This window comes from Alicyclobacillus tolerans, from assembly GCF_900142255.1.
GTDB lineage: Bacteria > Bacillota > Bacilli > Alicyclobacillales > Alicyclobacillaceae > Alicyclobacillus_I > Alicyclobacillus_I tolerans.
The window spans coordinates 1-57,671 of sequence record NZ_FRAF01000020.1; the positions used below are offsets into that span (position 1 = coordinate 1).

The following is a 57,671-nucleotide window of genomic DNA, read 5'->3' on the forward strand; positions in this document are numbered from 1 at the left end:
TCGTCGCCTGCTACACGCAGGCGTGGATTGAAACCGGATTGACACCCGTAAGTTGGACATAGCTCTCTTTTTCTAGCGTTTTCTTAGACTTTCACATTTTCTTTCGGTTTTAATCCGGTATCACAATGCTTTTTGTGAAACTCGACCGGCGATAAGTAGTGCAGGCTGGAATGCATCCTTCTTTCATTGTAATATTCCATGAATGAAACTACTTCCCGATATGCCTGTGTATAACTCTCAAATTCAAAGCGAGAAAAACAGTCATCTTCCAGTATCCTGTGAAAAGATTCGATATGAGCATTCATATTTGGTGTCTTTGGCGGTATCCGCTCATGCTCCAGCCCAAGTTGTTCACATGTGGATTCAAACAGGTGACTGACAAACTGTGGCCCATTGTCGGAACGAATTACAGGCAACTCGGATTTCCCGTATAATTTTCGTTTCCAGAGCGCACTTTTCAGTGTATTTGCAGCATCTGTAGCCTCGCAGCGCAACCCAATATGGTAGTCCACAATTTGTCTGTCATACACATCAATATACGACAGCACGAAGAAGAATCGATCTTCACCCGTAATATAGCCATACTTAATATCCACTTCGAACAATTGATTCGGACCCGTGATATCTCGGTTTCTAGCCAATTTCCGAGGATGCTTTTCCTTCAATTTGCGTTGTGGCTTAAGGATCTTCAATTCCTTGCAAAGCCGATATACCTTTTTCTTGTTGATAACCAACTGGTACTTTCTCTTTAATAAATAGGTTAACTTGAGATATCCATAGGCAAAACCATCTCCTTCTATTTCATTCATAATCCATTCCTTGGCCTGCTCGTCACTTACCTTGCTGCCATCTTGTGTATAGGTATATTCGGTTACAGGACGCCCTCCAGCAGTCGTTCTCGGCTGTGGTTCATGTGTCTGCTGATAGTAATAGGTGGACCTAGAAACCCCCACGATGCGCAGCACGATGGTGACTGAATACCCGGCTGTGATCCACTTGTGTGCAATCGCTATTTTATCCGCAAACATTCCTGTAGAAGCTAAGAAATAGAGTTTGTAGAAATAATAACGCCCCGATACGATAAGTGTGTACTGGGTCGTAGCCCTCAATAACCCATCGTAGGAGGCGTTAATATGAAGTCTAGACTGGTTAAAGTGCAGAATCAACGCGTGGAACGAATTTCCACTACAACCCTTGTCATTGGTATCGACATCGCCAAGGAGAGACACGCTGCACAAGCTATTAACTTTAGAGGAATCGTCCTCAGCAACAAACCTATTATATTCTCAAATGACCGCTCCGGTTTTGAGCATCTGGAACGAACAATCCGCAAGCTACAGACAACCCATGGCATGGACGACGTCATCATAGGTATGGAGAGCACCGGACATTATTGGTTTAACCTTGCTAACTGGCTTGTTAAACAAGGTATCGACGTTGTGCTCGTGAATCCACTGACCACCAAAAGAAACAAGGAAAACAGAGATAATTCGCCTTCCAAAAATGACCCCAAGGATGCACTGGTCATTGCAGATGCCGTCAGTCGTGGATACTACGCCTCCTTTTCCCCAAAAGACGAAGCATTCCGGCGGATCCGAGTCGTCGTCACAAACAGGGAGCACTGGGTGGTCGAACGTGGACGGATCGAAAACCGTATCCATCGTTGGCTGGATATTCGTTTCCCTGAGTATGGACAAGCATTTGAGGATATTTTCAGTGCTCGTTCCCTAGCGACATTGCGCCGGTTCTCGACGCCGTCTGACTTGCTACAGCTTACTCCAGAACGAATGATAGAAATCTGGGGAGAGTACATGTCGAGACCTGGTGGTTTGCGTGGAAAACGTAAGGCTATTGAATTGCTTGAGTTAGCCAGACACAGTGTTGGAGACACTTTCGCCCTGGAGGAAGACAAATGGGAACTAACACATTTGGTGGATGAGTACGAACGAATTCAGAGGATTGTTGAGGAAGCTGACGAGATGATGAAGAAGATGCTGCCCGAGATTCCTGGTTCAGAACTCGTTCTGTCCGTCGGGGTATCTGCTCCTGCAACGGCTGCCATTTTAGCCTTTGGCGGTGATTTAAGTAAGCTGTCTCATGGAAACCAGTTGCTGCGAAAAGCCGGTTTGAACCTCGCTGAGAAGAGTTCTGGTAAATACAAGGGGAAAATAAAGCTCACAAAGCGAGGCAATTCGCTACTACGCAAGCACCTCTACTTCACTGTGTTTCGCCTGCTGTCCCACAATTCTGCGTTTCAAGCCCTGCATACACACAACATTGAAGTGAAACGGATGACCAAGATGCAATCCATCATGAAATTAATCGGTAAACTGGCTCGAATGCTCGTCGCTATAGCCAGACAAGGGGAAGAATTCAGTTTAGATAAAGCCCAACTTACGTTAGCAGCTTAAGAAACCTGAGGGTCTCGACACGTAGATTGGCTCATTCGCAGGATTTCACAAAGAAAGCACGGAGTACCAAGAAACCCTCACTTTAGGGCAAAGCAGACCCGTTCCGCAAACGTTGATTGGACTCCACACCTTGGATAGATAGGACGAAGGAATGTAAGGGCGTAGACCCGTCGAGATTTGGGAGAGTGAATCCCAGGGACCTTGTGGAGAGAAGCGTGCAGCAAAGGACCTATATGGAAGATGCTGTTAAAACGCACTGCACCTTCTGTTCCCGCACGCGCTCGAACGGTTCTGCCTTACGAGGTATCTCCTCATTCCCACTCCATCTTATAACTAGGTTAATGAAATCCTGCGAATGAGCGAGCATTCGTGAGAAAAGGCTAATCATCTGAGGGAGTGAGGGTTGGCTTTTTTTAACAGGTCACGCAAAATGTGATTTTCGAGTGCCTGATCAGCTAATGCCTTTCGTAATTTATCATTCTCAGAAGCCAACTCTGAACGCTCTTCAACGACCTGTTGGTAATCATCTGAAGTGACATGTGTTGGTATACCTTTTGATTTTCCAGGCGTTATACCTGTCTTCTTAAACTCACGAGTCCATCTACCAACCATATTGGCATTTAGATCGTGCTTCCTTGCCACAATAGTAGGACTACCAGTTTCCAGACATTCCTGGACGATCTGTTGCTTGAACTGTGATGAAAATTTCCGTCGTTCCATAAAGACAACCTCCCGTTGCTTCTAGTCTCCTATACTTTAGAGAGGTTGTCCAACCTGATTTCGGGGCTTAAGAGAAACCGAGCTTATCTTTTTGCGATAAGCCTCCTGCAACGTCGCCTGCTACACGCAGGCGTGGATTGAAACTTGGTGAGAGGGTAAGAGTCATGTGATGGATCAGCAAGTCGCCTGCTACACGCAGGCGTGGATTGAAACGGGAAGCGGTCGTGAGTGGGGCGCAGGAAACAAGAGGTCGCCTGCTACACGCAGGCGTGGATTGAAACCACCACCACCTTAGCTCAATTATATTTTGCTTTTGTCGCCTGCTACACGCAGGCGTGGATTGAAACATAAAGCGTGCTCGGTTCGTAAACTTCAGTCAAGTCGCCTGCTACTGTCAGCATCAGTTGTAAAATCCCCCCATTCTCTACCTGTAACATGACAATCTCCTCGAAAGAAAGAGAATACTGACCAAAAATGGGGAGTTTTTTTGTGATTCACGAAATGAACCGTCGAGGAATGAAAATCTCAGTAAGTTATCATGAACGAGGCTCGGCTCCATGTCACAACCCGTAGGTTAGTTGGCAATACTTGTATTTGTGGAAACACCGATGCCAATCAGAGCTACATTGGGAGGGAGCAGATATTATGAAGGATAGTAAAAAGTATATTGGTTTAGACGTTTCAAAGGATTTTATCGCAGTGGCCATTGCAAATGAAGGGCGAGATCATCCTAGGTATTTAGGTCAGATTTCCAACAACCAAGAGTCGATTCGGAAGCTGTTTAAGAAATTGGGTGAGGGAGCGTTTGTCCAATCTACGAGTGTTAATTCGGTTGTGCTTCAAGTTCTTGCTCGTCTTATACTTGCGAACCGTCCGGTTCTTTAGCCCATTTTCCTGCATGATAACAGCCACTATCTTTTTAACTAATCCGTGACCTCAATACACGTAGTACTCGTGTAATCTTGGGGCTCGATAAAACCACCCAAAATCGCTTGTGACGTAAAAAGTCGAACTCCTAAACCGCGTCTTTCAGCTAAACCTCTGTATGCGTAAAATTCCCAAGGGATAATTTCTATAACTCTTTCTTGGACGCATTCAATGCCTGGAGCGTTTTGCTTGAGATGTTGTTTTTCCTTCAACCATTTCCACGGAGAACTAGAGGTTACGAAGGAAAATGATGCAGTTGGGATGCGCACGCAGGGAGCATTTTTACCGCGATGCCTATCGTATCTATCAAAAACTTTGGCCGTGTTGTCAGCAATTGTTGTTTTAGACTAGGTGGTATAGGAGGATTATGGTGTTGCCTTGGTGGATGGGAGTTATGATCAGTTGGGTGTCTGTGTATGTTGTTGCAATCACATCTTGCAGTCTTGTTTGGCTGATGTTTCGACGAGTTCGTCAACATCACGAGACATACAAAGCCTATATTCGATTGGTCTCTCCTTATATTGTGATTCCATTGAGTTGTTTTGCAATAGTAAAACTGCTCACACACTTCATATAAAAGCTTCCAATTCTAAAGTTTCTCCTGTAAACGATGTTACTCTATGATAATTGGCTGGTAAGAAGAACGTTTTTGGGGTGTCAGCAACGCATATTAATTTTATCATGAATGGTACGGTGGATCTTATACTCAGCGTGGCAAAGAAGATCACAAAAGAATTAGGGATGTCATTAGATAAATTGTGAGAGATAGTATTTGAGTAAAGTACGGCTTTATCCTCTTTTACGCAGACACGACAACAAAAACGTATACGCAACAGGAATTCATCGAAGCGAATGACAGAGACGAGGCTATTCAGTTATTCTGTCGGAAGTATCAACTCACCGCGGATTCAGATGAAGGGAGTGCGGCGTGGTTTATCGGGAAAGACGGCGCGGCGTTGAGGTTTGGTGTTGAAGCGAGAACATAGGTCGGTGGAGGATGCGGATGGACTGACAAGCATGAGTAGGACGAACAACTTTACTGCCCCATCTACAATTTCTCCAGGAGCGGAGAAACACGTGGATGTACACCGTTTTGTAGCAACTGCAGGTATAAAGGTGTTTGAACTTGACTTTTTCATAAACCATTTTTTTCAATCTTCACCTAAATTTGTAATTTTGGCATACTATACTAAATTGATACTGTCAAGGAGGGCGCACGATTTGGTGACAAAGAAGCTGTAGTTATATGGGCTCCTTTCTCGTGATGCCTTGACAGAAATCTCCACCGATTGGGCAGATCAAGGCGTATTGCTATCGTCCAAGTGGCTGCTTTTGGGATTTGATCGAAGCCTTTGGCCATCCTATAAGTCGCGCGATTTTGAGAAGAATATCTCAATTAAAAGCTTTGAAGTGACTCAAAATCTGTTTTACAGATTTATCGAGTTTGCTTCAACAATGAATATTAAGGTTATTTCCATTACATTCACAGAAGATTTCTCTTAAGCCCCGTAATCAGGTTGGACAGACTCCCTGCTAGATAGCATACTAGAAGCAGCAGGAGGATGAGATAATGGAACGCCGGAATTTTTCAGCACAGTTTAAACAGCAGATCGTTCAGGAGTGTTGTGAGACTGGGAATATTACCCTCGTCGCAATAAAACACGACCTCAACGCAAACATGGTTCGCCGCTGGATTAAGCAGGTCAACGGTGTTGCGGGGAAAGCCAGCCCAAAGACAAGAGGCAACGTCACCAATGTCACATCTGAGGAATTACTTCAGTTGCAGGCTGAGCGTAAGGAACTGGCTTCAGAGAATGAACAGATGAAAAAAGTCATGGGCGAGCAAGCCCTTGAGATTTCTATCTTGCGTGACCTGTTAAAAAAACCAAACCCTCACCTGCGGACAAAGTAGCGATTGCACACAAGTGGATCACAGCCGGATATTCAGTCACCTTCGTGCTGCGCATCGTGGGGGTCTCTCGATCCACTTATTACTATCAACTGACACACGAGCCGAAGCCGAGAACGACTTCTGGAGGGCGTCCTGCGACTCAATACACGTATACGCACGATGGAAGCAAAGTCAGTGACGAACAGGTCAAGGAATGGATAATGAACGCCGTAGCGGGAGATGGGTTTGCCTACGGATATCTCAAGCTGACCTACGTGTTAAAACGAGAGTATCAGTTGGTTATCAACAAGAAGAAGGTATATCGACTGTGTAAAGAGCTGGGGATTCTCAAACAGCAGCGGCAAATCAAGTCCAAGTATCCACGGAGATTGGCCAGAAATCGGGACATTATGGCACCGAATCAGCTCTGGGAAGTTGACATCAAATACGGCTACGTTCACGGTGAGGACAGATTCTTTTTCGTACGGTCATACATTGATGTATTTGACCGACAGACAGCGGATTATCATATTGGGCTTCATTGTGAGGCAACAGACGCTGTGGATACGTTAAAACGAGCACTGTGGAAACGTCGACTACTCGACCAATCTGTCTTACCCGTCATCCGTTCAGATAATGGACCGCAGTTTGTCAGCCTGGCCTTTGAGTCGACATGTGAACAACTCGGTATTGAGCACGAGAGAATACCGCCACGAACACCGAATATGAAAGCACACATCGAGTCTTTCCACAGGCTTCTGGAAGACGACTGTTTGTCACGGTACGAGTTCGAAAGTTATGAACAGGCATACAAAGCAGTCGTAGATTTTATGGATTATTACAACAATCGGCGGCTGCATTCAAGCCTGCATTACCTGCCACCAGCCGAGTTCAACAAGCAACACTACGAGACTGGGCTAACGCCGAAGACAAATGTGAAAGTCTGAGATTACGCTAGAAAATGGGAGCTATGTCCAAACAACGGGTGTCAATCCGTGTCTGCGTTTAATGATATTGAACGCAGACAAAAATTTCTTGAAGTATTGAGGTGTTGGGCTTGAAATATATCCATTACATTTTAGCAATCATATTAATTTTAAGTTTATCGGGGTGTACACCATCAGCTCAGATTAATCACAAAACTAATGATTCTCCCCACCCAACAATTTTTATCAAATCTAGTACTGGATATAATATACCCTCGACTATTAAAAACCCTATTCAAGCTGCAGAAGCTGCCATGACTTGGAAGTTATCTGACGGAGAAATCGTTCATGCGAATAATAAAAATATTATAAATGATATCAATATTGGCGATTTATCTATTGTTAGAATACAGATTCCAAAAATTTATCCTCAAAATATTGACTACATATTAATACTAGAATATACAAATCAGAAGTGGATATTAAGAGGAGTATTAGGTACTATACTTCAAAATCCAGCACCTAATAATGAACTAGCAAACCCCTACGCTAACATGATGTATTCGCTAGCAAATGCATATAAGGTAGGACATTTTGCAGAATTCTATACACCGAAAATTTTAATTAATATAGCTCAAGTTCCCTTGAATTTTGTAAATCTACCAATGGGACAAAAATACCAATTAAAATCCGGACAAATTGTGCATGTATTTTCACAATCGAATGAAACCATATTATATTTCAATTACGGTGGACAATGGCTTATTTTTGCTTCTCAAATGAACAAGAAACAAATAATAGAATTCGCAAACAGTATCAAGATATATCGTTACTTTAACTGAAAATTGAAGCAAAAATTTTAGACTGTCGAAAAAGACCACTCATAGCGCTCACTTTTCGACAGCCTTGGCGAAGGTTCATCACCTTCGCTTTTTCATATCTGCTGTCTGTACTTTTTCATTACAGGCATCTGTTGATGGCTTGCCATATGTGTGGCTTGGCTTTTCTTTCAGACCGTGTTTTGGGTGAGGCAAAAAGCGAATTGGGGAATGTTACGAAGGGTAGGTATGAGAGAGTCTGGGAAAATGTCTCCGACCGCTTGTTCTCTTGAATTCGCTGGCTGTTTTCTGGCTGGTGCTCATCATTACCTTATGTGTTTTGGCGGTATTGGGCGATTTTTTCTTGATGCCGTGGGCTTTGGCTAGTCTCATTAACAGAATATATTTGCCTGACAAATTCCATGTTCCGGATGAAAAATGAAGGAAACTGAGAAGTCGATGAATGGCGAAGCTCACGCGAGCTTCGCCTCTTTCATTGCTACAAGGGCCACTTGAATCAAAAAAGCCGTTGACACCCTCTTGTTGTCGAGCGATAATGCTCGACGACCTTGGATAGAAATAAATTCTAAAAAAGATATTTATTTCTTTTTATGAAGGGTGCGTGGGTGTCGTGGGACGTGGGGATGCAATAGAAACGAGGCACTGGCGATCCGATCAGCCGATGGTTGTTGTAACTTCTGCAGAGTCAACACATTCACGGTGGAAGGTGTTGGTGCAACTGGCCATAGCGGGGGTGATAGTCAGTTTGGCAGGGACATCGTTGGCCTTTGGCATCGTGAATTTGTGGAGCCGCCAATTGCCCTCGCATCCACGAACCGTTACCGTCAAGGTAGAGCCACGGGATACGTTGTGGGGACTTTGCGAACGGTATGATCCCAACCATGTGATGGCGGCGTTTTCGTGGATGACGATGCGGTACAAGGATTTGCAGGCGGGCGAGATAGTGAAAGTGCCGGTGGTCCACTGAACAATTCATTATTTGTACTAGAAATGTTATGAATGCTGTTTCACAACACGATTTATCCGCTCTTCTTTCTTTGTTTGAAATGGGAGACAAACGAAGAGAGTAATGAAATCACTTTTGAACATTATCCCAAAACGTCAAGTTTGAGGCGCGTTGTTTATTGAAGAAACGGATATAAGAACTGAATCAGACTGTCATCAGTCATATGCATAAGGATTAAATTGTTGAATTTAATGGTTATTTTGCATCAGGGCAGAAGTATTCAAGAAGATAGTTTGTATAAATTACCATGATAGAGTATGTCACCTTGGGTTTTATGCCTTCGTCTATACTCTTGAACATCATTCATTGACCACAAGAATTCAAAGGGAGACGAAGCATTTATGAAACATAAGGCAGGATTGCTGGGGAATATTACTGTTGGTGATGTTTCCGCACAGGCGCCTATGCCTGTTGTTACCCGTGTAACGACGTTTGCTGAATATGCACCAACTACTATACAGATGGTTTGCGGATTAACGCTTACACCAAAGCACGTAGTATCGAACGACCCATGGATTGGAAAACCAACAAGTTGGGTTCCAGTATATTACTTGCAAGTAGAACTAAAATCCGTTTGGTGTCCAAAGAACATGGAACGGAAATACGCTAGATATTTCTTCTATACGGAATACGCGGATGGAAAATTTTTCTCGAGCACCTCAAACGGGGACACCGCCTACGGGTGAAATGCAATTTTCGATTGTTGGAAATCAGGATGACTTTGTTTGGGCACCAAAGCTTGTAGCAAATGATCCCACAACTAAAACACAGACAACATACATTCCTGTTTACTACGCAAATCTTTTTCTCCAACAGTGATTACTGATGGGGGTGTCGTGGACTAAAACAACTTAGAGCATGGCAACACAGAACGAACCATTAAAGATAACGATTAGCTCTGCATCAACTACAGCAAGAGTTGGGCAATCCGTCACCATTTCAGGGACTGCATTGCTAAAAAATGGTGTAGGTGCTCCTGATACTCAGCTAGGTGTCATGGGATTAGACCAACCAGGTGAAACATTAAATGGTAGGGTTGCAGTGACGGACACACATGTACATTTTTCATATACAACTTCGATTTCGTCAGCAGGGACCTATACTGTGACTTTCTTGGATTACAACGTTTCGTCTCAACCGATTAAGATTGTAGTAAAGTAATTTGGCGCTTGGAGCCACATCTTCGTGGTACCTTTTGCACATAAGAGGGCTGATGCCGAAGAAGGATTCTCCCTCATGTTTGCATAAATATCTAAACAGGGATTTACTGGGTTATGTCGTTAGCGGGCAGGAACACGCAAGAATACTCCATTGTTGTGCATAAACACTCCAAAAAGTGGAGTGTCACTTCATGAGACGTAAGTTCGTCTTATTGGTGTGAACAATAAGGAGAGATTTTTAAATGAATTACAAACAATGGATAACTGTTGGATTGACATTAAGCTTTGTTGGAATGGTAGCAGGGTGCGCTACTGGAAACAGTTCAATTCATGAGACGAATAATTCTGTGTCAACAAATTTAACTGGGCATGCAACAAACAATATTGCTCAACAAACGAATGGCACTACGGTGAACAACAATACGAGCAACACCAGTACCTCAAATTCACCAGGTAATAAAGCGATCTCAAATTCTTCTGGTTCTGGGACGACTCCATCTGGAGGTAATGGACCATCCTTAAATTATCTTGCTTATACGAATAGTCAATTGTCTCAAATTTGACAAACAGCTAAAACTCAAGGTATTAAAACGCCATATGCATTAACCAAAAGTGCAGGAGACAGTGGCGTATATAAACTTGTTCAAGTATCGGGGAAAAATAACGTCATGAAGCTGGCGTATGAAAATATTACTGTCTATGAAGCAACTTACTTCGATAACATCAGCAACGCACTTCAAGCATTGGCAAAAGGAAATAAGATGGATCAAGAAAATAGTTTGACACTCAGTAATGGAAAAAAAGCAGGGTGGTGGAAAATCACGTATGGGTCAGGAAATATAGTTTATATCCTGACGGTACAGATGAATAAAACATGGATTGCGTTGATGCCACCAACTTCACAGACTCCTCATAAACAACTCATATAGGCAATTGCGACAACTCTTACACCAGATTCATCAATTTCATAGTGAAAGTGTCAAGAACGGGAGGCGATTTTTTTTACCTTCCGTTTTTGCGGATAAGAATGCGAATATACAGTATGTTCGCCCGCTCGTTTTCGTATAATTATTCGCAAACGAGGAACTGAACGAAATGCGGCTATCGGGCAGCTAGAATGAGGGAGAAAACGAAAGAACATTGAGAGAGGTTAACTGAAGAAGGATTGACTATCAACCAGTTAGAATTGATTGCAAGAAGCTCCTTGGGAGCTTTTTCGTGTTTCAATGTGGTATTACGCTTCATAAAACATACTGTGATGAATTGCCATGTATTTTTTCAAGACTTGAAAACTATATTGGGTGTTTTCTCGTTTATATAGATGAAGGGGGATTGATATGCAACAATCGGACGAAGCACTTGTTGCTGAAATCAAATGTGGTAGTCAGTCCGCCATGGAAGTGCTCATTCGTCGCCACTATAAGTTGGTATTTGCGGTTGTTTATCGAAAGACGGGTAATTATCACTTGGCGTGCGATTTGACCCAAGACATTTTCATCAAGGTGGCTGGAGGGATTGGTCGTTATACTGGAGACGGGAAGTTTAAGAATTGGCTCGTCACCATTGCCTATAACCACTGTACAGACTACTTCAGAAGTCCTCGAAGTCGTCATCAAAATCAAGAGACGTCTGTTCCAGAGAATCTTCCAGATGAACGAATGAACGTGATTCGCTTATTAGAGAAAGACGATGAGCGACAAAGGGTGAAAGATGCTTTGATGGGGTTGCCTGAGTACCAGCGTGATGCCATCGTACTAAGTTATTATCAGGACATGAAAATTAAAGACATTGCCAACGTTATGCAGTGCAGCGATTCAACTGTAAAATCGAGGCTGCATCAAGGGCTCAAGAAGTTGCGGAAGTTGTTAAACGGGGGTGATGAACATGACACAACACGAAACCACTCGTGAATGGGAAGAGTTGTTTAAGGAAAACGGCGACCAGGTGGATGTCAACCAATTAAGTCGTATGCTCGACAAATTCACGGTCGATTTCCCGCCTGAACATGTCATTCAAAACACCATCGACCAAGCTGTTTTTCACGTACTACAGCCTCGTGAGGTCACGGCAGTACCACTGTTTAAACGTATATGGGGGATTGTGTCGTTTCAAACAGAATATGTTGCCAAGTGGTTTTGGTTGGTCAGTGCATTGATGTTCCTGTCGGGATACCTGATCACAGCCAGTTGTGGATATAACCCATACAAGATCATCATCATCTTGTCTCCCTTGCCGTTTATTCTTGGCATTCTTGAACTCTTTCGCAGTGTGGACAGTGGTATGTCGCAAATTGAATTGACGTGCAAGACATCGCTTCCACAAACACTCATGGCACGACTCACAGTCCTCGGCATCTACAACATCGTCCTCAACACCGCGATGTCTGTTGGATTATCATGGCTGGTTGGAATGGACCTATGGCGCGTCGTACTTTTCTGGTTTGTCCCGTTCACATGGATTTCTGCTGTAACACTGTATCTCTCGACAAAGTTTCGTGGCAGGGCTTTGGTACCGGTGGTCGCATTGGTCTGGTCGATATCCGTGGCGCTTGCCTTTTCAAATCCAAGCGTTCTGTCCTTCCTTTTGTCACTGAATGACGTGATGTTTGTCGTGTTGTCTTTGCTTGGACTAGTACTGTTTGCAAGTCAAATAAAACTGCTTTATGTCCGTTTTAAAGGGGGTCTCTTGGTTGAAATTACAGATTGAGCAAGTTTCAAAAACATATAAGGGGGAACAAGCGTTATCGAACTTCACCGTGGAGTTGACCGAAGGCGTTCACGCACTCCTCGGTCCAAACGGAGCAGGCAAAAGTACACTGCTGAAAATCATCGCAGGAGTACTGAACCCATCTTCAGGGCATGTTTTCGTGGACGGAGAAGATACCATTCGCATGGGAGAACGTTATCGCGAGCTTCTTGGTTATCTTCCGCAACACTTTGGTCTATATAAGAACTTCACCGCAGAACGCTTTTTACTGTACATTGCGGCACTGAAGGGCCTGGACAAGCGTACGGCTTCACAGAAAGTGACTGAGGTGTTACAGGAGGTCAACCTGGAGGATGTGCGGCACACCCAGCTTCGCAAATTCTCAGGTGGCATGAAACAACGTATGGGTATTGCACAAGCGCTTTTGAATGACCCAAAAATCCTCATCGTCGACGAACCAACGGCAGGGCTTGATCCGAAGGAACGGATTCGTTTTCGGAACGTCCTTGCATCACTTGCGGGAAACCGGATTGTCCTTTTCTCGACCCATATCATTTCCGATGTGGAGTATGTCGCGCAGGATATTCTCTTGGTGAAAGACGGGCACTTGGTAGGTTATGGCGCACCCGAGTCGTTGCTGTCTCAAATGCAAGGGCACGTTTGGCAGGTGTCTTGTTCACAAAACGAGGTTGCCAAGTACCAAGGGTCATTTCAGATCGCAAACATGTGTCGCATTAAAGACAGGATAGAACTTCGTATCATTGCTGGTGACAAACCTGTCCCTCACGCGGTGGCTGTGAACCCGACACTAGAGGACCTGTATTTGTTTCAATTTGGAGAGGAGGCGGTGAGCGATGGAACATCTGTCAATCACGCGATTTGAGCTGTATAAATTGTTTTCACGGAAGAGCATTTGGATACTACTTACAATCATGCTTGTAGGACTATTCTTGCCATTACAACTTCTTATTGCTTCAACAAATCACCCACCAGTGTACCAAGCAACACCGCCAACTAAACAGCAGTTACAGCAAGCGAAAACTGACCTGCCGATCGTCCAACAAAAGCTTCAAAACAGTCATGTCGGTAGCTTAGTGTACTGGGATTTATGGCATGAATATCAAAGGGACCAAGCCATCGCCTCGTCGTATTCAGGAACAGCGGTTGCCACAAGGATGTATTCGCTCCAGGAATCCATGGCTCACCTTAAAGCAAGTGGACAGATGGGTTTTGCTTACCGCGCTGACAAACTGGAGTACGACATGCTCAAGAACCTACCATTTATCGGCGGTGGAATGTATAACGGGGGCGGGGCGATGATGATCGATTTCTTCAAAACTTACGGCTTTATCATCTATGCGGCAATGATCCTCATCGGCTTGGCACCCATTTTTTCGGAGGAGTATGCTAGTGGGACAGACAATTTTTTGTTGACCGCAAAAAGGGGAAAACGACAACTGGTCTCTGCGAAAGTAAAAGCGGCGCTGCTGTATTCTGTGGTCATTGGATTTATTATTGAAGTTTGGAATCTGGGCTTGAATGCACTCCTGTTTGGTACTCAGGGCTTAAATTACCCAATTCAAAGTATTCCATTATACAGGGCACCATTCCACTTGACTATCCAGCAGTATATCCTTGTTGCTATTGCAATATTTCTGTTTGGTGGGGTGAGTTTTTCTTGCATAGTGCTACTGGTGTCGGCACTCAGCCGTATGACACTCATTTCGTTTGTCATTTCGACAGGAATTTTTGTGTTGCCCGCACTGATTTCGAAGGTAGTTCACCAATTCTGGTCGGGAACACTTTTGAATTTCAGTTATACTGGATTGCTTCAGGTTTCACGACTGTACTATCATTTTCTGGCTTACAATGTACTTGGACATCCTGTACTGTATCCGATCTTAGTCTTCCCGATCTTCATCGTAATTTCACTAATTGTCACACGCCTTGTGTACGTGGCGTATGGACGACATCAGGTCGTCTAAAGCAAGGTTCGTAACAGGAAGTTCGGGCGTTCAATAATCGCCCTTTAAGTGTATCCACTCATCTTACGTAGATATGTGGTAGGGAAGCTATTGCAGTAACAGGTGTGAATATTTAGGATGTTCGCCAGCTCATTACCGTATAATTATTTTCAGACGAGGAACTGAACGAAATCCGGCTATAGGGCTATATGATGCTGTGAAATTTATACAATAAATAGTTGGTTTTTGGAAGCATAGGATGAATTGAATTACAATCGAAAGTACACGATTGCTGGATTAAGTGTCACTCTATTTATACTTTGTGGATGCGGAAATACGCCAGCTTCAAACTCAAATGCTACCAACAAGGTTGCTGGCATTACAGTGAATTCATCGCGGTCACTAGGCAGCGGACTTTCGTCAGATAACGGTAATGATTTGTCCACTTATCTAACAATCAATGTTCAAAATACGTAATCCAATCCTTTGTTTAAGACAATCCTGACGTTACCAAATGGAAAAGTCATGAATCCTAACCAATCTGTTCGTTGGAAAGACATACTCGTCCAGCTCATTGTTACAAATTTGTTCCCGCTTTCTAATAGTGGATACGGAACGGTAATCGGCAATCACTCCACTGTCATCAATCACGAATACGTATCAAGTTCGGCTGGCAAGGCGTTACTTGTGTTTAACAAACGGACACAACCAGCGGCCTCACATTCTAATGAGGCAACTTATGAATATTGGGCAATTGTTAACGGTAGCCAATACACTTATGCCGTCGAGGGTACGGTTGTCGGTATTGCAAACAGTGTGAAGAATGAATTTATACAACTTTTACATCACTGGAAAGTACCAAAATCCTAGTTGAAAAACATATCACAGATACTGAAGAGCGATATTGGCTTGCTTAATAGCCACCAACTTGTGTCAGGAACAAACATTGCAAGAATGATGTGTATGAACATGTAGTAGTCTCTTTGCATGTCTTTTTGCGCTCTCGGGCCGGAATCTGCAATTAATGTCTTATATTTCTTCTGAGTATAAAACACATTCAAAAAGTAGATTGTAATCAGATGTGGACTTACTCCGTCTAACATTTTGTGACATCACGAGGAGGTACTAAAATGACGAGTTATAGGAAATGGGCAACAGCGGTTGTGGCATTGACCATCATGGGGGGTGTAGCAGGCTGTGGTACAAGCGGAGGAGCTAGTCCAGGATCGAATGCAACAAACAGCACAAAAGGTGTAGCACCATCCAATAACACAGTCGCAAACAGAACTGCTGGAGCAAACAACGCAACCACAAATACATCAGCACCGTCCAGTAATACCGCGACAACGAATACGACGAAAAGCACCGTCGCTTCGATGGTTTCAGTCACGATTCCTCTCACATATGGACAATCAACCACATCTATGAGTTTCAAGGTTCCATCTGGATGGGTTAAGCAAAAAGTGGGTCAAGGAGATACCAGCGGATATGCTTGGGTAAATCCACATGACTCAAACCAACAAATTGACCTGATTACATCTGGTAATATCGGTGCAATTAAAAACTATACAACGGGACAATGGGATGTCACAGGAATATTCGGTCACGGAACGAAAGGTATTAGTTGGATAGGTGTTTCATCCGATAAGTTGACTGGGAGTTTCATCGATACCACGGGAGTGAATCCCTATGCAAAGAGCGAGCAGACGCCATATACGGGATACGGTAAAGCATTCATTGTACAAAGTCCGAATCCATTTTCGGTATTTGTCGTAGCTTGGGGGTTGCCGCTCCATGCTGACACAGTTCTACCCACCATTCACCTGCATGAAACAGTTTATGTGTTCTCCCAGGCGATGCTTGAAGAGATTTATGCTGTGAAATACTTTAGTTCAGTGGGACCCATCATTCCGCCTCAGAATGTGGCAAACGATGTGAACAAATGGGCTCCTTATGTATCGATGAGCATGATGCCTTATGCACCCGCATCCGAACAAGTCTTAGACAAACAATTAATTCAAAATATCGAAGGTCCAATGACGCTGCTAAAGAGCTTACCTGGATATACGTTGCATCACGATCAATTGCCATCAGGCAGTCGGACGTACTGGTATCCATCCAATAACAAATTTCCGACATGGGTGGATCCAAGGCCCCAGCAAATAACTAAATAGTCGTTTACCGTGAAAAGCGTGAATGGCGACAACAAAGTACCATGGGTAATCTCAAAACAAGACATCCAATTCTCAAAAGGAATGGGTCTTTAAGCTGGATTAGTTCTTGAATTATCGGATGCAAAAATTCAAGTTCCCTGAGCCATCTGTTGTATGATTATACGGTGGTGTATACTTTCGGAATCTTGCGCAATCGAAGCAGTATAGTCTCACAACGAACATGTGTTGAACTTGGTTGGTGTGAAGGCTTCGGTCGCTTAATTCAGTTATAATACTGGTACACTCATTTATGGAAGTAGGCGAAGGGTATGGCGATGTCGAAAAAGCTTGATCACGAAGCAGCGAATCAGTTAAGGACGATTTTCTACAAGCTCAACTTAGATAGTCGAAAGATCACAGTCGACTTATACAATGAAACCGTTGAGTCAGAGGATGATTACGCTGTTGATGACATTCTTGAGTCTGCTGGAATTCTAACGCCTGAAGAGGATCGACAACTCGAAGAGACGGTACGCCAAATGCGCGAGGGTGACTGGGATTAAGTTCCATTCGCGGATATCTACTGGACACAAATATCGCCATCGCCATCTTGGCTAATGAGTTCATTGTCATGGATTTTGTTAGGCAGGCATCGAACGACATGATGCCATTATTTTTTCTCCATGATCACTGAATGTGAGGTTTTTAGTAGTCAGAAGTTACACGGTTAGCAACTCTATAATAAGCGGCGCTGCATAGACGTTACTTCCACAATAGCTCGAACTGCAGGAAGTTAAGGCGCGAACAGCGAGACAAAGCAGAAAACTAAAAACTCCTGATTCCCTAATCATAGCAACTGCTATTGATGATGCTCAATTAGGACTTGTGTCACGGGATTTTGACATGGAGTTTATTAAAGGTGAACTGAACGTCCTGGTTGTTCGGTTGTAAAATGCATGTTCTTCGTCACCTCCGGAATTCATTGGATTTATTCTCTTCTTCCACCTCAAGCAATATTAAAGTGACAACTAGATGTCCCATCCAACGTATGAATATACAGCCTGGCTGAGGGACCCCTTCTGATGCTCTCAGGCCGCAATGTGCAATGAATATCTTCTCGGAAAAGAGGAGAATTTGATGAGTGATGATTGGAAGAAAGATAGGTTTGGAGCCATTGAACGCAATGAAAATCCAATGATTCTTACTAGAATGAAAAGTGGTTATGCAGTAATCGGGGATACTCAATTTCTTCCTGGATATTGTGTACTATTGGCGTATCCCAAAGTTGCTTCTCTTGAAGATTTAAGTTTAGAAGCCAAAACAGACTTTTTGCGAGATATGAGTTTGTTGGGAGAAGCGGTTCAGTTCGTGTGCAATCCGAGGCGAATGAATTATTCCATCTATGGAAATTCTGATGACTTCCTAAATGCTCACGTCTTTCCAAGATATGATTGGGAACCAGAAGAAAGAAAACCTTATCCTGTTTGGTAGTATCCAAGAGAAATGTGGGTCTTGCCAGCGGTTCAATATTGTGAAGAAAAGCATTTATCTTTGCGTCAACAAATTGCAACGAAACTTACCTCTTTGATTGCGAAGTGCAATTCTAATTAGTGGCCCCTGAAAAAGTCGTCGTTTGCGGCAATAAAAAAGGAATCGCAAGACCTGGTGGTGAAGTGGTTGTTGTCGAGACAAACACACGCCAATCGGGGTATTTTGCGAATTCCTTTGCCTGAGAGTTTCGTCATTGCACCCCGGGATTCCTGTTAAGGAGTGCTGGAAAATGCTACGGACTCACCAGAGTCAGACGACGCTTTGGGATACCATCTTGCCGGAATCGCTGCTCAAATTGCCGGCAGAACTGGAATATATCGATCAAATCCTGAATGACGAGCGGTTTATGGCTTCGTTCCTGGCTTCAACTCTTCCATGGGTCGTCCGACGGTCCCGGTACAAACCTATTTGCGCCTCATGTACCTGAAGTTCCGTTACCAGCTAGGATACGAATCTCTCGTTCAAGAAGTCAGCGACAGTATCGCATGGCGGCGTTTCTGTCATATCGCAATCGACGGGAAAGTGCCGGATGCCAGTACGCTCATCAAGGTCAGGAAGCGGTATGGTGAGAATATCATTGAGCAAGTGAATGAACTGTTAGTGAAGAAGCTTGATGAGCAGAAAATCATCCGTCATCTCAAGTTGCGTACGGATACCACGGTGGTCGAATCGGACATCCATTACCCAACGGATGCAACGCTTCTTCAGGATGGCGTTCGTGCCATCACCGGGACAGTCAACCGCATTCGTAAACTGGCATCGCACGCAACAGAGGGTTTCGTTGATAAGACGGATGCGGTAAAGAAAAAGATACTAGCGTTTGCAAAGGTACTGCGCCGCCGGATGAGCCAATCTTGGGATGAGATCAACCAGATGACTCAAGAGGTTGTGGACATCACACAGAGTGTGTTGCAGCAGGCTGAGTCGGTGATTAAGAAGTTACATCAGACAAAGAAGCCGTTGATAGAGGCGCAAAAGGAAAAGCTGCAATCCCTTGTAGACAAGACAAAACAGTAGATCGACCAGGCGAAGCAAGTCATCGATGGAAATCGAATGATCCCGTACCGTCTCATCAGCATTCATGACCCGGAAGCTCGGCCGATCAAAAAAGGCAAACTCACCAAGAAAGTTGAGATCGGGTACAAAGTTCGTATCGATGAGACAGAAAGCGGATTTGTGACCGGATACGCCGTCTATACAGGCAACCCATCCGATGACGATCTGCCTATTCCGGCTGTACAGCATCATCAAGAGGTATTCGGTTCAGTGTCTCATGCGGTGGCCACGCATCGGGGGTTCAGCAGTCGCAACAATGAGCAGATGTTGAGAGAAGAACTGGGCATTCATCACGTGAGCACACCATTCCGAGGCAAAAAGAGCAAGTGAAGGACGGAGATCGAAAGGGAGCCTTGGTTCATAAACCTACAGAGATTCCGAGTAGGTGGCGAAGCCAAAATCGGGCTGCTGAAGCAAAAGTACGGACTGGGCCGGTCCCGATTCCGAGACCACTCGGGCACATCGACATGGGATGGATACGGCATCCTGGCCCACAATCTAAGGAGAGCGGCCCAAGTAACCCAGTAATTGGGGATTGAATGTGCGAAAAAGAATAGTCATCCCACAAAAAGTCCTATTTCAGCTACCCCGCAGGGTAGAGGTAAACTCAAACAACGACTTTTTCAAGGGCCACTAATTAGGTTGTGATTTATCCGCCGGATGCGTTGCCCTTCTTTCTTGTATTGTAAATTTGATCATTGCGTAGCAGCGCATCGGCCAAGCGGATGAACTTTCACGCTCCTCGCCCTTCGGGCTGTAGGTGCGAGTTCAGCTACACTGCCCAACTGCAACAACTATCTTGCTGAAAATTCTTTAGTAAGACGACTCTAAAAACACTATACGAGGAGGAAATAACGTGCTAGAACAGCGTGAGACGGAGCGTCGGATGTCTGGGCTGCTGGGTGAAGTAGAGACGGTTGGTATATTGCCTGTCCCGGACAACGAGCGAACTATGTCCTCTGGCAAAATGACTATTGTATGGCTGATGGCTTCGGCGTCCGCTACGACGCCGCTCATTGGTTCGTTGCTGTTTCATTTTGGACTCACGGATATGGTTCTTGCCATCCTACTAAGCTTTCTCATCGGTCTTGTACCCGCGGGACTTTTTTCGGAAATGGGTCGTGAGGTACCGTTAACAGGTTTAATTGTCGCGCGCAAAAGTTATGGAACTTTGGGCGCGTTCTTGTTCTCTGTCCTATTTTCGTTTGTGAATATGGGTTGGTTTGGATTGAATACCGCTGTAGCTGGTGAAACCTTGGCCGCAATCACACACATGCAAGGTTCGCTGTGGTTTTGGATTATCGGAGCTGTTCAAGTGATTTTGGTGCTTTTCGGCATGAAGTGGCTGGAATATTTCTACCGATACACCTCTGTAGTACTGCTCGTATGCTATGCGCTGTTGGTCTATCTGTTGTTCTCTCGCTATCACGTCGCTATGCCCCATGCCACAGAGGCCATGCAATGGGGCGCAGCCATCACCACGGTCGTCACCTTTTCGATTTTAGCTTGGACCTACAAAGTCTCCACAGTGTCCCGATTCGCCATTCCGGCATCTAATCCCAAAGCACGTATCGCTTTTTTCTTATCACCATCCGTGGGCATTATGGCATCCGTTTTGGTGATGGGACTCATGGGGATGTACTCACAGCAAGCTACCGGAAATTGGAATCTGGCTCTTCTTGGTTCTAACGCTCCTGTTTGGGGAGTATTCGCGGCGGTAGGCGTGGCTTTGGCTATTATTCACACGAACGCGATGAACCTCTATCCGTCGACGGTTGATCTACTAGTGGCACTGAATACTTTTCGAAAGCCCAGTAAATGGGATCAACCCATTGCTACCATTGTTTTGGGCTTTTTCAGTACAGTGCTGGCGATTTTGGGTATTTTAAACCATGTTCAAGGGTTTCTTGATGTCATAGGTGATGTCATTATCCCCTTTACATTCATTATGATCGTGGACTGGGTCTGGGTACAGAAAAAGAAAACGCCAGCGTCAGCCTTCTTTGAACGCCCGCGTACCCCACGCGAATGGTGGACATGGCCGTCCATTGTCTCCTTTGTTGTAGGATTAGTTATTAGCATTTGGGGCGGAGATTGGTTTCCCAACCTTTTCTCTGCGGTGTTACCCTTACCAGTAGTTGGAGGATTAGTTGGATCTGTTGTATTCGTCATTTGGGAACTTCCACGCATCCGTTCCTTGCCCCAGACAATAGAAAAGCAACAATAAATGACACATGGGTGGGTGGTCATACATGGAGTGATATTGAACTGGCGTTTTGTAGCCGATTGACGAGTGAATCCGCACTCGGTTGTACCAAAGATCGATGTATTCCCAGATGTCTCGCTTTGCCCTTGCCCTTGTTTCATATGTTTCAAGATGAATTAGCTCCCGCTTAATGACACTGTGGAACGACTCGATGCAAGCATTATCGTAACCATTGCCTTTGCGGCTCATGCTACCGATCATCTGGTATTCCTTCAACTTGTCCCGGTATTCCCTTGACGCATACTGACTTCCACGGTCCGAGTGATGCAGTACACCATCATCCGGTTTTTCACGCTCATAGGCTTGCTCTAACGCAGCCATGACGAGTTCCTTCGTCATCCGTGAATCGGCTTTCCACCCAACAATTTTCCGTGTGAATAAGTCCATGATGCTTGCAACATATAGCCATCCTTCGATGGGCCAAACATATGTGATATCCGACATCCAGACCTGATTTGGACGCTCTGCTTGGAATGTCTGGTTAAGCACATGGTCATGCACCGGGTGGTTGTGTTTCGAATGGGTGGTCGCCTTGTATTTGTGTACGGTACGACTTTTTAGCCCGTTCTCACGCATTATTCCAGCCACTGTTTTCTGACCAACTCGACATCCTTCTTCATGGAGAATCCGTGTAATTTTCGGACTCCCGTATCATCGCCGAGAGGACAGAAAGATTTGATGAATGCGTTTTGTAAGCTTGCGATATCGCTGTTTGCGTTCGCTATCTGGGCGTTTGAGCCATGCATAGTACCCGCTTCGAAATACCTGCAGCACTTTGCACATCCTCTGAACCGAAAACTCGAAGCGATGGTCGTAGATGAACTGATATCTTATTTCCGGTCGTTGCTGAAGATGCGCACTGCGTTTTTTAAGATTTCTATTTCCTCTCTCAGCTCACGGTTCTCATGCTCTACATCCCAAGTCGCTTGGGCTTGGGGCTTCAAATTCCCACTGCCAACAAAGGGATGTTTCGGATCGCTTTTATATTGATCAATCCACCCATAAAGCGTCATTAAAGTCATAACCAGATCCCGTGCCACTTGTGAGGCTGTCTTCCCCTCCTCCAACACCAACTTCACCGTATTCAATTTAAAAATCTCAATCATATCTACGTTCCAACACAGACACCTCAAATCGATGATTTACTTATTTTCACATTATCGATTTGCTGTGTCCACCATTAGAGCCTAACATCTATCCTTTCTCGCTCGTTTTCTTGAGTTTACTGGCTGTTTTCTAGCTGGTGCTCATCATCACCATATGTGTTTTGCTGGTATTGGGCGGGAGCTCTTTGATACCTTTGGTTTTGGCCAGTTTCATCAACAGAATATTTTTCGCTGTGTTCTGTTTAATTGTGAATTTTCAACGCAAGAAGGAAAATCTAATTTCGTGTAGAATCGCAGGATAGACATTAAGAAAGAAGGAATGGATATGTCATTCAGGTTTTCTGGTATTGACCACGTCCAACTTGCTGCTCCTGAAGGGTGCGAAGCCGAAGCACGCAAGTTTTTCGTTGACCTGTTAGGTTGGGAAGAACTCCCCAAACCTGAACCCCTTTGTAAGCGTGGCGGTGTATGGTTCCAATGCGGCTCTCACCAGGTACACATCGGTGTGCAAAAGGACTTTATTCCTGCAACTAAAGCACATCCTGCTTTTCACGTTGAAAACATCAGCGAGTTGCGGGATTACCTGTTGCAGAAAAACGTGAATGTAATTGATGACGACGCTCGTGCAGATGAAGGCGTAAAACGTTTCTATCTGAACGATCCGTTCGGAAACCGCCTTGAATTCTTAGAATGGCTCTAAGCCAAGGTTCCGACTTTCAACAGATTCCGACCCTATAACACTCGGCAAGGCAAAGCAAATCAGGTCCACGTTCTCCTGTGTCATGCGACACGTAGAAAACCAACGTCTTGACCTTGGAGTATCGGCTTTGTACAAACAGCGCAAATTCCTGTGTGAACTGCGTGCTTGTACTGAGCTTTTTATTGTCGATGCCAGGACATGGCAAGGAATCAACACCCCATGTGCCGCTGGAAATCGCTTGGAGCGTGTCAATAAACGCGAACCATGTCATGTAGTTGTCGAGGTGCTTGGTTGCAACGCCACAAAAGTGTTGCCTCCAACCGTTCAAGAGACTATGTTAGGCGTTGACGTTCTGAATGTGGTACACACCTCTTGTGCGTTTATTCTTGCTTTCATTTTAGCCTAACAGAGCGTTTAATTTTAAAGTTTAAAGATAACAACAACAAGAACGGATAGAGAGAGTAGTAAAATAACAAATAACCATTGAAGATAGGCACGTAGAGCACGAGATGTATTTGCACCAGAGACTGTGATTTCTTTACTGGTATTCGTTAACATAAATAGACTGATGAGAACTACCAGAATGCCGACACCACCCATATATTGAACCCAAAATTGAGATAACTTGTCATGAGGAATCAAAAATAATAAGGGTACGCCTCCTAGGAGCAAAAACCCAGCACCTATATGAGTAATACGAGTGATGTTACGCACAACAACAGGTAATACTTGCGATTTTATCGTATTGGATTCTCGACGCATGAAGAATAAAAGCAAACCTATCGTCGCTAATCCACCTAGCCACAAAATAATACCCACAATATGAAAAAAGAAAAATAGATGCGACATGGTTAAACTCACCTCTCAGCAAAAATGGGATATGTCTACACCATCAAACAACGTTACAGAATGAAAGACTCGTCATACTATTTATGGCGAACCAATGGGGAGTGTACGGTTTTAAAAAATTTTTTCAGATATGAAAATTCAATTTTCCATACTTCTGGTTTAGTCCAACCAACCAGCATGAAAAGTGCTACTAATGGCGCACTATTGACGTCAGTTCCCATGCCTCCAAGCACACCAAAGTCTTGTCCAAACCACCATATCAAAAAAAGTATCGTTAAAGAAAAACTGAGCAATATAGCTCGTCTTACAGGTAGAATGGCTAGAATAGCAACAAGAAGCATAGCTCCAGATGTAATTCCATTGACCCATGCGGTATGCGCAACAGACATATTCATAAACCAATGAATCCCATCTACAACCCAATAAGGTTGAGGATCAGGTGTCTGAATCATACTAGATAAGCTGTTTTTCCATGTTTCAGAATTCCAACCACCATTGATAGGAGCTAATTGCCATAGTGCGGCAATGAACCAAAAAATGGCTATTATCCACTGCAAACCAAGGTAAAACTTTACATTTTTCCAATAACGAATCGGTAAAAGCAGTAATATGGCCGCAACGACGTAAAAAATGACACCCCCGGGTGATCCTTGTAAAAGGAATGAGCTCCCTGCTGCAAAGGTGTTCCCAAAACCTTCACCATAAATCCAAACCATGATACCCCAAATTATAGAAGCTCCAAGAGCAGTAAAGCCAATCCAATTTCTGCGATTCAATATGAGCAGAATGCCAATGTACAGTTGGATCATAATAGATTCCACATTGCTCGTTACCGGATCACTCGCCCATCTGTTCATCAATGCTAAATCTGAAGGACGAAAAAAAGGAATCTGTACTTGATAGGCACTTTCTAAAATATCCGTCACAAAATCATGTGTAAACATCATGGGTTGCATTTGTAAGAATCCTGCGACTAACCAGAAAAAAGCTATACCATACCATAATAGTTGATAGGGGAGAGGTAAGGAAATTTTTTTATTGTGTAATCGTTTATCTACCTGTAACAACTTATCCGTTTCTAATTTTGCATCTTCTGTTAAAGCTTGTGCTCTGTCAAATAAAACCATTTGATGAATCAACCGTTTGGCCAATTGGTAAATCCCTGCGGCAAAGACACATAACAATGCGGAAACAATTAAGACATTACTGAGATATTGGTAAGGTGAAACTGGACCTCCCATGCCCACGTTTTGCCTTCCTCCCTATTTTTCTTTTAAAAGTTTTGACTGCATTCTATAACTTTTAAACTTTTAAGAAAGTGTGGGTAGGGGAATTTCAAACATTTTTCAATTTGTTATGTCGCATTTGTGAAGGCTTTAGGTTGTTAAAAAATTTTGGCAGCTTGGGGAGAAGGAGTTGAACCTTCGTTTTTTCTTTGTGAGAAAAGAAAACGAGTTGGCGGGATATGACGGCGGGTGGATGTGAGCGAGTCTGGGGAATATCTATCCTATCGCCCGTTATCTTGAGCTTACTGGCTGTTTTCTGGCCGATGCTCATCATCACCTTATGTGTTTTGGTGGAATTGGGCGGGTTTTCTCTGATGCCTTGGGTTTTGGACAGTTTGGTATTAAGTCAATATAGCAGAAACTCCAGATTGGAAATATCTTCTTTCGTATTCAACTGGCGTTAGATAGACGATGGATGAGTGTACCCGCTCCAGGTCTCGTAAAATCTTCGCTTCCGTCTTAAGGTTCCCGCTCCTGACGAACGGGGTAGAAGGATCCTTCTTGTATTTCGACATCCATCCATACAACTTCTTTTGCGATATGTCCAGATCCCGAGTTACCTGGCTCGCCGGCTTCCTACTCTCGAAAGCCAATTGAACTGCATGACGTTTGAATTCCTTGTCGTACTTCTGTGTCATGTGGCTAACCTCGAACCTCCTTATTCTTACATTCTTGATTCGTTGTGTCCACACTTTCAACCTAGCACCATTATCTCTTCAAAAAGTCCTGATGCTAGAGGTGTAATCATTCAATGGGATTTCAATCAATGTGGCCCATACTGTGTTGGTGGAAGCGGGGTGGTAGATAAGACGTCTCGTTTCGCGTCAATCAATCGCAGTCGTCTAGGACGCATCATTTGAATGGAGGATACGTAAAAGATGAGGATTAGAATGTCTAAGAAAACTCTTATAGGTTCTGCCGCTGTAGTGGCTACGATGGGTCTGGGAACTTCGATGGTGTTGGCTGCTACGAATGCTGGACATACCGCATCTTCCTCGGCAAAAGTGTCCATGGTGGCGGGTAGCATGCAGTCCTCCACGGGCACTCAGAGCCAGGCATCTCTTTCTTTTGCACCGCATTGGCGCATGGGCCCCATAGGGACGGGGATGCAGGGGATAGCTAAGGATTTAAATCTCAGTCCATCTACTCTGCAGACGGATTTGAAGTCTGGGAAAACGTTGGCGCAAATCGCGGAGAGTCAAGGTGTCTCTTCTGCCCAACTGATTTCTGAATTGGAGAGTGCTGCGAAAGCGAAATTGGATGACCAGGTCTCGAGTGGAAAGATGACCAGTGCCAGAGAAAGTGACATCTTGTCCCGAATGGACAAGAGGATTAGCAACTTCGTGAATGGCAAAATGCCCACTTGGGGCGATCCGGCGCATGGACGAGGCATGGGCCCCATAGGGACGGGGATGCAGGGTATAGCTAAAGATTTAAATCTCAGTCCATCTACTTTGCAGACGGACTTGAAGTCTGGGAAAACGTTGGCGCAAATCGCGGAGAGTCAAGGTGTCTCTTCTGCCCAACTGATTTCTGAATTAGAGAGTGCTGCGAAAGCGAAATTGGATGGCCAGGTCTCGAGTGGAAAGATGACCAGTGCCAGAGAAAGTGACATCTTGTCCCGGATGGACAAGAGGATTAGCAACCTCGTGAATGGCAAAATGCCCACTTGGGGCTCACATGCCACACATGCTTGGGGCGCTCGGTCCTAAAGCTGGACCGGATCGGCCCAGTCATACATGAAACAATAGTGCATGGCGCGAGACCATCGCGACTCTTTGACCGTCATCGTCTGTCGATGCGATTTAGATGCGATTTAATGGATAGAAGAATGGAACAAGGCTCCAGCCGTTGTGGGCTGGGGCATTGTTACAAAGCGCGTAAAAGGGGAGCCATTCAGGAATGTTTTGTATATCGAACGCCCTTAGCCTGCTTGGCAGGGATTTTGATTGGAGCGATTGGACAAAAAATAGACGATGGACACCAATATAAACGCAAACTTCGATAGCAATGGCGATGTCCCCGAGAACATGTGTGAGCAACAAGTGTAAATTTCCCTTTATCATGATATGCCCCCCAATCTGGATTTCTTCTTCCTTTTTTATCATTCTTTCCAGAATTACGAGTTTATTGAATCATCTAGAATGATACTGCTCCATTAACCTGGCTTACGGCCAACTGGAAGTGTCGCTGCCGCTTCTGGTTCACCATGATTGGTGCTGGATTGCCTATGGACTCCCTCGTCGCTGGTTGCATATTGCAGCTTATGAAGCCGTCTGCGTAGATTGGCGTTAGAGGCGAAGGAATTCTGTTCATGGCGATGGTCATTATGGCGGTTCTACCATTTTGCACGATACGGTAGACTGAACGTTGGGGAGGTCGGTGGCCCATCCCATGTCTCAGCTTCACACGTTTACAAAGGGAGTGTCTGCTCATGTAAGGACGAGGAGGGACAACCAGTTTGGTGTACAGACGCTCGGGGTAGGTATAGGACCGACGGTGTATGGATTGGGCAGGCGTGCGAGCGTACGCCTCTTCCAGTGGTGACGGCCATGAGTGGTTATCACATCCGAGAAGGAAGTTCAAGGAAGAGAGGGGACGGACAATGAGCAAGTGGATCTGCGTGACCTGCGGAACACAATATCCAGAACGTGATACTCCGCCCGAACACTGTTCCATCTGCGAGGATGAGCGGCAGTATATTGGACTCGGAGGGCAAAGATGGACGACATTGGAAGAGATGAAGGCAACCGGATACCGGAATGCTTTTTACGAGCACGAACCGCACTTGTGGGGTCTTGAAACGGTCTCCGAGTTCGCGATTGGTCAGCATGCCAAACTGATCCGTACACCGCACGGGAACATCTTGTGGGACTGCATCTCATACATCGATGACGTGACGGTTGATCTCATTCGGGGTATTGGCGGCATTCAAGCCATCGCCATTTCACACCCCCACTTCTACTCTTCCATGGTGGAGTGGGCAGAGCGATTCGATGCACGGATCTATCTCCATGCTCGTGACAGACGGTGGGTGATGCATCCGAGCGACCGAATCGAATTTTGGGATGGTACGCAAGTTGAGTTGAACCCGGAGGTAACATTGGTTCACGTGGGTGGACATTTTGCCGGATCGACGGTGCTGCTCTGGAAGTCTGGTGCGAATGGCAAAGGCGTTCTCTTAACAGGCGACACGGTTTCGGTGTCGGCAGATCGCCGCTGGGTGTCGTTTATGTACAGCTTCCCGAATCGGATCCCGTTGTCTGCGGTGATCATGAAGTGTGTCCGGAGCAGGCTGGAACCACTGTCGTTTGACAGGCTGTATGGGACGCAGGCTGATTCGGTGGTTGAATATGACGCCAAGGGTGTCGTGATACGGTCAGTAGAGCGGTATCTTGATGCGTTGAGAAGAACAGAGGAGCGCTGAAACATTGGATTTGAACGTTGAGTTCCGTGGCCTAGACGGTAGTAGGACCAACAACGGATCAGAGAATACACCACTTTGCCGATGGTTCAATCTCGGTGTGGTCGTACGCTGGTTCCTGAAGAAGGCGAGCAACATGATGACCGTGTACGCCGCTTATCTGTTGGTACAGTGGTGAATTCAGCTGACGTAGGTCCGATGCACGTTCGCTTAGGAATACCGCAAAAAGAGAGAGTGATAGAACATGAAAATTACGCCACAGGAAGGTGACGAAGCGTGATCGAGATTAAGAAAGCACGGCAAGAGCATGTGGAAGGCATTTGTCGTGTCTGTACGCTCGCATACTGGGATACGTACGGAGAGATGCGCCCCGCATCATACATCCAACGAATCGTGGAATATTTTTACAATCTCGAGCGGGTAGCACAGGAAATGCGGAACGGTGAGTATTGGTTTGCTGTTGACGGAGGTATGGTCGTTGGTGCAGGTGGAGTGGGTGTCCGTCGCAAAGGGAAATAAGAAGGGTATTCCGTTCTACGAATCTCGAGGTTTCAAGCTGCAAGGCGAGCGAAAGGCTTACGCCTCATTGGAAGAAGAGAATTATGTCTTGTTGCGATATTGCCGACGGATCTAATCATAAAGATTGTTTCGAAGGAGGCGTGAATGTGATAAAGGGATTGTACGAAGCGCACTTGCCGGTGATCAACATGGAGAAGTCTATAGAGTTTTACCATGGGCTAGATTTGGAACTAGCATATCAAGGTCCACGAGTCACATTCTTTTGGATTGAGAAGGGCAAGAGTTGGCTCGGGCTCTGGTTATCGGAACATGCTAAAACACCATACCATCCATCCATTCGACATGTGGCTTTCTACGTGGAGTTAGAAGACCTGAAACGTGTGCAGAAATGGTTGAGAACTCGGGGAATTCAAGCCCGTGAGGCCTTCGGTGTATCCGGGGAAGATCAACCCCTAATCCTCTGCAATGATACTCATTACCATGCTGCCATATACTTTGATGATCCGGACGGGAACTCATTGGAGTTCATCACGCCGCTCAAACTGGACGCCGAGGATGTGGTTTATCATGATGGTATGACACTCAAACAGTGGCTTAATGCCAACCATTTGTAAAGCGGGTGGCTAGGTATGATGCAGATGGGAACACTCTACGAGGCACATCTAGTGGTTCGAAACTTGGAGAGATCGGCTTAGGCAATCCGGGGTAGAAGTAACAGGGTTTGAAGACGATTCAAGTGAACCTTGCGTTCACTGCTGGGTACCGGCGGTATCGGTGTATTTTTCGGATCCAGATGGCCATGCGCTAGAACTCATCTCTGTTTTACCAGACAATCCTAAGCCAGAATTCGGTGTCGTTTCGTGGTCGAAGTGGCGAAGCATCCATTCGCAGAAATGAAGGAGGACGAAACAGATGGACCTTGGACGTGTGTATCTGGACACTGCTTTGGAAAATTTTAGGAATATGAAGAGAACTGCTGAGCGTGCGATCGAACAACTCAGCCTGCATGAACTGCACTGGGCCCCTAATGATGAATCAAACAGCATTGCGCGTATCGTCAAACACGTGGCAGGCAACATGATGTCGAGATGGACAGACTTTCTCACGACGGACGGAGAGAAGCCGACCCGCAACCGGGATAAAGAGTTTGAAGGTGGATATACATCCCGTGAAGAGATGATGACGGCTTGGGAAGCGGGATGGGAAAAACTGTTTCAGGCGGTTGGCTCTCTCGAACCGGAGGACTTGCTGAAGATCGTGACCATCCGTACACAACCGCACACCGTTGTCCAAGCGATTGAGCGGCAAGTGTATCACCTCTCGTACCATACAGGTCAGATTGTGTACCTGGCCAAGCAAATCCGGGGGGCGGACTGGCAGACGTTGACCATTCCTCGTGGAAAGTCACAAGAATATCTGGAGAACATGGTGAATCGGTTCGGTAAGAAAGACGAATAGAGCGGGGAGGGTTGCGGTTGGGTTATAGATGAGTTGCTTGAGGAGTGTGAGCGTTTAATAGTACACTGCGAGGCTATCTCAGTTATCTACAATGAATTTTGGGACAGCCCCATTACCAATCAACTAGCAATTCATAACACAATACTCCGCGGGGGATGGTCGGCATTCTAAAGAATGCAAACGGACGTTACTTGTCCTTACTTAGTGAATTTTCAGAAGTATCCATATTTGTGCTGTGATGTTCTTTCCTCTTTGCTTTAAGGACTCCGACACTCAGACCGAATAGTGCTAAAATCACTGGATAAAGTAACAAAGTGCCGAATGACCCCGCAAATATTAGGCAGCAAATCACTGTACCTAATCCAAAAATCGCTGCAAAGATGTTGCGAACAAGCCTAAGATAAGCAATTACGCTGAATAGATATAGCAAAAAAAAGTTTTGTCCGGAGAGAGAAAACATTTCATGTAGAGGCAGTAACCCTATCCCATGAATAACAACGATGAGGATAAACGTGGATACGGTAATCAAGATGGATCGTCTTGGGATACGCGCCTTTGGATCAACATGGGCCAAAAATTTCGGCAAAAATCCTTCTCGTGCAGATGAGAATAAAAGTCGAGACGAGGCCCAGGTTGCTCCATTGAGATTGGCCATAATAATGAGCACGCCGATGACTGAGACCAACTCACCGCTCCAGCCACCAAGTACGTTTGCCAGAATGGCCGCAATCGGGGCTTCCACTGTTCGTGGATTGTGTGGGGATAGTGTCCACTGAATAGCAAACGCGATGCCGAGATACAGAAGTACCACTAGTATAAAACTCACGATTACGGCAATTGGGAAATCACGTTTTGGATTGCGGAATTCCTCCCCCATGAAGGACAGCATTTCCCAACCCGTGAATGCAAAGAACACCATGCCGAAGATAGGAGATGCCTTCAGCCAATCTTGAGGTGCAGCTATTGCGTTCGGATGGGGATGAGCAAAAACCAATGCGACGACCGCCACTGCCGCTAAAACAATGACCAGACCATACGATAAAATCTGCTGCGTCATTCCAGACAACTGTGTACCCAGGTAGTTCAATACACCTGCAAATACGAGTAATCCGACTGCGCAGAGATTGATACCGAGCTGTCCCAAATGAAAAAGGTATCCTAAATAGTTGGCCCCCGTCAGGGCAATACCAGGGATTCCGAGAAAGAAGGCTCCCATAAGGACTACTTCGGTGATGCCACCTGCGATTGAACCGAATGCCGTGCGCACAAATCCAGCCACACCGCCGGCACTCGGATAACGGGATCCTAATGTTCCAAAAATAAAGAGTAAAGGTATAACAATGAGGGCATCGACAACCCACGCGTAGACAGCTTTGTTTCCTGCCTGAGAATAGGCAAGGCCGGGCAAAACCAAAAGCCCAGCCCCAATGACAATTCCCATTGCTAACGCAACGGCTCGACCTATATTCAATGTTTGCGCAAGTTCTCCGCTGCGTTTTTCTGATTCCATGGAACTCACCTGCTTCGCAATTTATTTGATGGAGATTACGTAAAGACAACCTTTCTCTCCAGCTATGGATGCATGTAAGGTGTTAACCAGTAGATATAAACGATCTCCGGAAGTACACACGTAATCGTCTTCACCAAGGTGAAATGTGATGCTTCCGCTGACAATGAGCAAAATTTCATGGGTCGGGTGTGTATGTTTAGCATGATGGCGTTCCGGGGTATCGCGCTGGACTTCCACTGACCCTGTTTCCGGAAGTAAGCTATAGACAGCGGCCTCCAAAGAAATTGGGATTCCCTCTTCAATACCACGAAATACACGTCGTGGTTGAAAAAGTAGGACTAAGGATTTGCCTGAAATTCTACTTGCGCGTTGACGATAGGCAGGCGCTGAACTGAAAACAAACATGGGTTCTCCCGAAAAACAATATTCCCAACGAGGGTGCTCTGGATCTTGGGGCACGTCCTCAGTCCATGTTTTGGATCATTTCTATGCAAACATTGTAAAAGGTCCCAAAATAACATGGGAATTCAGCGTCTAAAACTTTACTCCGAAACACCTCTTATTCTTGTATGAACCAGTTCGGTATATTCTTGACTGTGGCAATTTCCTTCCATGTCCATAAAATCGGATCATCCAACTTCGTTGCCTCCTTTGGCTGTTTTCAAAACAACAAAAACAAAATCGTGTTGAGATTTATTGCAGCATGAGTCACTACTACTATGATAAAGATTGGGTTATGATGTTTACATACGATAGATTTAATACATACAATCGGATAATTCGATTGGAAGGGTATATATGGATTTCAAACAACTTCACACTTTCACCGTTGTTGCCAAAGAACAAAATATTACTCGTGCTGCGAAAATTCTAAATTACTCGCAATCTAGTGTATCTGGACAAATTCAGGCATTAGAACGAGAGCTAGGCGTTCCTCTTTTTGACAGGTTAGGAAGAGGTGTTTTGTTGACTGAGGAAGGAAGAAGAATTCTCGTACATGTACAAAATCTGTCGTACATTGAACAACAAATCAGAGCGGTTGCGTTTGGGCATGATGAACCATGTGGTACTTTGGCTGTAGGCGCACCAGAAAGTATAATTGCCTATCGACTTCCAAAAGTTCTGCTTAAATTTCGTGAGCGTTATCCAAAAGTACAGTTAAGATTTCAACCTGGCGCATGCTCGGAACTTCGAACCGGATTAGAACGTGGAGAAATTGATGTTGCACTTTTACTCGAAGCACCGGTACGTGCAGAAAATCTAATCACAGAATGCTTGATTGAGGAACAGATTGTACTCGTATCAGGCCTTTCACATCCGCTAACAACTATAAAGTCAATTCAAGAAGGCGATTTGGCTAATCAAGTGTTCCTCATGGTGGAATCAACACGTGGAGGTTGGAGCTATCGTGAGATATTTGAAAACCAAATGATCCAATCACATGTATTTCCTTTGCAGCGTCTTGAATTTTCAAGTGTTGAGGCGATTAAACAATGCGCCATATCGGGGGTTGGAGTTGCTCTATTACCGGAAATCACGGTTCGAAATGAGGTTGCGGAAGGGAAACTAGCGGTCTTACATTGGACACCTATCCGGCTTTCCACTCAGCTTGCGTGGAACAAACATCGATGGATGTCCTCCGCTATGCAGGCATTTATGCGGATCATTCGGGAGACTGGAATTGAAAACTGACTTCCAACCAAGGGTTTTCGTTACCACAGCGCAGTGGTATGGTTTGCAAAATTATTGCGTGAAATGCCTTGGTTAAATCTTGTATGAGAAGTTACATAATTGAGTCGTAATGCTCGATACGATGGGAAAATAGACATTTAGGTCGATTAATTCGTTGAGTAATTGATCCAACAATTTTAATTTTGAATGGAGGCGTTGTATTGTCAAAGATATATTTAATTCACGGACTTATGGGAACATCTATTTTACACTTTAAAAATCAAATTCAAGCCTGGTGCGTGAGCCATGAAGTTATTGCATTGGATTTGCCAGGTCACGGTAAAAATCAATTTGAAGCTCAAGATCCTTTCTTCCAATCTGCTCTAGGTTGGGTGAGTGAACAAATTCAAATGCAAGGAAAAGGTCATATCGTTGGTTTGTCTCTTGGTGCATCGGTAGCAATACATCTTGCATTGAGGATTCCAAAACTTTGCGAAAGCATAGTACTTACTGGTTACGCTCCTGCAATCCCTACACATATGACAGGAATTATGAAAGAACAATATGAAGCATTTCTCAACATAGAGGAAAATAATCCTGAAGTGGCGCGAGAGTTTATGAGATTACATGGAGAAAACTGGTATCAAACGCTAAAAGCTGTACTTAAAGATTTTACATTCAACTATCCTACGGTCACTTTTGAGCAAATTCAAAAGCTAAATGTTCCTACGCTCGTCTTAAATGGTTCCAATGAGAAGCATGAACGTGATGCTGTTTTCGAAATGGCGAATTCAAACAAGATTATTCAGGCAGGACTCATTCCTGGGGCGGGACATACGGCTAACATGGAACGTCCTGAAATATATAACCTTGTCGTGCAAACCTTCTGGGATAACATGAATTCAATTGATTCTGTTCAACCAAACTAGAGAACATGTTATAGCGTAAAGGGGTCCCCCTTTTAGTCAGGATCTGCGAGGAGCAACGCATGAACATACACTCTTCGTTACCTACTGATTCTGTCATTAACGGGTCCGTTATGCAGAATGGTTATTCAATTAAAATTTCACTTAGGACACAGCTTACGTGGGACATGTGACAATGATCGAAGAAAGTAAGCTGTTATCCATTGAAATGAAATAGTGGCTGGAGAGGAAGACTACTGCACATGGGAAATCTTGAAGACGGCGACCTCAGATTGAGACCGCTTGACATCGAATCCGACGTACCATTCGCACTCGACTGGTACCAAGACCCAGACGTTTTACGCAATTCCGAGGGAGAAGGAACTGAGCCGTACAATCAGGAAACGGTCGAACGTATGTATCGGTATTTGTCTGAGCACGGCGAACTTTACATCATTGAAGTTCAGGAAAGCGGGGTTTGGAAGCCCATTGGGGATGTTGCGCTGTGCCCGGACATGGTTCCTATCGTGATCGGCAACATCCTTTATCGGGGCCTTGGGCTAGGTCGACGGGTCATCCAGATGTTAATGGATCGGGCAACTGCTCTAGGGTGGGAACGCCTCGTCGTAAGTAAGGTATACAGCTATAATCGTAGTAGTCTACGGATGTTCGAATCTGTTGGATTCCGCCGCGTAGCGGAGTTCCAAGATGACAAGGGGAGGACGTGTGTCAAGATGGAATTGAAGCTCGGACAGAAGGAAGGATGTCGATGTGAGCAGTGATTGGGCCGTGCTGAAAATAACGGAGGTGAATAGAAAATCCCAGCTAGTGTGGCGATCGGTACCGGATAAATGGTTGAAATAGAAACTTTACGAAGCGGCTCTGTCGATAGGTGAAAAAATTCGCCAGATGTGGACGGCGCAAGTGTATTACCACGAAGCACTGGTGTATGGTGAGTCAATATCTGTTCATCGTGAACCTTGTGAGGGCCGGCCTATCTTGAGTGCGTAGGCTGAATTAGAATGATCATTGCCCCATTCTGAGCGATTTGTCAATTACATACAGATTTTGCGAGATGAAGACCTGGCCACTCGAATGATCGACTGGTCAAATGTCGGGTATATTCGAAGTACGGGCGATATGTAGACCAGAATTCCCTGGCACGTGGCTGTACATACCGTACAGTTTCTACAATACATGAGGATGGCAGGGCTTTAACGACCAAATATACGGGATGAGACGTTTCAGACTCGTAGCAGTCTTCTGTCGCATACGGGGTGCGAATATTCAGGATGTTCGCCCGCTCATTTCCGTATAATTATTCGCAGACAAGGAACTGAACGCAATGCGGCTCTCGGGCTGGAAAATGCAATTACCTCTTCAGAGCATAAAATGGCTCCAAAAAGTGGATTGTAACCAGATGCCTACTCATTACGTCTACGTAATGAAGCAGTTTGTTGACACAAGCGATCACGGCGACCTTGTGAGGTTTTCCTTTCTCACGCTTTCTATCGTAGAAGGCTTTGAGTCTTTGACTATCGGATTTCCGCAAGCTACAAAGAACAGCGACGAACAACGAATACCGTAATCGGTTTGAACCGCTCTTGGTGATTCGGTTTATGGTGGCTGTGAATTTACCGGAAGAAAATACGCTTGTGTCTACACCAGTGAAAGCTACCAGTTTTTTGTTGATTAAACCAGTCTATCTCTCCGATTTCGGAAATGATCGTTGCCGCGATTTTTCCGCCTATACCGGGGATGGACTGGATAATCTGATATTGTTTAATTTCCATCGCGAGAGCATCTATCTTGTTTTAAGGGTGGATAGATGCTCTTGGTATTGAAGAAGCATCTGGATATACATTTCAAGGCTAAACAGCTGGCTTTGTAAGCGTGGACTCAGAAACGGATTCCGCTTAGCCGAAGCAACGATTTTTGTTGCACTTTCAGATGCCCAACGTGGCGAACGACTCGGGCATAGTTTTGAGACCCGGTCAACTAACTTGGTCTCCTCAACGGCAAGCACCGATTCTGCTGTCGGGAACTCCCAATAAGACGCGTAATGAAACTTTTGAGTACAAGTCGCCAAATACACCTCTGAATTCCGGAAACACCTAATCCAACACCGCCATCTCCTCACCTTAGAATTCACCGGCAGCCCCTATCCATCTCGCAGTTGATAGCTTCGCTTGTTATACGGGATCATCGTCCCAATCAGCTTCAAACATGCTTCCACGAGTAGGTGGTGAACATTTTAGCGCACGGGTTCAAAGACCCACGGGCAGCTCCGTTCGACCCGGCTACCGTAGTAATAAACTTCTATAATTAAAGAGGTCAACCAGAATTTCTGGCTGACCTCATAATACGAAGGGCAGCTTAGCCCGACAAGGACTGGAATATTGAGGAAGGTTTTATGATGTTTGCAAAGAATTAAGAAGACCAAAAGTTGATGATTGGATGTGCAGACTATGCAAATAGTGAAACCTTCTAAGTTGTCGTTCGGTGATACAGTTGGTATCGTTTCCCCTGCCTCTGGCGTCGCCGCATTTTGTCCGAAAAGACTACGACGTGGCGTTAATTGTCTTGAGAACATGGGGTTTAATGTGTTGCTTGGAGAGCACTGTGCAAAACACACAGGTCACACTGCAGGAACTATTGATGAGAGACTATCCGATCTGCATTCAATGTATCGTAATAACGATGTCAAAGCCATTATTACAACCATTGGAGGATACAACTCCCACCAGTTACTCGATGAACTTGATTATGAGCTGCTCAGGAAGAATCCGAAAATACTACTGGGCTACAGTGATATTACGGCATTGCAACTCGGAATCTTTTCTCAGACAAGAATGGTTACCTACATGGGACCAGCAATTCTTCCTCAATTTGGTGAGTTCGGTGGACTTTTTGATTACACCCGAAACAGTTTTGAGGACATTCTGATGAATTCGGCAAGCGAACGACAGACCCTGCGACCATCAGAGAGTTGTACGGATGAAAGCCTAAAATGGGACATTGAAGATAATCGACAAAGGGCATTACAAGCATCCACGGGATGGAAGATTCTAAAACATGGAGAAGCAATAGGACGGATCATATCAGGAAATATGAGTACGCTACTACTTTTGGCGGGCACGAAGTATTGGCCGGATCTAACTGGTGCCATCCTTTGTCTTGAAGATGATGAAACAACCAACCCAGCAATCATCGACCGATATCTGATTCAATTGAGACATATGGGCGTTTACGAACAGATTTCCGCGTTGATTGTTGGACGTTTCCCGACTCAAACGAGTTTCACGGAAAGTGACCCGCTAGAAAATGTGCTTACAATTGCTACACGAGGATATTCGTTTCCCATAGTTTATGACGTCGATTTTGGTCATACTGACCCTATGATGATTTTGGCTAATGGGGTGTTGGCAAGACTTAATGTCATTGAAAAAATTGAGTTTGGGTATATGGAGTCTACCGTATTAGAAAGATAAACTTACGTGTTTGCTATGAGACTAAAGGGAGCAAAAATTCAAGTTCCTTGAGCCAACCCGTTGTATGATTATACAGTGGCGTACAATTTCGGTATCTTGCGCAATTGGGCAGAAGAACTCCATAAGGGATCCTTTAAATGAACTAATTAGAGCGGCAGGGGCGAGGTGACTCCTGAGTGAAGATTTTTAGGTTTGGTCGTAAAACGGGAAAAACGATTGCTCATTTTGATTCGAATTTCGTAATGTCACGAATTTTGACTTCTGATAACTCTGCACAGATAGGATGCATGTACCTCGAACCAAACGGAATTGTCGGCTTTCACGAAGCGTCTTGCCCACAATTGCTCCTTGTTGTAAGTGGGAACGGATGGGTTCGCTGTGACGCAGATGAGCTAGTTCCTGTCGGAATTGTCGATGCGGTGTTTTGGGACCAGGGAGAATGGCGTGAGACCAAGACGCACGCTGGATTGACCGCGATTGTTGTCGAAGCGGATGTCCTTAATCCGGCACAATTTATGCCGCTCAGGAAATAGCTATTCAAGCCACAAAAGTAAATGTCACAAGTCGGTTGAATTGCATGAACATGCAGCCCTGGTCGCCAGTGGCTTATTGCACATCAGGACAGAAGAATTGAATAGCACCACAATCAAAAACTCTGGGAGTAATCGTTATAAACATCACTCGAACAACAGATTTCGAATTGATTGTACGCTTGAATAAGCCCATACACGAATTACATGCATTTATGTATCCTCAATATTTCAGGGAATATCACTTCGAGGCGATTCGGGATTCCTTTAAGAAGTTAGTAAAGGACAATTCGTTTGTTTTTCTGCTTCTGGAGGATGAGAATGAATCGTTTGGATATGCATGGGTGGAGTTGAGGAATTACTCTGAAACCGTGTTTACAAAAGCACGGCAAGCATTGTTTGTCCATCAAATCAGCATAGTGAATGACCAAAATGGCGGGGACATGGAACAGAGTTGATCAAACACATATACGACATAGCTCGAGAACAGGGCATCGAAACAGTGGAATTGGATTTCTGTGTTAACAATGAAGTTGCAAAGAACTTTTACAGCAAACAAGGATTTACTGGCTACCGTGAATTTGTGTGCAAGCGTGTCTGAGCATTTGAGAACTTGGGGCGGTATACATGAAACTTGAATCCAAGATTGCATGAACATGCAGGGTACCAAAGTTACTGCTTGCGTCGCAACCGGGCAGCTCTGCGCAAGTACTGTGCGGCAAGGAGGTCTTGCTGGTGTCTTTGTTCTCCGCCTTTAAACGCCTTAAGACCTTGCTCGACGCTGAACGATCAGACGTAGATTGGGCTTTAACAGGGAGTTTCGCTTTCTACTTGCGATGTATCGGTTCATGATATTGATATTTAAACTGATGACACGGGTGCATACGCTATCGGACAGGTGTTAGAGAACCATGGATTTGAGTGCTTAGAACCTGTTCACTTTAAACAGTCTGACAGCATTCGGTCTGACTTTGGGTGTTTTCGGTTTGACGATGTTGCCGTGGAAATAATGGGCGATATACAGAAATCAACTCCAGACGGTAAATGGAAGAGCACGCCCTCTTTAACGTCTCTGATTGAGACTGTGGTCTGGGAAGGAGTGTATCTACCAGTATTGAACTTGGAATATGAGTATCAAGCCTATGAGATGATGGGTCGTAAGGAAAAGGCAATGGTACTTCGAGAATGGCTCGATTGGAAACAATGTAATAGTCCAGGATCAACCAACGGCGGTGAATGAATATGCAGATCACTTGTCGTGGTCGTTGTGGGACTTTCGGGAAGAAGAATTCAATAAGAAAGCAATCAAAATTTCCCGGCGAAGTGGGTCAAATTAAATCCAGCGTTGACATGAGTGACCAAACACCACAAAGAGAACAAGAAATCGTTTTAAGGGGCACGTGATGAGCCGATTTAAGAAGTCTATATTTTCGAATAACCGGTTTTATCTCTACTGAGTGGGCAAGGAGTGTCTTACTTTGGCGATTTGATTGCTTCTGTGGCACTACCCATCCTCATTTTAACTGTGACTGGGTCGGGCTTCCTCATGGGCTTGGTTGGAGCATTGGAAGTTGCTCCTCTGTTCATCGTAGGTTTACCAGCGGGTGTTTGGGTAGACCGAAGGAATCTCGCAGTAGAGTGATGCTCCTTACGGACTTTGGCAGAGCTGTCTTGATGGCTTTGATTCCTATTGCGTCATGGGTGCATATGCCGGTAATACCGGTCGTTGTATTTGTGGCAATAATGAGTGGGGCTTTGGCTGTGTTTTTTGGTGCAGCCTACACCGGGATGATTCCACGTATCGTTGCACCAGAACAACTTGGTCGTGCCAACGGTTATTTTGAAGCTATCGAAAGTGCGGCGTATGCTCTCGGTCCGTCCCTAGCTGGTATATTAACATCAAAGATTGGTCCGTCTAACACCATAGGATTAGATGCACTATCCTTTGTATTTTCGGCGTTATCGATTATGAGAAATGCGAACTTACAAAAATTCGAGAAGAACAACCTCAGCATGTAATGTGGAGAATAGGTAAACACAGTTAGTCAAAGGCAGGGGTGATGGTGTGGCAGAATTATATATTGTTCGGCATGCTCAAGTGAATATAGACTTCAGCGTTCCGTCCGCTGAATGGCACATTTCAGAAGATGGCATTAGGGCAACCAGAGAATTGGTGCTCAGTGAGAATTGGAGCGGAGTTTATCGCATATACCACAGCCCTGAACCAAAGGCAGTTGCGACCGCCGACATTATCAGTGAAATGACAGGTATTCCGACCAGTGTCATGGATGAGCTCCACGAGCTGCGCATTCCAACTATACAGCCCACTGAGGAGTTTATTCGAAGAGTCGGTGCATATCTGGAAGGCTTCCCTGACCCCGAGTTTGAAGAGTGGGCACAGGCGACGGAGCGCATTGTTGGCTGCGTTCGTAGGATCACAAATGAAGCAAATGGATGCTCTATCGCGATGGTTTCACATGGGAGAATCTTGACTGTACTTTTCAGTTACTTGTTCAAGCGACGAATGACAGTGAAGGAATGGCAGTCTATCAAATTACCCGATCTTTCTGTTATTGATCTCGAGGCGTGGACCGTAGAGAGAGGATTTTTCTCGAACATAAACGTTTGAGCGTGCGGAATGTAAGAAAATACAACGCTGATTTGCGACAACTGAGTCGCGTAAGAAGCAGATTAGTCGAATTTGGGAAAGAGGAGAGAACCTGAGTGACTTAGTTCAAAATAACGTTTGGAATTGTCAAATTTAGTTTAGCCCCGAAACTCGTAATACTGGTCTATGGCTACGCCTAGGGAGTGTGAGTGAAGTCAAGGGAAAGGTGGAGATTTACCAGATGACATCATAGGTGCCGGTATAGCCGTGGAACAGTTGCAAAGCCAAAAAGATGCGGTACGTTCCATAGTCTTTGTTTTCTGCGCGAATCTGACGGATCTTCGCCAAAAGATCATCGTATGTATAGGGGCTCTGTTCTGTGTACGCAGCCAGCGATAGTAGCCAGCTTCGCTGACCCGCAAAACCTTACACATTTCCTTCATGCTGTGCTTGACTGCGTCTTTTGACTTTAGAATCCCTATAAAACGAAACAAGTCTCGTGCAGTTACCTCTTTTTCATTCTTTCCAGAATTACGAGTTGATTGACTCAACTAAAATGATACTGTTCCACAGCCAGGGATGCACTTCCTCAGTACTGGCTTTGTAAAAGGGCTTTAGCGCCGCTGTCACGGGCTTGTAGTCCTTATACGACACGTACTTGAGCGAATGTCGAATCTGGTGAACCACGCATTTCTGGATATCGGACTTGGGATAACAGGCTGCGATCGCTTCACTGAACCCAGTCAGGTTGTCGACGCAAGTGATGAGAATATCTTCGAAGCCTCGGCTCTTCAGTTCGTTGAGAACGGTTAGCCAAAACTTCGCAGATTCATTCACACCGATCCAGATGCCAAGCACGTCCTTTTGTTCTTCAAGGTCAATACCTACAACCATATAGGCGGCTTTGCTGACAACCTAGCCACCTTGCTTCACTTTGTAGTGAATGGCATTCAGAAACACCACAATATAGACGCTTTGTAGTGGCCGACCTTGCCATTCTTTATTCATCGGAAGAAGCTTGTCCGTGATGTTGGAGATGAGTGTGGGCGATACGTACAGTCCGTGCAATTAATGAAGGTGGGCCTGAATATCTCGTGTGCTCATACCCCGAGCATACAAGGCAATAACCTGCTCCTCAATGCCGACAGTGTTGGTTTGGTTCTTCTTGATGATCTCAGGCTCAAATTCGCCCTTGCGGTCTCTGGGGACTGAAATCTCTGCGTCGCCGTATTCGGAGGTAAGGGTCTTACGGCTATGTCCGTTGCGGCTGTTGTCCGTCGTCTTGTTTTTGGTGTCGTGCTTAGCGTAAAACCCAAGTGAGTATCCAGCTCGGCCTCAAGCATTCCTTGCATCGTGCTGGCGAACAAATCTCGCAGTGCGGCTTGCACATCTTCCGTGGGCTTCAGGTCATTCTTCTTGATAAACTGCTTTGAGAATCCCTTTGAAACCTTCGTCATTTTAATGCCGTCCCAATCTGTTACTCCCATTAAGGAATTGGGAGTTTACACAAAATTATTGACAGACCCGATTCAACATTCTTTTACCTATTACCTATCTTCTATCTTCCTATTTATGTTTTTGGTTCTCCATGGTAATCTTAAAATAGATTGGCATTCTAGTAGATGAAAATTTATACTGGCAGATCGAATTAAGCAAAAACGGAGCGTGAATGAATGGAAAGTTCTTTTCGTCAAAAAATATTATTTGGTATTCGTACAAAATTAATTTTATTAACAGTCATTTCATTGCTGATTAGTGCACCTATTTCTACATTTATTGAGCATGAACTGCGTTATGGACTGGGATTGCATGTCAGCGCACAAGCTGGGACTCTCATCAATACGGCCATCAGTATTATTGTGACAACCATTTTAATTGCTATCTCTTTTCAATTTATCGTAATTCGCAATATACATAAAATTATAGAAGTGGTTAGTCGTTGGGCAAAAGGAGATTTTCGGCATAGAGTCGTCATTCGTTCAAAAGATGAGTTGGGAAGATTGTCCGTACATATGAATGAAATGGCCGATGAGATTAGTCGTTTGTTACAAGCTGTACAATCGGCGTCTAACCAAGTGGAGAGTGAAGCGCAAAGCGTTCAGTCAGTTGCTTCTGAAAACGCTAAAGCGGCTGAGCAAGTTGCTTTAGTGATCCAGGAGGCATCCGTAGACGCAGAGCAACAATATCAAACTATGGCAATTACAGAAAAAAGTGTTCAAAAAATGATTGAAGGTTGTAAGCAGATTGAACTAGCTATGAACCGTGTGAACGAAGTTGTCGATCGCACTGTGGAAGCGACTGGACAAGGGCGCTCTAATACGGAATCTGCTGTTTTAGAAGTGCATAAAGTTGCGGAAGATATTAAACAGTTAGGTGTTGAAATTTCTCGCTTATCGAATGATGTTTCAGAGATCCATCGCATTACCGAAATGATTTCCAATATTTCGAAACAAACAAATCTACTATCATTAAATGCTGCTATCGAAGCATCACGTGCTGGTGAATTAGGGAGAGGCTTTGCTGTAGTAGCTACAGAAGTAAGAAAATTAGCAGATGATACTTCCGGCGCTACCGAAAAAATCAGACAGATGGTGGAAGCATTATTAGAAGCTGTACAGCGGGTAGTTCAAGTTGCTGCTAATTCAGCCAATAAAGTCGTAGAAAGTGTACAAGTTGTAGAACATTCATTGAACGTATACGGTGAAATCGAAAATGTTGTACATTCTCTAGAATCTGTTGTTGATGATGTATCGGAAGAGACTGTCCTACTAGTCAACAGAGCAGAAGAAACACAAAAACAAATCGAGTCTATGGGGATATCGGTAAAAGAAACGACGGAACGTTTGCAAGCCATTGCTGCAACTACTCAGGAACAACTTGCCAGTACAGAAGAGGTATCTGCATCATCTGCTTCGCTGACCGATACATCTCAGGTGCTGGCTAATCAAGCGAGATTGTTTATTGTTTAATAAAATATGATTTGTCGAAAGTTCTTAAATCCATATTAATTATGATAAATGAGCAGAGCACTGTTTGTTAAGAATAGGAATTCTTGCCTTTTGCCTGTTTTACATGGTAGAATGTCAATCGTATCTTGACTGAATCATGTTCTGATTTCTAGGAAATGTCAGTTCAACTTGACTGAACTGCATAGGTTGTTAGGAGGACTATTTTTTATGACCGCAAAATGGGAAAAAACCGGCACAAATGTCGGTGTTCTTGAAGTGGAATTGCCGAGCGAAGAATTTGGAGCGGCTTTAGATGTTGCTTTTAAATCAGTGGTTAAACGAGTAAACGTTCCAGGTTTCCGCAAAGGCAAAGTGCCAAGAAAAATTTTTGAAATGAAATTTGGAGTGGAATCGCTCTATCAAGATGCGGTTGATTACTTGTTGCCACGCGCCTATGACGTTGCAGTCAAAGAGACTGGTATTTTTCCCGTAGATAGACCATCAGTAGATTATTTACAAGCTGAACAAGGTAAACCTTTTGTATTCAAAGCGACTGTAGTGGTTAAGCCGGAAGTTACTCTTGGCGAGTATAAAGGGCTTGAAATTGAAGATAAAAAGTTTGAGGTTACAGATGAATCACTTCAAGAAGAGCTTGATAATATTCGCTCCAGCCATGCTCAGATTGAGGTGGTAGAAGACGGTGAAGTCGAAAAGGGCGACACAGTCAGTATTGATTTTCGAGGAACAGTCGACGGTGAACCCTTTGAAGGTGGGGAAGCTGAAAACTTTCAGTTAGAGATAGGTTCGGGCATGTTTATTGCTGGTTTTGAAGATCAGTTGATAGGCATGAAACCAGGTGAGACTCGGACTATTCAAGTCACATTTCCTGAAGAATATCATGTCAAATCGTTGGCTTCGAAGCCTGCCGAATTTGAAGTTGTATTACATGATATGAAACGCAAAGTACTTCGAGAATTAAACGATGAGTTTGTTCAGGAAATTAGTGATTTTCAAACAGTGGATGAATTCGTGGCAGATTTGAAAGAGTCTCTGGAAAAACGTGCTGAAGCTGACAGGGAACGCTATCTGGAGGATGAAGCAGTAACTAAAGCCACTGAAAATGCTGTCATTGATTTACCAGAAGTGATGGTTGAACATGAAATTGACCATCAGGTTGACAATTTTGCTCGTCAGTTACAGTATCAACAAATTCCGCTAGATGCTTACCTTGAATTTACAGGTACGAGCATGGAAGAGTTGCGTGCTCAGTTTAAAGAAGGCGCTGAAAAACGAGTTCGTATTGAACTTGTTTTAGAGGAAATTGCCAAGCAGGAGAGTTTAGAACCGACTCCTGAAGATTTGCAGTCTGAGCTAGCCAAAATTGCAGAGCAAGCTAACATGGAGATAGAGCGAGTTCAACAATTGATGAATCTTCGCGATCCTGGGTTGCAAAATATGCGCCATGATTTAAGAAACAGCAGGGTGGCTAAGTTTCTTGTGGAAAATAGCAAATTGGTTTGATGTTGGGTATAATATGGAATACGAAGTTAGATGTTGAGATAAGGTATAGTTCGGACAAGGCACGTTAACGTGCCTTGTCTTGTCAAAAACAGAGGTTTTCTTTTTTGGAGAAGGAGGGGTATACATGAGTTTAACACCCATCGTTATTGAACAAACCAGTCGAGGAGAACGTTCTTACGATATATATTCCAGGCTTTTGCGAGATCGAATTATCTTGCTGGGTACACCGATTGATGACTATGTTGCAAATTCCGTAGTTGCTCAGTTACTGTTCTTAGCTGCAGACGATCCTGATCGAGATATTCAATTGTACATTAACAGTCCTGGTGGTTCGGTTACAGCGGGTCTTGCTATATATGATACAATGCAACACATAAAACCTGCAGTATCCACAATGTGCATTGGCATGGCCGCCAGTATGGGTGCATTTCTCTTGGCGGCTGGCGAAAAAGGTAAGCGATTTGCGTTGCCGAATGCAGAGATTATGATCCACCAACCGTTGGGAGGAGTTCAAGGTCAGGCATCAGATATAAAAATTCATGCCGATTGGATACTCAAAACCAAGGATAAGCTGAATAGTATATTGGCAGAAAGAACAGGACAGCCCATTGAAAAAGTTGAACAAGATACAGACCGCGACAATTTTCTGTCTGCTCAAGAAGCCAAGGCGTACGGTTTAATCGACGATGTCATTCAACATGGCAATGTGTAAGTGAAAAAGTTGGTCGATTTGCCGTAAAGGAGGGAACGCGCCGTGTTTAAGTTTAACGAAGAAAAAGGACAACTGAAATGTTCGTTTTGTGGAAAAACACAGGAACAAGTAAGGAAACTAGTGGCAGGACCAGGAGTATACATTTGCGACGAATGTATTGAACTTTGTAATGAAATTGTTGAAGAACAGTTAGGTGAAGATGAAGAATTCGAATTAAAAGACGTTCCCAAACCGACTGAAATTAAAGCGATTCTTGATCAATACGTTATTGGTCAAGAGAGTGCTAAACGATCTTTGTCTGTGGCGGTTTACAATCACTATAAACGCATAAATATGTCGAATGGTAAGTCGGATGATGTGGAACTTTCTAAATCTAATATTATGTTGCTTGGTCCGACTGGTAGTGGTAAAACTTTATTGGCTCAAACTTTGGCGCGAATCCTGAATGTTCCCTTTGCAATTGCGGATGCGACATCCCTAACTGAAGCTGGATATGTTGGTGAAGATGTAGAAAATATCCTACTTAAACTGATTCAAGCGGCTGACTATGATGTTGAAAAGGCTGAGCGGGGCATTATTTATATTGATGAAATTGACAAAATTGCCCGCAAGTCTGAAAATCCATCGATTACTAGAGATGTTTCTGGTGAAGGTGTACAACAAGCTTTGTTAAAAATTCTTGAAGGTACAGTGGCAAGCGTTCCACCACAAGGTGGTCGCAAACATCCTCATCAAGAGTTTATCCAAATTGATACAACTAACATTCTCTTTATTTGCGGTGGAGCATTTGATGGCATAGAGCCAATCATTAAACGCCGTCTTGGTCGTAAGGTCATTGGTTTTGGCTCTGTAGAATCTGCTAACCGTCATCTTGACAATGAAGATATACTGACCAAAGTTTTGCCAGAAGATCTTTTAAAGTTTGGTCTGATTCCAGAGTTTATCGGTCGTCTTCCCGTCGTCACAACATTGGAGGCGTTGGATGAAGAAGCGCTTAAGCGGATTTTGACCGAGCCGAAAAATGCCTTGGTCAGACAGTTCCAGAAGCTTCTTGAATTAGATGGAGTAACTTTGGAATTCCAAGATGACGCGTTATCTGTTATTGCTAAAGAAGCAATTAAACGCGGTACGGGCGCTCGTGGTCTTAGAGCCATTATTGAATCCATAATGTTGGATGTCATGTATGAGTTGCCTTCACGTGAAGATGTCCAAAAATGTGTCATCACTCGCGAGGCAGCACTTCACGAACAACGTCCTCTGCTCATTGGTAAGGATGGAAAAACCATAAAAGTTTTTCGCAAATCAGAAGAAACAGCTTAAATCATTAATTTTAATTAACAAGTTTTGGGAAGAATTTTTGCTTTGGCATTTGTTGCAAGTATCTTTTGCAGCAAATGCTTTTTTGCGTTTATTGGCAATTTCTCCAGGCAATAATGCTCATATTGCTTCATGAGTGTTTGCTGCCATGGGAGGATGCGAGATGAACATGACGATTTTGGCTGGTATTCAAATTTTTTTCGCTATTGTGATAGGACTATATTTCTGGAATTTACTCAAAAGTCAAAATCAAAATCGACATGCGGTAGAGCGAGAGTCAAAAAAAGAGTTAGCTCGATTAAAATCGATGCGAGAAATTTCTCTCTCTGAACCACTTTCGGAGCGGACGCGACCTTCATCGATTCAAGATATTATAGGTCAAGAGGAAGGATTAAAAGCTTTACGGGCAGCTTTATGTGGACCTAATCCCCAGCATGTGATTATCTATGGCCCTCCTGGCGTTGGCAAGACAGCTGCTGCACGAGTCATTTTGGAAGAAGCCAAGAAACGAGCCGAATCTCCATTTGCTGAAGATGCAAAATTTATTGAACTCGACGCAACCACAGCTCGTTTTGATGAAAGAGGAATTGCTGATCCGTTGATTGGCTCCGTTCATGATCCGATTTACCAAGGTGCAGGTGCCATGGGTATAGCAGGCATTCCTCAGCCAAAAGCTGGGGCAGTAACCAAAGCTCATGGTGGCATGCTTTTTATTGATGAAATTGGAGAGTTACATCCAATTCAAATGAACAAATTATTAAAAGTTTTGGAAGATCGTAAGGTTTATTTGGAGAGTGCGTACTACAGTAGTGAAGATCACAATATTCCTGCACACATTCATGATATTTTTCAAAATGGGTTACCAGCGGATTTTCGCTTGGTTGGAGCAACAACGAGATCGCCCGAAGAAATTCCTCCTGCCATTCGTTCTCGCTGTATGGAAATATTTTTTCGCTCTCTGAGTCGGCAAGAAATTGCTGAAGTAGTTTCGCGAGGATTTGAAAAACTGAATATGATTGCAGAAAAGCCTGTAATCGATGAAATTTCCAATTATGCAACAAATGGCCGTGATGCTGTAAATATTGTTCAGATTGCAGGAGGAATGGCATTAACAGAAAATCGCACGCAAATTACCTTGGAAGACGTTCAATGGGTTATTCGTTTTACACATATGTCTCCTCGGCCTGAGAGAAAAATTAACCCACATCCACAAGTAGGGGTTGCTCATGGTTTGGCAGTGTATGGGCCTTCTTCAGGCTTGTTGCTTGAAGTGGAAGTCGTAGCTGAAAAAAATAGGGTTGGACATGGTAAAGTGACAGTGGGAGGTTTGGTGGAAGAAGAAACCATTCGTTCACGGAGCGGTAGCATGCGACGTAAATCAATGGCTATTGGTTCGATGGAAAATGTATTGACTGTTTTGCAGAGAATCTCTGGACTCCATCCGTTTTCTTACGATTTGCATATTAATTTTCCTGGCGGAGCGCCGGTAGACGGACCAAGTGCTGGAATTACTATGGCTGTAGCTGTATGTTCTGCGATTACCCGTATTCCTGTTTTGAATACGGTGGCAATGACTGGGGAACTCTCTATTCGAGGATTGGTTCGTCCGGTCGGTGGTGTGCCTGCCAAAATTGAAGCAGCGAAGGAAGCGGGAGCAGAAGTCGTGCTTATTCCAAAAGAGAATTGGCAAGAGACATTTCATAATATGAATGGCATTAAAATTGTGCCAGTCGAGAAACTGACGGATGTGCTCAAGCTTTCACTGGTTGGTGGAGTGGAGATGGATTGGGAAAAACGAATTCTTACGGAATCAAGTTCTAACCCATCCGTATCCATAAATCACTCCTCGGTGTCGTTCTAATTTGGATTGCCAAGCTAAGCAGAGTACAATACTAGTAGGTTAGTGGGAGAGCAACTCGGGGGTGACTCAGTGGCAACAAAATCAGAAAAAAAACAACTCGTTTATCCATTGCTCCCATTGCGTGGATTACTCGTTTTTCCAACCATGGTTTTACATTTTGATGTAGGGCGAGAAAAATCCATCAAAGCTCTGGAAAAATGCGCCATGACGAGTAACCAATTGCTGTTGTCTTCACAGGAAGACGGTCAAGTCGATGATCCGACAGAGGAAGATCTGTTTCATATAGGTACTTTGGCCAAAGTAAAGCAGATGATGAAACTGCCTAATGGTACAATTCGTGTTTTGGTAGAAGGCATCGCTCGGGCACGAATTCATCGTTTCACCAAAACGGATGAATGGTTTGAAGTTGAGGTTGCTGTTCAAGAAGAACAGGATTTTTCTAAATCCAACGCTGAATATCAGGCTCTCATGCGCTCTGTTTTGCAGCAGTTTGAACAATATTTGAAATTGTCCAAAAAGGTCGACCAGGAAGCTTATTCAAGCGTTGTAGATATTTCCGATCCTAGTCATTTCGCTGATGCCGTGGCTGCTCATCTGCCTCTTAAAATTCGTGAGAAACAGCAACTATTAGAAGAACTCGATGTAATGAAAAGACTGGAAAAACTGTTGCAGATCCTTTCGGATGAGAGAGAAATTCTGGAATTGGAAAGAAATATTCACCAACGTGTTCGCAAACAGATGGAAAGAACACAAAAAGAGTACTATTTACGCGAACAAATGAAGGCCATCCAAAAAGAATTGGGCGATCGTGACAGCCGTTCTGCAGAAGTTGAGGAATTACGCCAACAGTTGGATCAAAAAGAGATGCCGTTGTTGGTAAAAGAAAAAGTGGAGAAAGAACTCGAACGTTTAGAAAGAATTCCTCAGGCATCAGCAGAAGGTACGGTCGTCCGTACTTATCTGGACTGGCTGCTTGCCTTACCGTGGATAGAGACGGCTCAACAGCGTGTTGATTTGCGTCGTGCTGAAAAAGTTCTTAACGAAGAGCATTATGGGTTGGAAAAAATTAAGGAGCGTATTTTGGAGTTCTTAGCCGTACAAAGATTATCCGGAAAAATGACAGGACCGATTATATGTTTGGCTGGACCACCTGGTGTAGGCAAAACTTCTTTGGCGCGGTCTATAGCCACAGCCTTAAAACGTCCATTTGTTAGAGCCTCTCTTGGCGGTGTACGAGACGAGGCGGAGATTCGCGGTCATCGTAGAACCTATATTGGCGCCATGCCGGGAAGAATTATTCAGGGCATGAAATCTGCAGGCGTTAAGAACCCTGTGTTTCTACTTGACGAGATCGACAAAATGGCAAATGATTTTCGTGGAGACCCTAGTTCGGCGTTGCTTGAAGTACTTGATCCGGAGCAAAATCAAACATTCTCCGATCATTACATCGAGATACCTTTTGATTTGTCCGACGTCATGTTTATCACAACAGCCAACAATGTATATCAAATTCCTGGTCCACTCCGCGACCGTATGGAAATTATTCAATTAAGTGGCTATACAGAATTGGAAAAATTAAATATTGTCAAACAGCACCTTTTGCCTCGCCAAAAGGAAAAACATGCCCTTAAAGCCGATCAGATGCGAATTTCAGAAGATGTACTTTTAATGCTGATACGACACTACACGCGGGAAGCTGGTGTCCGTCAGTTGGAGAGGGTAGTGGCGGCTGTTTGCAGAAAGGTTGCTCGTAGAATAGCTTCAGGTGAAAAAAAACGAATAACAGTGCAAACGAAAACGATAGAGGATTTTCTTGGTCCCCCGATATACCGATATGGAGCACAGGAAGAAGAAGACCAAATTGGCGTTGTCAATGGACTCGCATGGACAGAAACAGGTGGAGATTTGCTTTCTGTAGAAGTGTCTGTTGTACCGGGCAAAGGCAAGCTGGTCTTAACAGGCCACTTAGGTGATGTGATGCGCGAAAGCGCACAGACTGCCTTTTCTTATGTGCGTTCGCGAGCTGGTCAGTTTGGCTTACAACATGATTTTTATGAAAATGTCGATTTGCATGTGCATGTTCCGGAAGGGGCGATTCCGAAGGACGGACCTTCTGCTGGTATCACCATGGCTACCTGTCTCATCTCAGCTTTAACAGGCAGACGTGTACGTCGGGATGTTGCTATGACAGGAGAAATTACTTTGCGAGGTAGAGTTTTGCCGATTGGTGGATTGCGTGAAAAATCTTTAGCCGCGCACCGTGCGGGTATTCGTCATGTCATTCATCCGTTGGACAATGTTAAAGATTTACGCGATATACCACAAGTGGTTCGTGATGAGATGGAATTTCATGCTGTTAAACATATGGACGAAGTTGTGGCTTTAGCTTTTGTTGAACCTTTTCCTCTTGAGGAGTTTGAAGGGTTTTACCCGACCGACAAAATGCCCGATATTTTAAGAAATACGTTCTCTGGAGAAGGAGCTCACCAATGAAAATTCGTAAGGTGCAATTTGAAATCAGTGCAGTCCGTCCCGAGCAGTGGCCTCAGGACGGACTTCCTGAGTTTGCTTTCATTGGGCGTAGCAATGTTGGCAAGTCTTCTTTGCTCAACCGTTTGCTCAATCGAAAATCGCTGGCACGAGTATCTCAACATCCCGGCAAAACTCAACAGATTAACTTCTATAATATTAACGATACTTTACGTTTTGCCGATTTACCTGGCTACGGTTATGCCCAGGTTTCCAAAACACAACGGGCTGCGTTTCGTAAATGGATAGTTCAATATTTAGAAAAAAGAGAACCTATAACCAGAGTGTTGCATCTGGTAGATATTCGACATGAACCCAGTGTGGATGATCGCGATTTTCATCGTTTGTTACTGGAGTTACAACACCCTGTTTTAGTGGTTGCTACAAAGTTGGATAAAATCGCCAAGAGAGATATAGCCAAGCACATTCAGCAAATTCGCACGGGCTTGCAAACTCCTAATCCTATACTTTCTATATCGAGTGAAAAGAACATGTATATTGATGAACTCTGGTCTGTTTTGGAAACTGATTTGACTGCTCATGAAAGTGAATTAAGTGATAATGAATAAAACATTGAAATGTAAAGATGATAGATAGGAAATTGACGGATCGCCATGAAGATGACACATTTATTGCGCCAATGATTATCCATAGGTTGCTATAATTATCTTATAAAAAGCCAATGCGGGAGGTGACCACCTGCATGCAGATTGTTGTGATTGGTTTAAATCATCGTACGGCTCCTGTCTCCCTTCGAGAGAAAGTGAGTTTTGATAAAGATGCCCAAAAAACTGCGTTGTTGCGGATGAAAGATACCCGTTCCTTGTTTGAAACGGTGCTTGTCTCCACCTGTAACCGCACAGAAATATATACATTGACAACGTCAACGAAAGCAGCACGTGATTTTGTCATTCGTCTTTTGGCTCAACATTCGGGTCTTGCGACGGAAGAAATAAAAGACACACTATATACTTTCGAAGGTCCGCAAGCAGTACAACATGCAATGGAGGTAGCTTGCGGTTTGGATTCTATTGTACTGGGTGAAACACAGATATTAGGACAGGTCAAAGAGGCTGTGGCGCTTGCTGCAGAAATTGGTACGATTGGTTCGTTCTTGAAGCAGATGTTCCGTTATGTTGTAGAAGTAGGAAAACGAGCACAATCGGAAACCATGATTGGACAAGCGCCTGTTTCTGTTGCTTCAGCGGCCATTCAACTGGCTGAAAAGATTTATGGTTCATTACGTGGACGGAGTGCCTTGATTCTTGGCGCTGGTACCATGGCTCGCATAGCCGCTGAGCATCTGTCGGCTCATGGTGTCAGTCAGCTGTATATTGCTAATCGGACCCTTACCAACGCGGAAGAATTGGTTCGTCGTGTAGAAGCTAAAATTGTTCCATGGGAACAATTGCAACACTTTGTTGGACGGGTAGATGTAGTGGTGGCAGCAACTGGCGCAGGAAGGCCAATTATTACTGAAAATATGTGGACCTCCATTCGTACAGGGCGCCACGGTCGGCAAACGCTCTTGCTCGATTTAGCGATTCCGCGTAATATTGATTCGTCACTTTCTGGGCATTCGGATGTTTTTTTGTATGACGTAGACGATTTACAACAAGTTGTGGATGTGAATATGGAGGAGCGACGGCGTCAAACGCGCGTGGTGCGTGAAATGATCGATTCCAGTTTATTAGAGTTTGACGAATGGATTTCGTCTCTATCCGTCGTACCCGTGATTACCGCCATTCGTGAAAAAGGTGTGCAAATTCAAAGCGATGTTATGGAAAGTTTAAAGCGAAAACTGCCGCATTTGAGTGAGAAAGAAATTCAAATTTTGCAGAAGCACACCATGAGTATTGTCAATCAACTTTTGCGCGATCCGATTCATGCTATGAAGGATATGGCTGTTCAGAGTGATCCTGCTTTTTCGCCGGAGGCACTGGCTCAACTGTTTGGTATTGAATTTATCAGTCAGCCGCATCCGGAGAGGGAGATGCTGACGTCGTACAAAATGTCGGAGTTTATGGGCAAATGGCGATCTCTCATGGCTGAAAAAATGTCTGGCTCAACCGTAGGCAGTTCAGTTTATAGGAGCTAATCGTGAATGGCTACCCGCGCTGTAATCGACAGCACGATGTTTTTTTATGCACTTAGTTTATTTTTTTACTTCATGGATGTTCTTGAATCTAAAAGGATTTTCAATCGACTGGCTGTCGTCTTGTTGTTTATGGTTTTTATTGGAGAAACATCTTTGTTGATAGCGCGTTTTATTCAACTCCAATCTGCACCAGTATATAGTCGGTTTGACAATCTGTTGCTTATTTCTTGGTTGATTTTAGTGGTTGCTCTGGTGGTCGACACATTTTATCGTGTCGGCTTATTCATTTTTTTTGCAAATTTGGTTGCTTTTTCGTTTGTTATTTTTGCGAGTTTTGGTCCTTTCAGTCCGGGTATCATACCGCATGGCCGTCCAGACTTGCTTATTTTCCACATCTCTCTTGCGCTTGTCAGTTACGTTTTTTTTTCAGTCGCCTTTGTGTTTTCTGTCATGTACCTTGTCCAGTATCATCTTTTGCGAAAGAAAAGTTTTAACCACTGGTTTTTACGATTGCCGGGATTAGAGCACTCATCACGTACAGCGAGATGGTGCAATCGTGTTGGCTTTACTCTTTTGCTTATCTCCTCGTTGTTGGGTTTCTTGTGGGGGAAAATTGTACTCAATCTTTGGATATGGGACTCTCCAACACCTATGGCTACTCTCGTGTTGTTACTTTTCTATGCATTGACGTTTTGGCTGGAAATTCGTCGTTCATTACCCTTGCATGTGCTACATCGATTGTATGTAGTTTGCTTTATGGTTTTACTTATCAATTTTTTGCTGATTGGTCGTTTTGGGGGTTATCATTAGACCGTGATGAAAAAGGATGTGTGTTTAATTGCGAATGATTCGAGTGGCTTCAAGAAAAAGTTTATTGGCAATGACGCAGACGAGACAAGTTATTCAACAGCTTCAATCTTTTTTTCCAGACACTGAATTTCAAATCATACCTGTCGTTACGCAAGGAGATAGAATTCTTGATGTTTCACTTTCTAAAATTGGTGGCAAGGGATTGTTTGTTTCTGAAGTAGAGCAGCAATTGCTCCAAGAACAAGCGGATATGGCTGTGCACAGTTTAAAAGATGTACCAGCAGAATTGGCAGATGGTTTAGTCATTGCTGCTTATCCGAACAGGGTGGATGCCCGGGATGCCTTAATTACTAAAAAAGCCAATGCTATTCATAATCTTCCCCAAGGTTCTGTCATAGGTACATCCTCGTTACGCCGTATGGCTCAACTTAAACATTTGCGAAATGATTTACAAATCAAATTGCTGCGCGGCAATATTGATACGCGGCTTAACAAATTAGAAAGCGGAGAATACGACGCTATTCTGTTGGCAGCAGCCGGACTGATTCGAATGGGGTGGGAAGACCGTATCACGGAACGTATCGACCCTATGCATATACTTCCAGCAATAGGGCAGGGAATTCTGGCTGTGGAATGTCGAGATCAGGATAGTTCACTAAAAGAAATGTTGCAGTCTCTCCACTGTCGACAAACGGAACAGGTAGCGCTTGCAGAAAGAGCCTTGCTTCACTCACTTAACGGGGGATGCCAGGTACCTATCGCAGGATATGCGGAATGGCAAAATGGAACCTTGGTCTTGACGGGTCTTGTGGCTTCTGAAGATGGGGAAGTAATTTATCAGGTCAAGGAATCATTATCTAGCAGAATGTCTTCGGTCGATCTCGGTCAAATGGTGGCAAAGAAATTGCTTGAGAAAGGGGCAGATCAGATTTTGCAAAAGTATTCCTGAAGGTGGAGTGGGGGAGGTGGCGATGTTGACCACAGAGCGAGTGGCAGTTCTGACCAGAAGTTCTCCAGGACTTGAGAAAACAGCTCGTCAGCTTGTAAACTATGGCATTCATAGTATTTTACTCCCCCTGACTCAAACCGTGTCGGTCGATGACGAGTCGCAAAACTCATGGATTCGAAATGAGTCAGAAATTCAAGGAGTATGCCTCACATCAGTAACTGCGGCTCGCCTTTTCAAAGCATGGTTACATAAGCATTCTGCCCTTTTCCCATCCTTGCCTGCTTGTTACTGTATTGGTCAAACCACTTGGAAAACGGCTCTTGACTGTGGACTTGTAGCTTACTGGCGAGAGAATATCCATACTGGATATCAACTGGCGGAATGGCTTGATAAACTGACTTCACCATCCAAGGGGATATGGCTTTATCCCTGTGCTCGACAAACTGCAGGTACTCTTGAACGAGAATGTGAACGCCGTGGTATACGGCTGGCGAAATTGGTTCTATATGAAACAGTCCCGCGAATCCCCAATAAAGCAGAGTTGCAAGAAATTGCCCGCTTTCATCGACCGGTTTGGGTGTTTCATAGTCCTTCTGCAGTTAAAGTGTATATAAATCATGTCCAGCCGCTACTCAAACAATGGCAAATGGAAGAGATTCAGGCTGTTGCGATCGGCACTACTACAGCTGATGCTATAAGGAAAACGGGGATTCAACTGGCAGCAATAGCTTCAGAGCCCAATGACGAATCATTAGTGTCGGCCATAGGTTCAGTCCAAGATCTGAATTCTTCATAAATTTTTTCATGTATAAAATGGCTATTTTTCAGTGTGTCGCAATCTATAAAAGAGGTGAATTTGGATGAACAATTTTCAGAGACATCGTCGTCTACGGACTAGTGCTCAAATGCGTCGCTTGATTCGAGAAACAACGGTCAGTATCAATGATTTTATTTTGCCAGTCTTTGTTCAAGAAAATTTGACAGGTAAGGAAGAAATCACGGCAATGCCTGGCGTCTACCATTATGGACTGGATGAATTCAGGAGATTGGTTGTGGAAATCGCAGAAAAGAACATTCCTGGCATCATTCTCTTTGGCTTGCCAGCCGAGAAAGACGAACAGAGCTCGAGTGCTTACCATCCTAAAGGTATTGTTCAGGAAGCTATTCGCGCTGCGAAAATGGAAGTTCCTGAATTGCTTGTGATGACAGATGTTTGTCTTTGCCAATATAATCCGGCAGGTCATTGCGGTTTCATTCGCAATGGAAAGATTGTCAATGACGAAAGCCTGCAGT

59 protein-coding genes and 7 pseudogenes (1 of these 66 running past the window's edge) are annotated in these 57,671 nt (G+C 44.3%); 54 read left to right on the forward strand and 12 right to left on the reverse strand.

The window, feature by feature from the left end:
* Nucleotides 1-83: 83 nt before the first annotated feature.
* Nucleotides 84-1,109 (reverse strand): IS3 family transposase, encoded by a 1,026-nt coding sequence (locus BUA75_RS11130; RefSeq protein WP_129583619.1) that lies wholly within the window; start codon nucleotides 1,107-1,109, stop codon nucleotides 84-86.
* 24 nt (nucleotides 1,110-1,133) lie between these two features.
* Between BUA75_RS11130 and BUA75_RS11135 the strand changes: the two genes are divergently transcribed.
* On the forward strand, nucleotides 1,134-2,411 hold the full coding sequence (locus BUA75_RS11135; RefSeq protein WP_072874688.1) for an IS110 family RNA-guided transposase: 1,278 nt from the start codon (nucleotides 1,134-1,136) through the stop codon (nucleotides 2,409-2,411).
* Between the two features lie 384 nt (nucleotides 2,412-2,795).
* Here BUA75_RS11135 and BUA75_RS11140 read toward each other — a convergent pair whose 3' ends face one another.
* The gene (locus tag BUA75_RS11140) at nucleotides 2,796-3,131 is read right to left on the reverse strand and encodes a transposase (RefSeq protein WP_072874689.1); all 336 of its coding nucleotides are present in this window, start codon (nucleotides 3,129-3,131) and stop codon (nucleotides 2,796-2,798) included.
* Nucleotides 3,132-3,297: 166 nt separating this feature from the next.
* Here BUA75_RS11140 and BUA75_RS16550 point away from each other — a divergent pair, with 166 nt between their 5' ends.
* The 22 genes and pseudogenes from BUA75_RS16550 (at nucleotide 3,298) to BUA75_RS11255 (ending at nucleotide 21,537) form a co-directional block, all read left to right on the forward strand.
* Nucleotides 3,298-3,426, forward strand: a complete 129-nt coding sequence (locus BUA75_RS16550; RefSeq protein ID WP_423219875.1) for a hypothetical protein — start codon at nucleotides 3,298-3,300, stop codon at nucleotides 3,424-3,426.
* Nucleotides 3,427-3,776: 350 nt separating this feature from the next.
* Nucleotides 3,777-4,016, forward strand: coding sequence for a hypothetical protein (locus BUA75_RS16125; RefSeq protein WP_072874690.1), 240 nt, complete (start codon nucleotides 3,777-3,779; stop codon nucleotides 4,014-4,016).
* Between the two features lie 415 nt (nucleotides 4,017-4,431).
* On the forward strand, nucleotides 4,432-4,635 hold the full coding sequence (locus BUA75_RS11155) for a hypothetical protein (protein WP_129583620.1): 204 nt from the start codon (nucleotides 4,432-4,434) through the stop codon (nucleotides 4,633-4,635).
* 993 nt (nucleotides 4,636-5,628) lie between these two features.
* A protein-coding gene (locus BUA75_RS11170; RefSeq protein ID WP_129583621.1) for an IS3 family transposase occupies nucleotides 5,629-6,896 on the forward strand; the annotation gives its coding sequence in 2 pieces (ribosomal slippage) (nucleotides 5,629-5,962 and nucleotides 5,962-6,896; 1,269 coding nt in all).
* Nucleotides 6,897-7,006: 110 nt separating this feature from the next.
* The gene (locus BUA75_RS11175; protein ID WP_072874696.1) at nucleotides 7,007-7,717 is read left to right on the forward strand and encodes a hypothetical protein; all 711 of its coding nucleotides are present in this window, start codon (nucleotides 7,007-7,009) and stop codon (nucleotides 7,715-7,717) included.
* A gap of 265 nt (nucleotides 7,718-7,982) precedes the next feature.
* Entirely contained in the window at nucleotides 7,983-8,135 is a 153-nt protein-coding gene (locus BUA75_RS16130) for a hypothetical protein (protein WP_207549752.1), read from the forward strand.
* A 291-nt stretch (nucleotides 8,136-8,426) separates the two neighbouring features.
* Nucleotides 8,427-8,681, forward strand: coding sequence for a hypothetical protein (locus tag BUA75_RS11180; RefSeq protein ID WP_129583622.1), 255 nt, complete (start codon nucleotides 8,427-8,429; stop codon nucleotides 8,679-8,681).
* A 380-nt stretch (nucleotides 8,682-9,061) separates the two neighbouring features.
* A complete protein-coding gene (locus BUA75_RS11185) occupies nucleotides 9,062-9,406 on the forward strand; it encodes a hypothetical protein (protein WP_072874698.1) in 345 nt (114 codons plus the stop codon).
* A gap of 172 nt (nucleotides 9,407-9,578) precedes the next feature.
* A complete protein-coding gene (locus tag BUA75_RS11190) occupies nucleotides 9,579-9,881 on the forward strand; it encodes a hypothetical protein (protein WP_072874699.1) in 303 nt (100 codons plus the stop codon).
* A 241-nt stretch (nucleotides 9,882-10,122) separates the two neighbouring features.
* Nucleotides 10,123-10,443 carry a hypothetical protein gene (locus BUA75_RS11195; RefSeq protein WP_072874700.1) on the forward strand — a complete coding sequence of 107 codons (321 nt, stop codon included), beginning with the start codon at nucleotides 10,123-10,125 and terminating at the stop codon, nucleotides 10,441-10,443.
* 105 nt (nucleotides 10,444-10,548) lie between these two features.
* A complete protein-coding gene (locus BUA75_RS11200) occupies nucleotides 10,549-10,809 on the forward strand; it encodes a hypothetical protein (RefSeq protein ID WP_072874701.1) in 261 nt (86 codons plus the stop codon).
* Nucleotides 10,810-11,217: 408 nt separating this feature from the next.
* A complete protein-coding gene (locus BUA75_RS11205) occupies nucleotides 11,218-11,790 on the forward strand; it encodes an RNA polymerase sigma factor (protein ID WP_072874702.1) in 573 nt (190 codons plus the stop codon).
* On the forward strand, nucleotides 11,765-12,586 hold the full coding sequence (locus BUA75_RS11210) for a hypothetical protein (protein WP_072874703.1): 822 nt from the start codon (nucleotides 11,765-11,767) through the stop codon (nucleotides 12,584-12,586). Before BUA75_RS11205 ends, BUA75_RS11210 begins: the two co-directional genes overlap by 26 nt.
* Nucleotides 12,570-13,469 carry an ABC transporter ATP-binding protein gene (locus BUA75_RS11215; RefSeq protein ID WP_072874704.1) on the forward strand — a complete coding sequence of 300 codons (900 nt, stop codon included), beginning with the start codon at nucleotides 12,570-12,572 and terminating at the stop codon, nucleotides 13,467-13,469. Before BUA75_RS11210 ends, BUA75_RS11215 begins: the two co-directional genes overlap by 17 nt.
* Complete coding sequence (locus tag BUA75_RS11220; RefSeq protein ID WP_072874705.1) at nucleotides 13,441-14,571, forward strand: ABC transporter permease; 1,131 nt, start codon at nucleotides 13,441-13,443, stop codon at nucleotides 14,569-14,571. Before BUA75_RS11215 ends, BUA75_RS11220 begins: the two co-directional genes overlap by 29 nt.
* A 243-nt stretch (nucleotides 14,572-14,814) precedes the next feature.
* Nucleotides 14,815-15,027 carry a hypothetical protein gene (locus tag BUA75_RS15680; RefSeq protein ID WP_129583623.1) on the forward strand — a complete coding sequence of 71 codons (213 nt, stop codon included), beginning with the start codon at nucleotides 14,815-14,817 and terminating at the stop codon, nucleotides 15,025-15,027.
* Nucleotides 15,028-15,036: 9 nt separating this feature from the next.
* The gene (locus tag BUA75_RS11225) at nucleotides 15,037-15,420 is read left to right on the forward strand and encodes a hypothetical protein (protein ID WP_129583624.1); all 384 of its coding nucleotides are present in this window, start codon (nucleotides 15,037-15,039) and stop codon (nucleotides 15,418-15,420) included.
* Between the two features lie 260 nt (nucleotides 15,421-15,680).
* Nucleotides 15,681-16,724, forward strand: a complete 1,044-nt coding sequence (locus tag BUA75_RS11235) for a hypothetical protein (protein ID WP_072874708.1) — start codon at nucleotides 15,681-15,683, stop codon at nucleotides 16,722-16,724.
* Between the two features lie 314 nt (nucleotides 16,725-17,038).
* Nucleotides 17,039-17,266 (forward strand): hypothetical protein, encoded by a 228-nt coding sequence (locus tag BUA75_RS11240; RefSeq protein ID WP_083574309.1) that lies wholly within the window; start codon nucleotides 17,039-17,041, stop codon nucleotides 17,264-17,266.
* A 574-nt stretch (nucleotides 17,267-17,840) separates the two neighbouring features.
* The gene (locus tag BUA75_RS11245) at nucleotides 17,841-18,194 is read left to right on the forward strand and encodes an HIT family protein (protein ID WP_242650314.1); all 354 of its coding nucleotides are present in this window, start codon (nucleotides 17,841-17,843) and stop codon (nucleotides 18,192-18,194) included.
* A gap of 289 nt (nucleotides 18,195-18,483) precedes the next feature.
* Nucleotides 18,484-19,838, forward strand: a pseudogene (locus BUA75_RS11250) (ISNCY family transposase).
* Between the two features lie 328 nt (nucleotides 19,839-20,166).
* Nucleotides 20,167-21,537, forward strand: coding sequence for a purine-cytosine permease family protein (locus BUA75_RS11255; RefSeq protein WP_083574299.1), 1,371 nt, complete (start codon nucleotides 20,167-20,169; stop codon nucleotides 21,535-21,537).
* Nucleotides 21,538-21,570: 33 nt separating this feature from the next.
* Here BUA75_RS11255 and BUA75_RS15495 read toward each other — a convergent pair.
* A pseudogene (locus tag BUA75_RS15495) lies at nucleotides 21,571-22,695 on the reverse strand (IS3 family transposase); the annotation flags it as partial.
* 312 nt (nucleotides 22,696-23,007) lie between these two features.
* Between BUA75_RS15495 and BUA75_RS11270 the strand changes: the two are divergent.
* On the forward strand, nucleotides 23,008-23,382 hold the full coding sequence (locus BUA75_RS11270) for a VOC family protein (protein ID WP_072874711.1): 375 nt from the start codon (nucleotides 23,008-23,010) through the stop codon (nucleotides 23,380-23,382).
* 247 nt (nucleotides 23,383-23,629) lie between these two features.
* Here BUA75_RS11270 and BUA75_RS16285 read toward each other — a convergent pair.
* The 4 genes and pseudogenes from BUA75_RS16285 to BUA75_RS16555 form a co-directional block, all read right to left on the reverse strand.
* Nucleotides 23,630-23,755, reverse strand: a pseudogene (locus tag BUA75_RS16285) (IS1595-like element ISDess1 family transposase); the annotation flags it as partial.
* A gap of 47 nt (nucleotides 23,756-23,802) precedes the next feature.
* Nucleotides 23,803-24,231 carry a hypothetical protein gene (locus tag BUA75_RS11280; protein ID WP_072874713.1) on the reverse strand — a complete coding sequence of 143 codons (429 nt, stop codon included), beginning with the start codon at nucleotides 24,229-24,231 and terminating at the stop codon, nucleotides 23,803-23,805.
* A 77-nt stretch (nucleotides 24,232-24,308) separates the two neighbouring features.
* Entirely contained in the window at nucleotides 24,309-25,478 is a 1,170-nt protein-coding gene (locus tag BUA75_RS11285) for a hypothetical protein (protein ID WP_072874714.1), read from the reverse strand.
* Between the two features lie 380 nt (nucleotides 25,479-25,858).
* Nucleotides 25,859-26,155 (reverse strand): transposase, encoded by a 297-nt coding sequence (locus BUA75_RS16555; protein ID WP_072874716.1) that lies wholly within the window; start codon nucleotides 26,153-26,155, stop codon nucleotides 25,859-25,861.
* Between the two features lie 252 nt (nucleotides 26,156-26,407).
* On the opposite strand from BUA75_RS16555, the gene BUA75_RS11300 reads away from it, so the two are divergent.
* The 7 genes from BUA75_RS11300 (at nucleotide 26,408) to BUA75_RS11330 (ending at nucleotide 30,918) form a co-directional block, all read left to right on the forward strand.
* The gene (locus BUA75_RS11300; RefSeq protein ID WP_129583627.1) at nucleotides 26,408-27,229 is read left to right on the forward strand and encodes a hypothetical protein; all 822 of its coding nucleotides are present in this window, start codon (nucleotides 26,408-26,410) and stop codon (nucleotides 27,227-27,229) included.
* 682 nt (nucleotides 27,230-27,911) lie between these two features.
* Nucleotides 27,912-28,064 carry a hypothetical protein gene (locus BUA75_RS16135; RefSeq protein WP_207549753.1) on the forward strand — a complete coding sequence of 51 codons (153 nt, stop codon included), beginning with the start codon at nucleotides 27,912-27,914 and terminating at the stop codon, nucleotides 28,062-28,064.
* A gap of 58 nt (nucleotides 28,065-28,122) precedes the next feature.
* Entirely contained in the window at nucleotides 28,123-28,944 is an 822-nt protein-coding gene (locus BUA75_RS11310) for an MBL fold metallo-hydrolase (protein WP_072874719.1), read from the forward strand.
* Between the two features lie 81 nt (nucleotides 28,945-29,025).
* Nucleotides 29,026-29,211 carry a hypothetical protein gene (locus BUA75_RS11315; protein WP_129583628.1) on the forward strand — a complete coding sequence of 62 codons (186 nt, stop codon included), beginning with the start codon at nucleotides 29,026-29,028 and terminating at the stop codon, nucleotides 29,209-29,211.
* Between the two features lie 6 nt (nucleotides 29,212-29,217).
* A complete protein-coding gene (locus BUA75_RS11320; RefSeq protein ID WP_072874721.1) occupies nucleotides 29,218-29,460 on the forward strand; it encodes a hypothetical protein in 243 nt (80 codons plus the stop codon).
* Nucleotides 29,461-29,606: 146 nt separating this feature from the next.
* Entirely contained in the window at nucleotides 29,607-30,074 is a 468-nt protein-coding gene (locus tag BUA75_RS11325; protein WP_207549754.1) for a VOC family protein, read from the forward strand.
* Nucleotides 30,075-30,372: 298 nt separating this feature from the next.
* Nucleotides 30,373-30,918 (forward strand): DinB family protein, encoded by a 546-nt coding sequence (locus tag BUA75_RS11330; RefSeq protein WP_072874722.1) that lies wholly within the window; start codon nucleotides 30,373-30,375, stop codon nucleotides 30,916-30,918.
* 187 nt (nucleotides 30,919-31,105) lie between these two features.
* On the opposite strand, the gene BUA75_RS11335 is transcribed toward BUA75_RS11330, so the two are convergent.
* The 3 genes and pseudogenes from BUA75_RS11335 to BUA75_RS16420 form a co-directional block, all read right to left on the reverse strand.
* Entirely contained in the window at nucleotides 31,106-32,428 is a 1,323-nt protein-coding gene (locus BUA75_RS11335; protein ID WP_072874723.1) for an APC family permease, read from the reverse strand.
* A 21-nt stretch (nucleotides 32,429-32,449) separates the two neighbouring features.
* The gene (locus BUA75_RS16415) at nucleotides 32,450-32,665 is read right to left on the reverse strand and encodes a cupin domain-containing protein (protein ID WP_278247872.1); all 216 of its coding nucleotides are present in this window, start codon (nucleotides 32,663-32,665) and stop codon (nucleotides 32,450-32,452) included.
* A 69-nt stretch (nucleotides 32,666-32,734) separates the two neighbouring features.
* A pseudogene (locus BUA75_RS16420) lies at nucleotides 32,735-32,893 on the reverse strand (YqcI/YcgG family protein); the annotation flags it as partial.
* A gap of 333 nt (nucleotides 32,894-33,226) precedes the next feature.
* Between BUA75_RS16420 and BUA75_RS11345 the strand changes: the two are divergent.
* The 3 genes from BUA75_RS11345 to BUA75_RS11355 all read left to right on the forward strand — a co-directional run bounded on the left by BUA75_RS11345 (nucleotide 33,227) and on the right by BUA75_RS11355 (nucleotide 35,786).
* Nucleotides 33,227-34,120: a LysR family transcriptional regulator gene (locus BUA75_RS11345; protein WP_072874724.1), complete on the forward strand. Its 894-nt coding sequence runs from the start codon at nucleotides 33,227-33,229 to the stop codon at nucleotides 34,118-34,120.
* A gap of 200 nt (nucleotides 34,121-34,320) precedes the next feature.
* Nucleotides 34,321-35,028: an alpha/beta fold hydrolase gene (locus BUA75_RS11350; RefSeq protein ID WP_072874725.1), complete on the forward strand. Its 708-nt coding sequence runs from the start codon at nucleotides 34,321-34,323 to the stop codon at nucleotides 35,026-35,028.
* 239 nt (nucleotides 35,029-35,267) lie between these two features.
* Nucleotides 35,268-35,786, forward strand: coding sequence for a GNAT family N-acetyltransferase (locus tag BUA75_RS11355; RefSeq protein WP_072874726.1), 519 nt, complete (start codon nucleotides 35,268-35,270; stop codon nucleotides 35,784-35,786).
* 590 nt (nucleotides 35,787-36,376) lie between these two features.
* On the opposite strand, the pseudogene BUA75_RS16560 reads toward BUA75_RS11355, so the two are convergent.
* Nucleotides 36,377-37,118: pseudogene (locus BUA75_RS16560) on the reverse strand (transposase); the annotation flags it as partial.
* A 354-nt stretch (nucleotides 37,119-37,472) separates the two neighbouring features.
* Between BUA75_RS16560 and BUA75_RS11370 the strand changes: the two are divergent.
* From BUA75_RS11370 to BUA75_RS11395, 8 genes and pseudogenes are all read left to right on the forward strand, one after another.
* Nucleotides 37,473-38,495, forward strand: a complete 1,023-nt coding sequence (locus BUA75_RS11370) for a S66 family peptidase (RefSeq protein WP_072874728.1) — start codon at nucleotides 37,473-37,475, stop codon at nucleotides 38,493-38,495.
* Between the two features lie 176 nt (nucleotides 38,496-38,671).
* Nucleotides 38,672-39,028 (forward strand): cupin, encoded by a 357-nt coding sequence (locus tag BUA75_RS11375; RefSeq protein ID WP_072874729.1) that lies wholly within the window; start codon nucleotides 38,672-38,674, stop codon nucleotides 39,026-39,028.
* A gap of 179 nt (nucleotides 39,029-39,207) precedes the next feature.
* Complete coding sequence (locus BUA75_RS16140) at nucleotides 39,208-39,483, forward strand: hypothetical protein (RefSeq protein WP_129583629.1); 276 nt, start codon at nucleotides 39,208-39,210, stop codon at nucleotides 39,481-39,483.
* Nucleotides 39,480-39,626, forward strand: a complete 147-nt coding sequence (locus BUA75_RS16565) for a GNAT family N-acetyltransferase (RefSeq protein WP_083574305.1) — start codon at nucleotides 39,480-39,482, stop codon at nucleotides 39,624-39,626. The genes BUA75_RS16140 and BUA75_RS16565 overlap by 4 nt, the downstream gene beginning before the upstream one ends.
* 276 nt (nucleotides 39,627-39,902) lie before the next feature.
* Nucleotides 39,903-40,265 (forward strand): annotated as a pseudogene (locus BUA75_RS16145) (nucleotidyltransferase domain-containing protein); the annotation flags it as partial.
* A 228-nt stretch (nucleotides 40,266-40,493) separates the two neighbouring features.
* Nucleotides 40,494-40,667, forward strand: coding sequence for an MFS transporter (locus BUA75_RS15935; RefSeq protein ID WP_165612006.1), 174 nt, complete (start codon nucleotides 40,494-40,496; stop codon nucleotides 40,665-40,667).
* 32 nt (nucleotides 40,668-40,699) lie between these two features.
* Nucleotides 40,700-41,044, forward strand: a complete 345-nt coding sequence (locus BUA75_RS11390; RefSeq protein ID WP_242650316.1) for an MFS transporter — start codon at nucleotides 40,700-40,702, stop codon at nucleotides 41,042-41,044.
* 46 nt (nucleotides 41,045-41,090) lie between these two features.
* On the forward strand, nucleotides 41,091-41,654 hold the full coding sequence (locus tag BUA75_RS11395; protein WP_072874731.1) for a histidine phosphatase family protein: 564 nt from the start codon (nucleotides 41,091-41,093) through the stop codon (nucleotides 41,652-41,654).
* Nucleotides 41,655-42,218: 564 nt separating this feature from the next.
* On the opposite strand, the pseudogene BUA75_RS16295 reads toward BUA75_RS11395, so the two are convergent.
* A pseudogene (locus BUA75_RS16295) lies at nucleotides 42,219-43,090 on the reverse strand (IS256 family transposase); the annotation flags it as partial.
* Between the two features lie 216 nt (nucleotides 43,091-43,306).
* Here BUA75_RS16295 and BUA75_RS11415 point away from each other — a divergent pair.
* The 12 genes from BUA75_RS11415 to hemB form a co-directional block, all read left to right on the forward strand.
* Complete coding sequence (locus BUA75_RS11415; protein WP_072874733.1) at nucleotides 43,307-44,602, forward strand: methyl-accepting chemotaxis protein; 1,296 nt, start codon at nucleotides 43,307-43,309, stop codon at nucleotides 44,600-44,602.
* A 207-nt stretch (nucleotides 44,603-44,809) separates the two neighbouring features.
* Entirely contained in the window at nucleotides 44,810-46,102 is a 1,293-nt protein-coding gene (tig, locus tag BUA75_RS11420) for a trigger factor (RefSeq protein WP_072874734.1), read from the forward strand.
* Between the two features lie 124 nt (nucleotides 46,103-46,226).
* On the forward strand, nucleotides 46,227-46,814 hold the full coding sequence (gene clpP / locus BUA75_RS11425) for an ATP-dependent Clp endopeptidase proteolytic subunit ClpP (protein ID WP_072874735.1): 588 nt from the start codon (nucleotides 46,227-46,229) through the stop codon (nucleotides 46,812-46,814).
* Between the two features lie 42 nt (nucleotides 46,815-46,856).
* The gene (clpX, locus tag BUA75_RS11430; protein WP_072874736.1) at nucleotides 46,857-48,134 is read left to right on the forward strand and encodes an ATP-dependent protease ATP-binding subunit ClpX; all 1,278 of its coding nucleotides are present in this window, start codon (nucleotides 46,857-46,859) and stop codon (nucleotides 48,132-48,134) included.
* Nucleotides 48,135-48,294: 160 nt separating this feature from the next.
* Entirely contained in the window at nucleotides 48,295-49,992 is a 1,698-nt protein-coding gene (lonB, locus tag BUA75_RS11435; RefSeq protein WP_072874737.1) for an ATP-dependent protease LonB, read from the forward strand.
* A 69-nt stretch (nucleotides 49,993-50,061) separates the two neighbouring features.
* Complete coding sequence (lon, locus tag BUA75_RS11440; protein ID WP_072874738.1) at nucleotides 50,062-52,485, forward strand: endopeptidase La; 2,424 nt, start codon at nucleotides 50,062-50,064, stop codon at nucleotides 52,483-52,485.
* A complete protein-coding gene (gene yihA, locus BUA75_RS11445; protein ID WP_072874739.1) occupies nucleotides 52,482-53,090 on the forward strand; it encodes a ribosome biogenesis GTP-binding protein YihA/YsxC in 609 nt (202 codons plus the stop codon). Before lon ends, yihA begins: the two co-directional genes overlap by 4 nt.
* Before the next feature lie 134 nt (nucleotides 53,091-53,224).
* Nucleotides 53,225-54,619, forward strand: a complete 1,395-nt coding sequence (gene hemA, locus BUA75_RS11450; RefSeq protein ID WP_072874740.1) for a glutamyl-tRNA reductase — start codon at nucleotides 53,225-53,227, stop codon at nucleotides 54,617-54,619.
* 6 nt (nucleotides 54,620-54,625) lie between these two features.
* On the forward strand, nucleotides 54,626-55,429 hold the full coding sequence (gene ccsA / locus BUA75_RS11455; protein ID WP_083574308.1) for a cytochrome c biogenesis protein CcsA: 804 nt from the start codon (nucleotides 54,626-54,628) through the stop codon (nucleotides 55,427-55,429).
* Between the two features lie 28 nt (nucleotides 55,430-55,457).
* Entirely contained in the window at nucleotides 55,458-56,378 is a 921-nt protein-coding gene (hemC, locus tag BUA75_RS11460; RefSeq protein WP_072874741.1) for a hydroxymethylbilane synthase, read from the forward strand.
* A 25-nt stretch (nucleotides 56,379-56,403) separates the two neighbouring features.
* Nucleotides 56,404-57,174, forward strand: a complete 771-nt coding sequence (locus tag BUA75_RS11465) for a uroporphyrinogen-III synthase (RefSeq protein WP_165612007.1) — start codon at nucleotides 56,404-56,406, stop codon at nucleotides 57,172-57,174.
* Nucleotides 57,175-57,238: 64 nt separating this feature from the next.
* Nucleotides 57,239-57,671 carry the 5' portion of a porphobilinogen synthase gene (hemB, locus tag BUA75_RS11470; RefSeq protein WP_072874743.1) on the forward strand. It continues 542 nt past the right edge of the window, so only the first 433 of its 975 coding nucleotides appear in the window; it begins with the start codon at nucleotides 57,239-57,241; its stop codon lies beyond the right edge, outside the window.

Coding starts and splice junctions, on each gene's coding strand:
- BUA75_RS11345 (WP_072874724.1), top strand. CDS start 33,227: ATGGATTTCAAACAACTTCACACTTTCACCGTTGTTGCCAAAGAACAA.
- hemA (WP_072874740.1), top strand. CDS start 53,225: ATGCAGATTGTTGTGATTGGTTTAAATCATCGTACGGCTCCTGTCTCC.
- BUA75_RS11205 (WP_072874702.1), top strand. CDS start 11,218: ATGCAACAATCGGACGAAGCACTTGTTGCTGAAATCAAATGTGGTAGT.
- BUA75_RS11280 (WP_072874713.1), bottom strand. CDS start 24,231: ATGTCGCATCTATTTTTCTTTTTTCATATTGTGGGTATTATTTTGTGG.
- lonB (WP_072874737.1), top strand. CDS start 48,295: ATGAACATGACGATTTTGGCTGGTATTCAAATTTTTTTCGCTATTGTG.
- ccsA (WP_083574308.1), top strand. CDS start 54,626: ATGGCTACCCGCGCTGTAATCGACAGCACGATGTTTTTTTATGCACTT.
- BUA75_RS11390 (WP_242650316.1), top strand. CDS start 40,700: ATGGCTTTGATTCCTATTGCGTCATGGGTGCATATGCCGGTAATACCG.
- BUA75_RS11370 (WP_072874728.1), top strand. CDS start 37,473: ATGCAAATAGTGAAACCTTCTAAGTTGTCGTTCGGTGATACAGTTGGT.
- BUA75_RS11315 (WP_129583628.1), top strand. CDS start 29,026: ATGGTTCAATCTCGGTGTGGTCGTACGCTGGTTCCTGAAGAAGGCGAG.
- BUA75_RS11200 (WP_072874701.1), top strand. CDS start 10,549: ATGAAGCTGGCGTATGAAAATATTACTGTCTATGAAGCAACTTACTTC.
- yihA (WP_072874739.1), top strand. CDS start 52,482: ATGAAAATTCGTAAGGTGCAATTTGAAATCAGTGCAGTCCGTCCCGAG.
- BUA75_RS11210 (WP_072874703.1), top strand. CDS start 11,765: ATGACACAACACGAAACCACTCGTGAATGGGAAGAGTTGTTTAAGGAA.
- BUA75_RS11300 (WP_129583627.1), top strand. CDS start 26,408: ATGTCTAAGAAAACTCTTATAGGTTCTGCCGCTGTAGTGGCTACGATG.
- BUA75_RS11245 (WP_242650314.1), top strand. CDS start 17,841: ATGAGTGATGATTGGAAGAAAGATAGGTTTGGAGCCATTGAACGCAAT.
- BUA75_RS11240 (WP_083574309.1), top strand. CDS start 17,039: ATGTCGAAAAAGCTTGATCACGAAGCAGCGAATCAGTTAAGGACGATT.
- BUA75_RS11310 (WP_072874719.1), top strand. CDS start 28,123: ATGAGCAAGTGGATCTGCGTGACCTGCGGAACACAATATCCAGAACGT.
- BUA75_RS11185 (WP_072874698.1), top strand. CDS start 9,062: ATGAAACATAAGGCAGGATTGCTGGGGAATATTACTGTTGGTGATGTT.
- BUA75_RS11190 (WP_072874699.1), top strand. CDS start 9,579: ATGGCAACACAGAACGAACCATTAAAGATAACGATTAGCTCTGCATCA.
- BUA75_RS11335 (WP_072874723.1), bottom strand. CDS start 32,428: ATGGAATCAGAAAAACGCAGCGGAGAACTTGCGCAAACATTGAATATA.
- BUA75_RS11330 (WP_072874722.1), top strand. CDS start 30,373: ATGGACCTTGGACGTGTGTATCTGGACACTGCTTTGGAAAATTTTAGG.
- tig (WP_072874734.1), top strand. CDS start 44,810: ATGACCGCAAAATGGGAAAAAACCGGCACAAATGTCGGTGTTCTTGAA.
- BUA75_RS11195 (WP_072874700.1), top strand. CDS start 10,123: ATGAATTACAAACAATGGATAACTGTTGGATTGACATTAAGCTTTGTT.
- BUA75_RS16555 (WP_072874716.1), bottom strand. CDS start 26,155: ATGACACAGAAGTACGACAAGGAATTCAAACGTCATGCAGTTCAATTG.
- BUA75_RS11355 (WP_072874726.1), top strand. CDS start 35,268: ATGGGAAATCTTGAAGACGGCGACCTCAGATTGAGACCGCTTGACATC.
- BUA75_RS16135 (WP_207549753.1), top strand. CDS start 27,912: ATGTCTCAGCTTCACACGTTTACAAAGGGAGTGTCTGCTCATGTAAGG.
- BUA75_RS11235 (WP_072874708.1), top strand. CDS start 15,681: ATGACGAGTTATAGGAAATGGGCAACAGCGGTTGTGGCATTGACCATC.
- BUA75_RS11415 (WP_072874733.1), top strand. CDS start 43,307: ATGGAAAGTTCTTTTCGTCAAAAAATATTATTTGGTATTCGTACAAAA.
- BUA75_RS11270 (WP_072874711.1), top strand. CDS start 23,008: ATGTCATTCAGGTTTTCTGGTATTGACCACGTCCAACTTGCTGCTCCT.
- BUA75_RS16125 (WP_072874690.1), top strand. CDS start 3,777: ATGAAGGATAGTAAAAAGTATATTGGTTTAGACGTTTCAAAGGATTTT.
- clpP (WP_072874735.1), top strand. CDS start 46,227: ATGAGTTTAACACCCATCGTTATTGAACAAACCAGTCGAGGAGAACGT.
- BUA75_RS11140 (WP_072874689.1), bottom strand. CDS start 3,131: ATGGAACGACGGAAATTTTCATCACAGTTCAAGCAACAGATCGTCCAG.
- BUA75_RS11135 (WP_072874688.1), top strand. CDS start 1,134: ATGAAGTCTAGACTGGTTAAAGTGCAGAATCAACGCGTGGAACGAATT.
- BUA75_RS11220 (WP_072874705.1), top strand. CDS start 13,441: ATGGAACATCTGTCAATCACGCGATTTGAGCTGTATAAATTGTTTTCA.